This is a genomic window from Paenibacillus sp. 01T47, from assembly GCF_056398245.1.
In genome coordinates this window covers 634,386-692,056 of the sequence record NZ_JBFTPA010000001.1, presented here as the reverse complement: position 1 = coordinate 692,056, position 57,671 = coordinate 634,386, and the positions used below count along the sequence as shown (strand labels likewise).

General features: G+C 44.9%; 46 protein-coding genes and 1 other annotated feature (2 of these 47 cut by a window edge). Of the genes, 21 read left to right on the top strand and 25 right to left on the bottom strand.

The features are described 5' to 3' along the window. The 9 genes from AC1DOV_RS02965 to AC1DOV_RS02925 form a co-directional block, all read right to left on the bottom strand. Positions 1-554, bottom strand: the 5' portion of a protein-coding gene (locus AC1DOV_RS02965) for a sensor histidine kinase (protein ID WP_477549131.1). The gene continues 757 nt to the left of window position 1, outside the view; 554 of the gene's 1,311 nt are visible here — the first part of the coding sequence; its start codon is at positions 552-554; its stop codon lies off the left edge, out of view. Continuing rightward, positions 551-1,255, bottom strand: coding sequence for a winged helix-turn-helix domain-containing protein (locus tag AC1DOV_RS02960; RefSeq protein ID WP_477549130.1), 705 nt, complete (start codon positions 1,253-1,255; stop codon positions 551-553). Before AC1DOV_RS02960 ends, AC1DOV_RS02965 begins: the two co-directional genes overlap by 4 nt. Before the next feature lie 136 nt (positions 1,256-1,391). Then, positions 1,392-2,024 carry a fumarylacetoacetate hydrolase family protein gene (locus AC1DOV_RS02955; RefSeq protein WP_477549129.1) on the bottom strand — a complete coding sequence of 211 codons (633 nt, stop codon included), beginning with the start codon at positions 2,022-2,024 and terminating at the stop codon, positions 1,392-1,394. Positions 2,025-2,069: 45 nt separating this feature from the next. After that, complete coding sequence (locus tag AC1DOV_RS02950) at positions 2,070-4,001, bottom strand: ABC-F family ATP-binding cassette domain-containing protein (protein WP_477549128.1); 1,932 nt, start codon at positions 3,999-4,001, stop codon at positions 2,070-2,072. Positions 4,002-4,159: 158 nt separating this feature from the next. Then, entirely contained in the window at positions 4,160-5,545 is a 1,386-nt protein-coding gene (fumC, locus tag AC1DOV_RS02945; protein WP_076268818.1) for a class II fumarate hydratase, read from the bottom strand. A 139-nt stretch (positions 5,546-5,684) separates the two neighbouring features. After that, positions 5,685-6,917: a GAF domain-containing sensor histidine kinase gene (locus AC1DOV_RS02940; RefSeq protein ID WP_477510792.1), complete on the bottom strand. Its 1,233-nt coding sequence runs from the start codon at positions 6,915-6,917 to the stop codon at positions 5,685-5,687. A gap of 165 nt (positions 6,918-7,082) precedes the next feature. Next, the gene (locus AC1DOV_RS02935; protein WP_477549127.1) at positions 7,083-7,958 is read right to left on the bottom strand and encodes a glycoside hydrolase family 43 protein; all 876 of its coding nucleotides are present in this window, start codon (positions 7,956-7,958) and stop codon (positions 7,083-7,085) included. Between the two features lie 109 nt (positions 7,959-8,067). Continuing rightward, positions 8,068-8,736, bottom strand: a complete 669-nt coding sequence (locus AC1DOV_RS02930; RefSeq protein WP_477549126.1) for a bifunctional 2-keto-4-hydroxyglutarate aldolase/2-keto-3-deoxy-6-phosphogluconate aldolase — start codon at positions 8,734-8,736, stop codon at positions 8,068-8,070. Between the two features lie 99 nt (positions 8,737-8,835). Continuing rightward, a complete protein-coding gene (locus tag AC1DOV_RS02925; protein ID WP_477549125.1) occupies positions 8,836-9,147 on the bottom strand; it encodes a Dabb family protein in 312 nt (103 codons plus the stop codon). 241 nt (positions 9,148-9,388) lie between these two features. Here AC1DOV_RS02925 and AC1DOV_RS02920 point away from each other — a divergent pair, with 241 nt between their 5' ends. Together AC1DOV_RS02920 and AC1DOV_RS02915 are read left to right on the top strand one after the other, a co-directional pair. Continuing rightward, positions 9,389-13,462: a bifunctional 2',3'-cyclic-nucleotide 2'-phosphodiesterase/3'-nucleotidase gene (locus AC1DOV_RS02920; protein ID WP_477549124.1), complete on the top strand. Its 4,074-nt coding sequence runs from the start codon at positions 9,389-9,391 to the stop codon at positions 13,460-13,462. 123 nt (positions 13,463-13,585) lie between these two features. Continuing rightward, positions 13,586-14,719, top strand: a complete 1,134-nt coding sequence (locus AC1DOV_RS02915; protein ID WP_477510797.1) for a winged helix DNA-binding domain-containing protein — start codon at positions 13,586-13,588, stop codon at positions 14,717-14,719. Here AC1DOV_RS02915 and AC1DOV_RS02910 read toward each other — a convergent pair. Beyond that, positions 14,698-15,927, bottom strand: coding sequence for a DUF418 domain-containing protein (locus tag AC1DOV_RS02910; RefSeq protein ID WP_477549123.1), 1,230 nt, complete (start codon positions 15,925-15,927; stop codon positions 14,698-14,700). The two genes, AC1DOV_RS02915 and AC1DOV_RS02910, sit on opposite strands and share 22 nt — an antisense overlap. 130 nt (positions 15,928-16,057) lie before the next feature. Between AC1DOV_RS02910 and AC1DOV_RS02905 the strand changes: the two genes are divergently transcribed. Beyond that, complete coding sequence (locus tag AC1DOV_RS02905) at positions 16,058-16,807, top strand: response regulator transcription factor (protein WP_477549122.1); 750 nt, start codon at positions 16,058-16,060, stop codon at positions 16,805-16,807. After that, a complete protein-coding gene (locus AC1DOV_RS02900; RefSeq protein WP_477549121.1) occupies positions 16,804-18,540 on the top strand; it encodes a sensor histidine kinase in 1,737 nt (578 codons plus the stop codon). The genes AC1DOV_RS02905 and AC1DOV_RS02900 overlap by 4 nt, the downstream gene beginning before the upstream one ends. A gap of 44 nt (positions 18,541-18,584) precedes the next feature. Here the strand turns inward: AC1DOV_RS02900 and AC1DOV_RS02895 are convergent, their stop codons facing one another. Further along, a complete protein-coding gene (locus tag AC1DOV_RS02895; protein ID WP_477549120.1) occupies positions 18,585-19,772 on the bottom strand; it encodes an aminotransferase class I/II-fold pyridoxal phosphate-dependent enzyme in 1,188 nt (395 codons plus the stop codon). Between the two features lie 52 nt (positions 19,773-19,824). Next, positions 19,825-20,062, bottom strand: a binding site (T-box leader). 244 nt (positions 20,063-20,306) lie between these two features. On the opposite strand from AC1DOV_RS02895, the gene AC1DOV_RS02890 reads away from it, so the two are divergent. Then, positions 20,307-21,020, top strand: a complete 714-nt coding sequence (locus AC1DOV_RS02890) for a class I SAM-dependent methyltransferase (protein WP_477549119.1) — start codon at positions 20,307-20,309, stop codon at positions 21,018-21,020. 79 nt (positions 21,021-21,099) lie between these two features. Next, positions 21,100-21,438: a hypothetical protein gene (locus AC1DOV_RS02885; RefSeq protein ID WP_076268806.1), complete on the top strand. Its 339-nt coding sequence runs from the start codon at positions 21,100-21,102 to the stop codon at positions 21,436-21,438. 164 nt (positions 21,439-21,602) lie between these two features. Here the strand turns inward: AC1DOV_RS02885 and AC1DOV_RS02880 are convergent, their stop codons facing one another. From AC1DOV_RS02880 to AC1DOV_RS02860, 5 genes are all read right to left on the bottom strand, one after another. Further along, complete coding sequence (locus AC1DOV_RS02880) at positions 21,603-21,818, bottom strand: hypothetical protein (RefSeq protein WP_441878586.1); 216 nt, start codon at positions 21,816-21,818, stop codon at positions 21,603-21,605. Positions 21,819-22,062: 244 nt separating this feature from the next. Then, positions 22,063-22,743 carry an S-layer homology domain-containing protein gene (locus tag AC1DOV_RS02875; protein WP_441878588.1) on the bottom strand — a complete coding sequence of 227 codons (681 nt, stop codon included), beginning with the start codon at positions 22,741-22,743 and terminating at the stop codon, positions 22,063-22,065. Positions 22,744-22,815: 72 nt separating this feature from the next. Then, positions 22,816-24,015, bottom strand: coding sequence for an MFS transporter (locus tag AC1DOV_RS02870; RefSeq protein WP_441878590.1), 1,200 nt, complete (start codon positions 24,013-24,015; stop codon positions 22,816-22,818). A gap of 39 nt (positions 24,016-24,054) precedes the next feature. Then, the gene (locus tag AC1DOV_RS02865) at positions 24,055-25,182 is read right to left on the bottom strand and encodes a Gfo/Idh/MocA family protein (RefSeq protein WP_477549118.1); all 1,128 of its coding nucleotides are present in this window, start codon (positions 25,180-25,182) and stop codon (positions 24,055-24,057) included. Continuing rightward, positions 25,175-26,008, bottom strand: a complete 834-nt coding sequence (locus AC1DOV_RS02860; protein WP_441878594.1) for a sugar phosphate isomerase/epimerase family protein — start codon at positions 26,006-26,008, stop codon at positions 25,175-25,177. The genes AC1DOV_RS02865 and AC1DOV_RS02860 overlap by 8 nt, the downstream gene beginning before the upstream one ends. Before the next feature lie 359 nt (positions 26,009-26,367). On the opposite strand from AC1DOV_RS02860, the gene AC1DOV_RS02855 reads away from it, so the two are divergent. From AC1DOV_RS02855 to AC1DOV_RS02825, 7 genes are all read left to right on the top strand, one after another. Next, positions 26,368-27,768, top strand: a complete 1,401-nt coding sequence (locus AC1DOV_RS02855; RefSeq protein WP_477510807.1) for a stalk domain-containing protein — start codon at positions 26,368-26,370, stop codon at positions 27,766-27,768. 19 nt (positions 27,769-27,787) lie between these two features. Next, positions 27,788-28,651: a phosphate ABC transporter substrate-binding protein gene (locus AC1DOV_RS02850; protein ID WP_076268799.1), complete on the top strand. Its 864-nt coding sequence runs from the start codon at positions 27,788-27,790 to the stop codon at positions 28,649-28,651. 164 nt (positions 28,652-28,815) lie between these two features. Next, positions 28,816-29,778 carry a phosphate ABC transporter permease subunit PstC gene (gene pstC / locus AC1DOV_RS02845; RefSeq protein ID WP_477549117.1) on the top strand — a complete coding sequence of 321 codons (963 nt, stop codon included), beginning with the start codon at positions 28,816-28,818 and terminating at the stop codon, positions 29,776-29,778. A 14-nt stretch (positions 29,779-29,792) separates the two neighbouring features. Continuing rightward, positions 29,793-30,683, top strand: a complete 891-nt coding sequence (gene pstA, locus AC1DOV_RS02840; protein ID WP_441878872.1) for a phosphate ABC transporter permease PstA — start codon at positions 29,793-29,795, stop codon at positions 30,681-30,683. 271 nt (positions 30,684-30,954) lie between these two features. Continuing rightward, positions 30,955-31,446, top strand: a complete 492-nt coding sequence (locus AC1DOV_RS02835) for a DUF1648 domain-containing protein (RefSeq protein WP_477510809.1) — start codon at positions 30,955-30,957, stop codon at positions 31,444-31,446. A gap of 94 nt (positions 31,447-31,540) precedes the next feature. Further along, on the top strand, positions 31,541-32,317 hold the full coding sequence (locus tag AC1DOV_RS02830; RefSeq protein WP_076268796.1) for a 3'-5' exonuclease: 777 nt from the start codon (positions 31,541-31,543) through the stop codon (positions 32,315-32,317). Between the two features lie 111 nt (positions 32,318-32,428). Further along, positions 32,429-33,307 carry a DMT family transporter gene (locus AC1DOV_RS02825; RefSeq protein WP_339209500.1) on the top strand — a complete coding sequence of 293 codons (879 nt, stop codon included), beginning with the start codon at positions 32,429-32,431 and terminating at the stop codon, positions 33,305-33,307. A 213-nt stretch (positions 33,308-33,520) separates the two neighbouring features. Here AC1DOV_RS02825 and AC1DOV_RS02820 read toward each other — a convergent pair whose 3' ends face one another. Beyond that, the gene (locus tag AC1DOV_RS02820; protein WP_477549116.1) at positions 33,521-34,105 is read right to left on the bottom strand and encodes a LysE family transporter; all 585 of its coding nucleotides are present in this window, start codon (positions 34,103-34,105) and stop codon (positions 33,521-33,523) included. A 63-nt stretch (positions 34,106-34,168) separates the two neighbouring features. On the opposite strand from AC1DOV_RS02820, the gene AC1DOV_RS02815 reads away from it, so the two are divergent. Together AC1DOV_RS02815 and AC1DOV_RS02810 are read left to right on the top strand one after the other, a co-directional pair. Beyond that, entirely contained in the window at positions 34,169-34,774 is a 606-nt protein-coding gene (locus AC1DOV_RS02815; protein WP_441878874.1) for a helix-turn-helix domain-containing protein, read from the top strand. Between the two features lie 311 nt (positions 34,775-35,085). After that, positions 35,086-36,654 carry a class I adenylate-forming enzyme family protein gene (locus AC1DOV_RS02810; RefSeq protein ID WP_477549115.1) on the top strand — a complete coding sequence of 523 codons (1,569 nt, stop codon included), beginning with the start codon at positions 35,086-35,088 and terminating at the stop codon, positions 36,652-36,654. Here AC1DOV_RS02810 and AC1DOV_RS02805 read toward each other — a convergent pair. The 3 genes from AC1DOV_RS02805 to AC1DOV_RS02795 form a co-directional block, all read right to left on the bottom strand. After that, positions 36,647-37,219: a hypothetical protein gene (locus AC1DOV_RS02805; protein WP_477549114.1), complete on the bottom strand. Its 573-nt coding sequence runs from the start codon at positions 37,217-37,219 to the stop codon at positions 36,647-36,649. The two genes, AC1DOV_RS02810 and AC1DOV_RS02805, sit on opposite strands and share 8 nt — an antisense overlap. Continuing rightward, on the bottom strand, positions 37,219-37,635 hold the full coding sequence (locus tag AC1DOV_RS02800; protein WP_477549113.1) for a MerR family transcriptional regulator: 417 nt from the start codon (positions 37,633-37,635) through the stop codon (positions 37,219-37,221). The genes AC1DOV_RS02805 and AC1DOV_RS02800 overlap by 1 nt, the downstream gene beginning before the upstream one ends. Positions 37,636-37,874: 239 nt before the next feature. Beyond that, entirely contained in the window at positions 37,875-45,440 is a 7,566-nt protein-coding gene (locus AC1DOV_RS02795; RefSeq protein WP_477549112.1) for a pullulanase, read from the bottom strand. A gap of 462 nt (positions 45,441-45,902) precedes the next feature. On the opposite strand from AC1DOV_RS02795, the gene AC1DOV_RS02790 reads away from it, so the two are divergent. The 6 genes from AC1DOV_RS02790 (at position 45,903) to AC1DOV_RS02765 (ending at position 53,492) form a co-directional block, all read left to right on the top strand. Further along, the gene (locus tag AC1DOV_RS02790; protein ID WP_477549111.1) at positions 45,903-46,598 is read left to right on the top strand and encodes a response regulator; all 696 of its coding nucleotides are present in this window, start codon (positions 45,903-45,905) and stop codon (positions 46,596-46,598) included. Then, a complete protein-coding gene (locus AC1DOV_RS02785) occupies positions 46,591-47,595 on the top strand; it encodes a sensor histidine kinase (RefSeq protein WP_441959533.1) in 1,005 nt (334 codons plus the stop codon). Before AC1DOV_RS02790 ends, AC1DOV_RS02785 begins: the two co-directional genes overlap by 8 nt. A gap of 103 nt (positions 47,596-47,698) precedes the next feature. Beyond that, on the top strand, positions 47,699-48,460 hold the full coding sequence (locus AC1DOV_RS02780) for an ABC transporter ATP-binding protein (protein ID WP_441908051.1): 762 nt from the start codon (positions 47,699-47,701) through the stop codon (positions 48,458-48,460). Beyond that, positions 48,450-50,402: an FtsX-like permease family protein gene (locus tag AC1DOV_RS02775; protein ID WP_477549110.1), complete on the top strand. Its 1,953-nt coding sequence runs from the start codon at positions 48,450-48,452 to the stop codon at positions 50,400-50,402. The genes AC1DOV_RS02780 and AC1DOV_RS02775 overlap by 11 nt, the downstream gene beginning before the upstream one ends. A 160-nt stretch (positions 50,403-50,562) precedes the next feature. After that, positions 50,563-51,954 (top strand): aldehyde dehydrogenase, encoded by a 1,392-nt coding sequence (locus AC1DOV_RS02770; protein WP_477549109.1) that lies wholly within the window; start codon positions 50,563-50,565, stop codon positions 51,952-51,954. A gap of 128 nt (positions 51,955-52,082) precedes the next feature. Further along, entirely contained in the window at positions 52,083-53,492 is a 1,410-nt protein-coding gene (locus AC1DOV_RS02765; protein WP_477549108.1) for a HEAT repeat domain-containing protein, read from the top strand. 379 nt (positions 53,493-53,871) lie between these two features. Here the strand turns inward: AC1DOV_RS02765 and AC1DOV_RS02760 are convergent, their stop codons facing one another. From AC1DOV_RS02760 to AC1DOV_RS02740, 5 genes are all read right to left on the bottom strand, one after another. After that, on the bottom strand, positions 53,872-54,924 hold the full coding sequence (locus AC1DOV_RS02760) for a hypothetical protein (RefSeq protein WP_477549107.1): 1,053 nt from the start codon (positions 54,922-54,924) through the stop codon (positions 53,872-53,874). 132 nt (positions 54,925-55,056) lie between these two features. Continuing rightward, positions 55,057-55,884: an AraC family transcriptional regulator gene (locus AC1DOV_RS02755; protein ID WP_083682118.1), complete on the bottom strand. Its 828-nt coding sequence runs from the start codon at positions 55,882-55,884 to the stop codon at positions 55,057-55,059. Between the two features lie 119 nt (positions 55,885-56,003). Continuing rightward, entirely contained in the window at positions 56,004-56,618 is a 615-nt protein-coding gene (wrbA, locus tag AC1DOV_RS02750; protein ID WP_076268782.1) for an NAD(P)H:quinone oxidoreductase, read from the bottom strand. Positions 56,619-56,644: 26 nt separating this feature from the next. Then, a complete protein-coding gene (locus AC1DOV_RS02745) occupies positions 56,645-57,097 on the bottom strand; it encodes a MarR family winged helix-turn-helix transcriptional regulator (RefSeq protein WP_441878632.1) in 453 nt (150 codons plus the stop codon). Positions 57,098-57,289: 192 nt separating this feature from the next. Beyond that, positions 57,290-57,671, bottom strand: partial view of an alpha/beta fold hydrolase gene (locus AC1DOV_RS02740; RefSeq protein WP_477549106.1) — the 3' end only. Its footprint extends 500 nt past the window's final position; only the last 382 of its 882 coding nucleotides appear in the window; its start codon lies beyond the right edge, outside the window — the gene reads right to left on this strand; the stop codon is at positions 57,290-57,292.

Below are 57,671 nucleotides of genomic sequence, written 5' to 3'. Positions count from 1 at the left end.
TTTTCTGATAAAGAGGCTCGCTCCCAAATTAACGCCGCTATTCGCCGCTCCGTTTGTTTTGAAACATTGTGCGAGCGTTGAATAACCCATAATCCAATGCTGTATATCAACATAGCGAGCAACAGCGGCGGCAATACCATTCTCATACTTATAAGTTTCTGAGCTGTAGTCGATACCTGCGTATACCCGACAATCGAGCCATTTGAGAGTACGGCTATTTTCCGCTCGTCTTTATCCGTATTTTGCTTAATGACCAGCGTGGCTATCTCGGTTATTGCATCTTTGTCATAAACGATAATGGACAGCGACTTGTGTCCGGAAATCATGTAACGATCATGCTGAAGCCGATCCTCAAGACCGATCCAGCTTCCCGTCGTCTCATAAAAAAGCTTAGCGTATCCATTCCAAAACAGCTGCGTCTTCTTAAGCTCAGTCCGATCGATGCTGTTCATCATCCATAAGGTACAAATAAATGCAACAATGACAGCAATCATACATATGTAAACTAATCTAAGCTTCTCACGCTGCATGCTTATACTGCTATAGCTCTTCACAGTACTTCCTCCGTAAAACGATAGCCAACTCCATACACGGTTTGAATGAGCTCACGCTTCTCATCGCCGCCTTCCAGCTTACGCCTCAAATTGCGAATATGTGAATCGAGCGTTCGCTCATAACCGAGAAAACCGTCGCCAAGCGCCTCATCCATCAAATGTGTTCGTGTAAACACTCTGCCTGGATTTGCCGCGAGCTTCCACAGCAGCAAAAATTCAGTACGGGTCAAGTCAAGTTTGTGCTCATTGAGCACAGCTGTGAAGCGCTGCTGATCGAGCATGAGCGGTCCTCTATAAATAATCGATTCATCAGGCGCAGGAAGGGATGGCTCGCCATGCTTGCTTGCTCTGCGCATAACCGCTTTAATTCTCGCACTTAGTTCACGAAGCCCAAACGGCTTCGTCAAATAATCGTCCGCGCCAAGCTCCAGTGCCAGCACCTTATCGAATTCATCACCCTTGGCTGTAACCATAATGAAGGGCAGCTTCCACTCTTTTTCATTACGCTTGCAAATGTCTATTCCACTTACTCCACCGGGCAGCATCCAATCTACTAGCAGCAAATCCGGATTCATCTGCTTAATGAGCGGCTCCGCTTCGGTCAATGTGGAAGCGCCATAAACCTCCACCGATTCTTTCCGCAAATAATCAGCGCATTCCTGAAGCAGCTGCTGCTCATCCTCAATCCAAACGACTTTCATCTTACACTCACACTCCCCTAAATAAATTGTTGCATAAAAAAACAGTTCTTCCAAGTAGGGAAGAACTGTCTTTTCATACAAATCTATGGATGTTCGCTAAACATACTCGCTGCCGCGAAATGACAATCAAATGATCTTATACAAGCTTTACGCCGCAGCTGCCTACAACTGTGCCTGCCCATAATGCTTGCAGCTGGTCACCGTCATGCAAAGCAGCCACCCCTGCTGGCGTTCCTGTGAATAGAAGATCGCCGGCGCCAAGCCCGTAATGCTCTCCTACGAATTGAATCAGCTCCGATACGCTGAATAACATATCGCTGGCTTTGCCGCGCTGCGCCTCTTCGCCATTTCGCAAGAGAACAAACTCGTTTTCAGCAAGAGCCGCTGCACCTGGATAAGGAAGCCATTCACCAAGCGGAGCTGAGTTTTTAAACCCTTTGGCCGCAAGCCATGGCTGTCCCTTAGCCTTCAGCTTGGACTGAACGTCACGAAGTGTTAAGTCCAAACCAAGCGCCATGCCGTCAATGCATTGTTCTGGATCGATGCCCGGCTCATACGCACGGCCAATCCGCAGTACGATCTCAAGCTCAAAGTGTACCTCGCCTACATTACCGGGAAGATCAACGGTGTTGCCTGCCATTGGAACAATGGCATGCGACGGCTTTGTAAACACGAGCGGCTTATCAGGCACCTCATTGCCAAGCTCCAAAGCGTGAAGTTTATAATTTCGACCGATACAATAAATATTACGAATCTCATTGCTGCTCATGAACAATGCCGCCTTTCTATTTCAACTAAGTTAAATCGGTTTCGTTTACTTCTGGGCAGCAATTTGCTCAGCCAATTCATTCAGTTCTGCCCAGCGGTCCATTAGCTTCTCCAGCTTTTCTTCCAGCTGCTGCTGCTCTGCTGCCAGCTCTAGGAGACGAGCAGAATCGCTGCTTGCAGCTTCCATGCGTGAGGCGATTTCACTGATCTCGGTTTCCGCAGCCTCAATCCAGCCATCAATTTGCTCAAAGTCCTTTTGATCCTTGTAGGACATTTTGAGTGTACGTCCCTTAACCGCGGGTTTCGCAGCCGCTTCTGTACTTTTCACCTCTGCGCTCGAAGCCGCTTTTGCAACCGCTGATGGCGTAGTTCCAGAGCCGTATTTCTCAACAAACGCTTGGTAATCCGAATAGTTGCCGGTGTGATGTGCAATCACGCCATTGCCCTCGAACGCGATAATCTTGTCTACTGTCCGATCAAGGAAATAACGATCATGAGAGACAACGAACACCACGCCCGGGAAATCGTCAAGATAATCCTCCAGCACTGTAAGTGTGGAAATATCCAAGTCATTCGTCGGCTCATCGAGCAGCAGCACATTCGGCGCATTCATTAACACGCGCAATAGCTGCAAGCGGCGCTTCTCGCCGCCGGACAGCTTCGAAATCGGTGTCCACTGCATCGTAGGGGAGAATAGGAAACGCTCCAGCATTTGTCCCGCCGATATGGTCGAGCCATCAGCCGTCTTTACTTGCTCAGCGCCCTCGCGGATATATTCGATCACCCGCAAAGATTGATCCATCTCTTCATGCTCTTGCGAGAACCAGCCCAGCTTGACTGTTGTACCAAGGTCCACGGTTCCTTCGTCTGGCGTTAATTGCCCTGTAATCAGCTTCATTAGCGTTGATTTCCCGCTTCCGTTGCGGCCGACGATGCCTACTCGGTCCTCTGGAACAGCAATATAGCTAAAATCGCGAATAAGCGTCCGATCACCAAAGCTTTTTTTCACATTTTCCATTTCAAGGATTTTCCGGCCAAGTCTAGTCGAAGCTACCGATACGTCCATCTTCCCGCCCGCTTGCTTCGGTGCATCTGCCTTAAGCGCCTCAAAGCGATCGATACGCGCCTTTTGCTTCGTCGATCTTGCTTTAGCTCCTCGTCTGATCCAAGCGAGTTCATTGCGCAGCAAATTTTGACGCTTCGATTCTGTCGAAGCTTCCCGCTCCTCGCGGTCCAGCTTCAGCTCAAGGAAACGACTGTAGTTTGCTTGATAGAAATGGGCTTGGCCTTTATCGAGCTCGATGACGCGGTTACTGACACGATCAAGGAAATACCGATCATGCGTAATCATGAGCAATGCGCCTCTGCGTTTTTGCAGCATGCCTTCGAGCCAAGCCACGGAATCATTATCGATATGGTTCGTAGGCTCATCCAGAATGAGCACATCGGAAGGAAGCAATAAAGCAGCAGCCATAGCGACACGCTTGCGCTGGCCGCCGGACAGCGTCTCTACCTTCGCTTCAAAATCATTAATGCCAAGCTTTGACAGCGCCATCTTCGCATCGCTCTCCAGCTGCCATGCATCAAATTCATCCATAAGCTGATTTGCCTTAATCAGCTTATCTTGCAGCGCTACATCGCTTGGATTAAGCTCAATCGCTTCCATTGCCGCAGCATAAGCCTGCACAGCTCTTAGCTGAGGAGAATCTCCGCCAAGCACATGCTCCAGCGTCGTTTCGTTCGGAGCAAATACCGGATCCTGCGCCAGCATTCTAACCGTTACCCGGTTGCCGATCGACACTGTGCCTGAGTCAGCTTGTTCTAGGCCCGCAATCACCTTAAGAAAGGTGGACTTTCCCGTGCCGTTCACACCAATGATGCCGACTTTGTCGCCATCCTCTACGCCAAATGTTACATTTTCGAACAATAGCTTCTCGCCATAGCTCTTCGTTATATGTTCTACAGACAATAAATGCATGAGACAAACCTACTTTTTTGGAATAGTATTGCTGCGATTGCAGCCCCTCGTATCATACCATAAAAAGCCCATATCATAACATGAACCTCTGTACAGCAAAAAGAATCAGCACCTTGTCCCATGAGACAAGAGCTGATCCTTTCTTATTTCGCTGTTTATTAACGCTTTCCGATCATGTTCTCGGGACGAACAAATTCATCGAATTGCTCTGAAGTAAGCAAGCCGCTCGCGATAGCCGACTCCTTCAATGTTAGTCCTTTTTTGTGAGCGTTTTTGGCAATGGCAGCCGCATTCTCGTAGCCGATATGCGGATTAAGCGCTGTGACCAGCATAAGCGACTGATCTAGATTACGTTTGATTACCGCTTCGTTTGGCTCGATGCCAACCGCGCAGTTGTCGTTGAATGAAACCATGCCATCAGCAAGAAGGGCTACTGATTGCAGGAAGTTATAGATGATAACTGGTTTGAATACGTTTAGCTCGAAGTTTCCTTGGCTTGCTGCCATCGAAATAGCCGTATCATTGCCAATCACTTGGCATACTGCCATCGTCAAAGCTTCGCTTTGCGTTGGATTAACTTTACCTGGCATAATCGAGCTGCCCGGCTCGTTCTCTGGAATCGAAATTTCACCGATGCCGCAGCGTGGACCGCTTGCCAGCCATCTTACATCGTTTGCAATTTTCATCAAATCAGCCGCCAGCGCTTTTACGGCACCATGCGTGTATACGATTTGGTCGTGGCTTGTAAGGGAGTGGAATTTGTTCTCTGCCGTTACAAATGTTTTGCCCGTAAGTGCCGTTACTTCTTGCGCCACTGCGACTGCAAAGTCAGGGTGAGCGTTAAGGCCCGTACCAACTGCCGTACCGCCAAGCGCTAGATCGCGCATCGTTTCTACGCTTTGAACTAACATAGCGCGCGTTCTGTCCAGCATAGAGTACCAGCCGCTGATTTCTTGACCAAGCGTAATTGGTGTAGCATCTTGAAGATGAGTACGCCCGATTTTTACAATATCGTTAAACTTCTCCGCTTTCGCGCGAAGCGTGCCATTCAGTAGATCAAGAGATGGAAGCAAGCGATCCTCGAGCGCAATTACGCCAGCAATATGCATCGCTGCAGGGAATGTATCATTCGAGCTTTGTGAGCGGTTTACGTCATCATTCGGGTGGATGCGCACTTCGCTTCCGCGTTCTGCAAGCAAGTTATTCGCACGGTTAGCAATAACCTCATTCACGTTCATGTTCGTTTGCGTGCCGCTGCCTGTTTGCCATACGACTAATGGAAAATGCTCATCCCATTTGCCTGAAACGATTTCGTCTACCGCTTCACCAATAATCGCTGACTTTGCTGCATCCAAAACGCCAAGCTTCTCGTTGGCTTGCGCGGCTGCTTTTTTAATATAAGCCATCGCATACACCACTTCTATCGGCATGCGCTCACCGCTAATTTTGAAGTTTTGCAAGCTGCGTTGCGTTTGTGCGCCCCATAGCTTATCCGCAGGAACCTGAATCTCGCCCATTGTGTCCTTCTCAATACGATAATCCATTAATTGAACGACTCCTTTAATCAATTGTGTTTTCTCTTTTTTGACCCTGTTTCTGTTATAACGCTATTCCCGATCAGAATCAAGCAAAGCTCCCAAATTGGTTATAAGGACTGCGCTTTTGCTGAGCATACTGCTCACGCTAAACATACGCTTCTTCAGTCATAAGAGGGAGTTCTAAGGCAAAGCATGAGCCGTGCTCATTGGATTCCATCAGCCATATCCGGCCTGCCATTTGCTCAGCAAGTTTCTTACAGATAGATAGCCCGAGCCCTGTACCGCTGTATTCGAAGCTGCGCTCAGGTGTATGCAATTGAGAGAATGGTTTAAAAAGCATGTCCAGCTTCTCCGCACAAATACCGATTCCTGTATCTCTAACCTTTACAAGCATTAAAGGATAACTTGATTCTGAAGACAGCTGCTCCACAGAAAGCGTTACACCGCCAGTATTTGTGAATTTGATTGCATTGCTGATTAGATTAATCATGATTTGCTGAATTTTCGTAGCATCGGTCCTAACCATATCCGGTATAGTAGGACAGACCTCCACATGAAGCTTAATCCCTTTTTTGGCAGCATCCGGACCAAGCAGCTCTTGAACTTGTTTGACGCATGATCGCAGGTCAAGCGGGAGATGAACGAGCTCTGATTGATCGGATTCGATTTTGGCATACGATAAAATATCATTTAGCACAGCGAGCAATGAATCACCGCTGGACTGTGTAATTTTAATATATTTACGCTGCTCCTCGGTCAGCTCAGTGGACTGAAGCAGATCGATCATCCCGATGATACCGTTTAGAGGGGTGCGGATTTCATGACTCATCACGGCCAGCAGGTTGGATTTCTCCTCAGCCAAATCACAAATCTTATGATGGGCTTCCTGCAGTGCCATGGCTGCGTCTTCCAATTCTAGAACATTGGCAAAAAAAGCAGCTAACGATGACATGAAAGCTACTTCCTTCTCGTCGTAAGCATAAAAGTTATGGTCAAAGGCACAAAGGGAGCCGTATACTTCTCCACTTTTTTTGACGATCTGAACTCCCATGAAAGAACAGCCGCCGACCAGCTTCGTTGCATCCATATCCCGCGTGAGCGGATGTGTCAGATTATTATTAATAATTAATGGCCCTTCTGACTTTTCAATGACCAAATGACAATAGGACTCTTCGTTGTCAACGACTAAGCCTTCATCCAAAATCATGTAGTCGCGATTATACGACCTCAAGACGGTTGTTGTCATTCTGTCATTTATAGCGATGCAAAACGTGTTTGCAGGTATCATCGTATAGGCCGTGCTCATTACTTGTGTAGCCGAATTATAAATATTTGCTGAGACTATCGTTAGCATGTCCTCAATAATCGTAGATCTCATACTACCCATCCCATCATGATTATGAATATGACCGTTACACTAAAATTCCATATGTATTGATCATATACTTCTATAGGAAAGAAGTCTAAGCCTTTCGACCTAGCAATGCCTGTGATTAAAGCAAACGTTGCCTCTGAATAGTCACGAGCTGCCTATTTTTCTTCGTTATTCTTTTCGCTGCAGCGTACCGTTTTTCTCTTCGATTTCAATAAATACTGCTCTTTCATCCGGCTCATTGTTGGGTGAGTGCATGGCAAGCATAAGCTGTCCTTCCAATGAGCGGAACAACATGCCATGTCCACCATCCTGCGGGAAAAGCGTCTCCGCATCCTGCGTCCATGGCCCTTCAATCGTTCCGCTGGCTGAACGGGCGATCCCAATAGCGTAGCCATTTTTCGAACCGCTTGACCAAAGCATAAGCAGCTCGCCTACTTGATTACGATATAGATAAGGGCCGTCTGTTATATAGTTGTTATGATCATCGCCAAATGGAATAGCCCAAGCTGCTTCCGATGCGGAGAAAAGCATGATCGGCTCTCCAGCCGCTTCCTTTAAATCTGCGGTCAATGGAATGGCGCACATTTTACCATCATTCACCTGCACCCATTCTTGGCAAAATACCATCCATGGCGTTCCATCTGCTTCGATATGCAGCGTACCGTCAAGACATTCCCACTCCGATGGAGTGACGGGCTTATCTGTAAGCGGGACAAAAGGCCCAAGAGGGCTTTCCGCTATTAAAACCTGTGTTGCGCGCCGCTGATCCTCTGACTTAAATGAAGCAAACATATAGTAGCTGTTATCGTAAACATACACTTCAGGCGCCCAAAAATGATGATCCGACCAAAAAGCCGGCGCTGGCCTGAAGGCTGGATAAGGCCCATCCCAATTCTCAAGATCAGTGCTTTTGTACGTATCGAACCCCGTCCCTGGAGCTGACCATACATTCTCATCCGTTGTCCCGTATAGGTAATAACATTTCTCTTGCTCATTTACGAGTATGTAAGGATCACGAATTCGAATTTGCTCTCGTTTCAGCATTGGCTGGATTTCCCCCTCTAAACTAGTCACGTAACTATGAGAAAATGATATCCTTTTTTACATTTCAAAAAAAAGAACCTGACAGAGGCAGCCTCCGTCAGGTATTTGATTAAAGTCCTTTTGCTTCGCGGTAAGCTGCGATATAAGCAGCGGCTTTCTGCTCAATGAGCGAGAAGTCGCCCGTTTTTACAGCGTCCTTCGTTAGATCGGATCCGATACCGACCGCTACCGCGCCCGCTTTGATCCAGTCCTTTAGGTTGTCGAGCGATACGCCGCCGGTTGGCATAACGTTAGCCTGCGGCAACGGCCCTTTAATAGAAGGAATCACACTTGGTGAATATAGGTTGCCTGGGAACAGCTTCACGATATCAACGCCCAGCTCCAATGCCGTTTGAATTTCATGAATGGTCATTGTACCCGGCAAAATAGGAACCGCATAGCGATTGCAAAGCTTGATCGTATCCGGATTAAGCGCTGGAGAAACGACATATTCCGCCCCTGCCAATATAGCAGCGCGTGCCGTTTCTGGATCTAGTACTGTGCCGACGCCGATAATAGCAAAGTTGTCAGCATCAGGTGATACGGAGCTTGAATACTCTTTGGATAATTGCTCGATGGCACGCAGTGCAAATGGCACTGTCATCGTAATTTCAATCGCCTTGATACCGCCCTTAATTGCACGGCGTGACATTTCCACAACTTCCTCAGGCGAGTCCGCACGCAATACTGCCACGACGCCGGCATCCGTCAACTGCTGAAGCACTCTAAGCTTTTTCATCCCTTAGTCCCTCTTCCCATTATGTTCGTATTTGTTCGAAAATGTGTAGTCTATACCGCTCATTATATGTCGTTTCAGCTAAATCTTCAATGGAATGCCCTACTTCGCGTAATCGATTTCAAGAAACTTTTCTACTTCTGTCACCCAACGTTCATTTACAAACTGCACATGCAGCGGATGCTCGTTATAAGCATCGTAATCAGCCTGATTCGCAAATTCCATTGCGAAGCTATGGCGGTAGTCATTTTTCCCGCTTACTTGCTTATACACTTGAAAGTTCTTAACAGACGGAATCGAAGTTAGAATCCGCTCGCCATCCTCCAAAAACTGCTGTTCCTCCGCAGAGCCTTGTTCATGCTTCAAGTTAAAAATGACGGAGTGCAAAATCCAGTCTTTTGTTTGCGTTGTCATTCGTTTCACTCCTTCTTCTCTATGAAATGGTTTTGTTCCTATAAAAATAACATAAACAAGCTGCTAAGTGGAACGCTTTTCGTTACAAAGCCTTCCATTTTTTGTTCTTGTTCTTTTTTCAAAATATACATTATTATAAGCTTGGTTCTATTAAATTCCGAAACGATAGTATTGGAATTTAGTAGCTTCTGCTCTATTATGTTTATGTTAACATTTATGACATGAGAGGAAGATTGGTAGAATGCAAGAAGGTCAGCTTAAGGGGAAAAAGGGTTTACGAAAGCTCGCTGTCTCATCATTGACTTTATTCGTGCTGTCGATGCCGTTTAACGGCATGTTCGCAGCAGCAGCGGATGCAGGGTCCAGCGTGAAACTCAGAATTATGGAAACAACAGACATTCACACCAATCTTGTGCCGTACGATTATTACAAAGATGCCGTTTCCAATACGGTCGGATTTGCTAGAACTTCAAATCTGATTAAAGCGGCTAGAGCAGAATCAAAGAACACATTCCTTGTTGACAACGGTGACCTTATCCAAGGCACGCCGCTTGGCACTTACAAGGCAGTCGTAGCTCCAATTAAAGACAAAGAGATTCATCCCGTTTATAAGGCCATGAATCAACTTAACTACGACGTTGCTACCCTTGGCAACCATGAGTTCAACTATGGATTAGATTATTTGGACAACGCTCTTAAAGGCGCCAATTTTCCTTATGTGAGCGCAAACGTATATATCGATGATAAGGACTCGAATCCGGATAACGATGTGAACCGCTTTGAGCCTTACAAAATTATTACGAAAAAAGTCGTTGATGAATCCGGTCAGGAGCAGACGCTGAAAATCGGTGTTATCGGCTTTGTACCTCCGCAAATTACACAGTGGGACAAAACTTGGCTTGAAGGCAAAGTCATTACGAAGGATATTGCCGCAACTGCTGAGAAATTTGTACCTAAAATGAGAGCGGAAGGCGCGGACATTATTATCGCTATGGCGCACACGGGCTTTAATGGCAACTCTCAAGCAAATACTAACGCTGAGGATGCTGTACTGCTTCTTAGCAAGGTGTCTGGTATTGATGCAATTACATTCTCTCATACTCATAAAGTATTCCCTGCAGTTGACGAGAAATCGCTCGACGCTTTATTTAAGGATGCTTCTGGCAAAGTATATGCAAGCGTTGACAATGCGAAGGGCACGATTAATGGAGTGCCAGCCGTGCAAGCTGGATACGGCGGAAGCAATCTAGGAATTATTGATTTGTCGCTAGAGAAACAGGATGGCAAATGGAAAGTTGCTGGCTCCCAGTCTTCCACGAAAGCGATTTACGATAGCGCAGCGAAGAAACCGCTTGTTGAAATCGATCAAGCGATCATCGACGCCGTGAATGGTGACCACGAAGCAACGATTAAATACGCAAACAACCCTATCGGAACAACAACAGCGCCGATTCACAGCTATTTTGCGCTCGTACAAGACGACCCTTCTGTTCAGATCGTAACGAACGCACAGAAATGGTATGTTGAAAACTATATTAAGAAAAACCTGCCAGAATACAAGGACACGCCAATCTTGTCCGTAGGCGCTCCATTCAAGGCGGGACGCAATGGCGTTGAGGAATTCACAGAAATTAAAGCCGGCCCGCTCGCGATTAAGAGTGCAGGCGATCTCTATCTCTACGACAACACGCTTAAAGCGATCATGGTTAAGGGTTCTGTTGTGAAAGAATGGCTGGAAATGTCTGCTGGCAAATTCAATCAAATCGATCCAAGCAAATCGGAAGAGCAAGAACTGCTTAATCCTTCATTCCAAGTGTATAACTTTGATGTGATCGATGGCGTAACTTACCAAGTTGACGTTACCAAACCAGCTAAATATAAAGTTGATGGTACGATTAATGATGCAGCTTCCAGCCGGATCATTAAGTTAAACTACAAAGGCAAGCCGGTAGATCCAAATCAAGATTTCATCGTTATTACTAACAATTACCGTGCTGGCGGCGGCGGCAACTTCCCAGGCGTTAAAGGAAGTAAATATATTATTGACGCACCGGACGAAAACCGCCAAATCTTAATGGATTACATTAGCACCAATAAGCAAATCAACCCATCGATCGATAACAACTGGTCGATTGCTCCAGTTATGGGCGATGTAAAGGTTACATTCACTTCATCTCCAAAAGCGGCGGAGTATGCTAAAACGACGAACAACATCCGTTACTTGGATAAAGTCGATGAAAAGGGCTTCGGCATCTTCTCCCTCGACCTAAACAAGCTATTTACTGATGTACCAGCTTCTCACTGGGCTTCCCCTGCTATTAATGAGCTGGTTGCAAAACAAATCGTTACAGGCAAAACCGATACCACTTTTGAGCCAAACACGAACGTTACCCGCGCGGAATTCGCGACACTGCTCGTGAAAGCTTTGAAATTGACTGCGAAAAGCAAAAGCTCGTTCACCGATGTTCCAGCGACTGCATGGTATGCGGAATCCGTTGCAGCGGCAAGCGAGAACGGCTTGGTTAACGGAGTTTCCAAAGGCAAATTTGCTCCGAACGACAAAATTACGCGTGAGCAAATGGCAGTAATGGCAAGCAACGTATTGAAACTCAAAGCAGGCAAAGAGACGATCGTAGCGGAAAGCAAAAAAATGGCCGACGATGCTCAAATTAGTGCTTGGGCAAAAGCTGGCGTGAATATCGTAGTTGACCGCGGGGTTATGAACGGACGCGGCGAAGGCAAGTTTGTCCCTAAAGCGTCATCGACTCGTGCGGAAGCGGCGAAAGTCGTTCATACGCTGATCAGCGATATTTCGGTACAATTGCTGGGCATTAACGATTTCCACGGACAATTGGATTACAAAAAAGATGTAAAAGATGCAGCGGGCAAAGTCGTGTCGACACTCGGAGGCGCGGATTATTTGGCCACATATTTGAAACAACGCGAAGCTTCGAATCCGAACACGCTGCTTGTGCATGCTGGCGATGCGGTTGGTGCTAGCGCACCGGTATCCGCGATGCTGCAGGATGAGCCGACGATCGATTTCTTGAACCGTCTCGGCTTCGATATCGGCACACTCGGCAACCATGAGTTTGACGCTGGCGCAGCTGAAGCACTCCGCTTAATCAACGGAGGCAAAAACCCGAAAACGGGCAAGGATTTCGCCGGTGCAAACTTCCCTTATGTCGCTGCAAACGTAGTGGATGCAAACGGCAAACCGCTGCTTGACGCCTACAAAGTACTTGAAGTTGGCGGAGTTAAAGTCGGTTTTATCGGGGTCGTAACGAATATTACGCCTTCTATCGTAAAAGCTGAAAGCATTAAAGGCCTTAACTTTATCGAGCAAGCTCCAGCGGTTAACAAAGCAGTGAAAGAACTGCAAGCGAAGGGCGTGCACACCATAGTTATTTTGGCGCATGATCCATTCGATGGCAAAGCCGACGCTCCAACTGGCGAAGTTGTCGATCTGGCTAACAACGTTGATGATGATGTAGACGTCATCTTCGCAGGCCACAACCATGGCGGCCTGAACAAAATGATCGACGGCAAACTTGTCATTGAAGCCTTTTCTTATGGTACGGCATTCTCTGATGTGGATCTAGTTATCGATCGTGCAACGCATAATGTTATTTCCGCTAAAGGCGAAGTCGTTGAAGTGAAACGCGAAGGCGTTACGCCGGATGCAGAAATTGCACAAATGATCAAATCGTACCAAGAGCTGAACGCTCCAGTTATGAACGCACCGGTTACTAAAACGGATGCTGCCATTACACGTACAACTAGCGCTTCCGGCGAATCAGCGCTAGGAAACCTAATTGCCGATGGCATGCGCGAAGTAATGAAAGCGGACTTTGCATTCATGAATTCAGGCGGAATTCGTAATGATCTTCCACAAGGAAATGTCACTTACGGAAACATGTTCTCCGTACAGCCTTTCGGCAATGTGCTCATTAAGATGACGCTGACTGGCGCGCAAATGAAAGAGCTGATGAATCAGCAATGGGCAGGAACAAGCCCGAAGATTGGCCAAATTTCCGGTTTCACATATAAGTATGACGATAGCAAGCCAGACGGCCAAAAGATTGTTGAAATCAAGAAAGCCGATGGCACTGTTCTAGATGACGCAGCAGCCTATACGATTGTCGTGAACGATTTTATGGCAACAGGCGGTGACGGCTACACGGTGCTCTTGAAAGGAACAAACCGTGAGGCTGGTCCTGTAGATCTTGACGCTACGATCACATATATTAATGCGAAATCCACAGCCGGTACTATCTCGGCAAAAATTGAAGGCCGCTTTACTAAAGTGAACTAATCACCTGTTAAAAGAAAATCCCCCTCGCCGAGGCTTCATTCGCACCGGTCGAGGGGGATTTTTTGTATAATAAAGTGAACAATGAAAAATAACCGAATCGTAAATAGAGAGGGGATTCATTGCATGGCTTCATCTAAGCGAGCAAAGAATGCAGCAGCACCTATTTTAGGAACGCGCCAATTAAATAGAGCTTTGCTTGAGCGGCAAATGCTGCTGCGAAGATCCAATATATCCGTGCTGGAGACGATCCAGCATTTGGTTGCCATTCAGTCACAAGCGCCTAACCCGCCCTATTTTGCGTTATGGACACGGCTTGAAAACTTCCGACAAGAGCAGCTCTCTAGGCTCATCACGGAGCGTCAAGTCGTGCGCATTGCTCTCATGCGCTCTACGATTCATCTGGTCAGTGCGCGTGACAGTTTGGAATTGCGGCCCTTGCTTCAACCTGCTTTAGAAAAAGGCATGTTTAGTACATACGGAAAGATGCTGCAAAACGTAGACCTCGAAGCTATCCGTGAAGCTGGTCGCGCTTTAGTGGAGGAGCAGCCTCGCACATTCAACGAACTCGGCAATCTACTCGCGTTAGAGTGGCCTAATGTTGACCCCTCTGCCCTTAGCGCTGCTATTCGTACTCTCGTCCCGCTCGTCCAAATCCCGCCTCGCGGTGTATGGGGACTTAGTGGTCAAGCAACACATACATCTGCGGAAGCTTGGCTTAGTCAATCGCTTGCGAACTCTCCTTCCCTCGAGACGATGCTGCTGCGTTACCTTGGCGCCTTTGGCCCCGCAACCATTAAGGATATGCAAGTTTGGTCTGGGCTAAGCAAGCTCCGCGAGACTATTGAACAGCTGCGTCCAAGCCTGCGTACCTTCTCCGACGAGAAGGGCAATGAGCTGTTTGATTTGCCGGATGCTCCCTTGCCGCCCGGCGACACGATAGCACCGCCGCGCTTTCTATCCGAGTTCGATAATATGCTGCTCTCCTACTCTGACCGCAGCCGCATTTTGGATGAAAAGTATAAACCGCTCGTGTTCACGATTAACGGCATTATTCGCTCTACATTTTTAATAGACGGATTCGTACGCGGCACGTGGAAGATAGAACAAAACAACGAAACTGCAGCACTCATCATTCAATCATTTGAGAAGTTAAGCGCAGCTGATCATGATGCTTTAGTGGAAGAAGGCCAAAAGCTGCTCACATTCGCTGCAGGCAGCTCCCTCTCGCATGATATTCAGTTCATAGCGCTAAAATAAGTATGATCCGCAGCCTGTGCATCTGCTGCTTTTTTCGAAACCCGAGCTTTTCCGCTAAACGACCAATATGTTGCAATGCGAAGCAGTAGCTCAAATGGGCCATTTTTGAACCAGAACAGGATGAAGCTGGACACAACGGCTTGAACGGCATAAATGGCTATGCCAAGCAGTACGCCGTTAAGCACACCGATTTCTCCAAACCAGCCCAACGCATATCCATAAAATATAGTGGTACAAATCACCGTCTGCATTAAATAGTTGGTCATGGACATTCGTCCAACCGATTCAAATGCCATGATGATATAGGATCGTTTAGATAAAAAGGACATGACGAACGCAAGGCCAAAAATATACCCAAAGGCCAGCAATTGTCCGCCTAACGACAATAATACGCTGCTCCATGCCCAATCCGGCTTTAATACAGCTATCGCTTTCAATAGAAGACCTAGTGGCAGCAGTATGCCGCTGAGCCAAGCAAATTTACGTCTCTCCCGCTTGGGATTATGAAACCACTGCTTATTGGCAGCCGCTATGCCGAACAAAAACATCGGCATCATCAGCATAGGCATCAAAGCCATAAGCACTGCCATGACGGCCACAGGCAGGTCTAGCGGGTCCTCTTCTTGACGAAAATTCATAATTTCCTGATAGGTTCCTTCACCATATACGGTAATAGACTCTTCTACGTAATCATGCATGCGAGCTTTCTCTTTTGGCGTATCCTCCTTCAAGTCGTAGCCGAGTCCAGACATTAATATGCTTAATATGACTCCCCATATAATAAGCGTTTTTGGCTTTCTTTTTACAAACAGTAATAAGAAAAATCCAGTTATTCCATAGGCCAATAGGATATCGCCCTCCCAAAGGAGCATGCTATGCAAAAGCCCAAGCCCTATTAGCATAAAAAAGCGCCGTACCATATACCTCGCCGGCTTGAGCCCCTTGGCGACTAGTCCTTCGCGCAGCTTAAAGAGGCTGTAGCCGAATAAAAACATAAAGATAGGCATAAAGCTGCCTTCCACCGCTACCTTGAGAACTTGATGCGTTACTTCATCTGTAGGAGTAGGATTAAATAGCTGCATTTCCTCTTTCCCATAAATGCCATATTGAAAAATAAGCATGTTCGCCAGCAGGATGCCAAGCAAGCAGAACCCTCTAATCGCATCAATAACGCGAATTCGCTGTCCCGTTTCATTTTGATTTATCATTCCCATCACCTCTTACCCAATCATAAGGATTCCAATTGAACAGCGAACAAACGGAATCATAACAGCAGCTTAATTTTTTCAATTTTGTTCAACAGATGTTAAGGTTGGTGTGCTAGCATAAAACGGGGTGATGAACATGAACAAAATTGTCATAGTGGAAGATGAACCTTCTATTGTAAAAATGCTGCAGCTGGTGCTCCAAAAGGAAGGCTTCCAGCATATCCATACGGCAGGAACCTGCCAAGAAGCTCTCGATACGATCGCTCGCTACGGAGCCGATATCGTGCTGCTGGATGTGATGCTGCCCGACGGCAGCGGATTTGAGCTTTGCTCAAAAATTAGACAGCTGGGCAATCCGCATATCTTATTTTTAACCGCCAAAGCATCCGATCTCGATATACTGACCGGATTTGCGATGGGCGGCGATGACTATATCACAAAACCATTTAATCCATTGGAGATTGCCGCTCGCATTAAAGCAAGGCTGCGCCGCATGGAAGAGGCGGAATCACTTCCACCGCATTCAACATTTGCTTCGTCAATATCTGCTGCCTCTGCCCCTCATCAAACCTACCGTTATGGCCGTTTTCAGTTAAATGAAGCTGCTGGAGAATTATTAGTAGATAATCAGCCGGTATCATGCCCTGCACAGGTTTTTCAGCTGCTGCTGTATTTCTGCAAAAACCCCGGCATCGTCTTCTCGAAAGGTCAGCTTTATGAAGCGGTATGGGGCATTGACGGATTAGGGGACGACAACACGGTTATGGTTCACATCAGGCGAATTCGCGAGAGAATTGAATATGATCCCAGTATGCCGACGCATCTGCTTACCGTTCGTGGTCTCGGCTACAAATTAGTTAAGGAGCCTGTAAGCCTATGAAGGTTCAACGCCGAATGGCCTTTCATTTTACATATCAGCTCGTCGTGTATTCGATTCTCATATTCGTTGCGATGATCGTGCTGTTTCTTGTCCTTATTAATAAAATTACGAACGAGGATCTCAAACGAAACTTTCCCGCCGGCGCGCTTAGCTCCATTGTCGCGGAAACCGACTATTCGAAAAAAGAGATTAAGATGTCGAAGCACTGGAAGGAGCTCATTGAAGAGCGTGATATGTGGCTGCAAGTCGTGGACTCCAAAGGGCAGGTTATTTATTCCGTCCATTCGCCGAAAGAGCAGCCGACTTCTTATTCGATTACGCAGCTTTTAGCCATCCAGCAATCCGAAAAATCCGGCATCTATACCGTCGATAACGAGCTCGATCTGACGTACTCTACTCCGCTGCTCTTTCTTCTTGGCTACAAAAATCCGCAGCAAGAGAAGCTGACTGCATGGTATATGGCATATCAGCAGAATGGTCTAGTAAATGAGGCATATAAGAATGACCTGCTCACCGAGTTAAGGAAAACGAAGAGCTATTTGCTAATCGTAGACCAAGCTGGCAAAAGTGTTCAAACGATTGGAGATCAGACTTCTGCTATCGATGTATATGAGCCGCTGGAAGTGCTGACTATGCAGCAAAAGCCTGGTGATTATGATACGAACATCTTTGTGTACCAGCCTGAAAATAGTGATTTGACTTGGATTTTGCACACGCCAAACGAACAAATAACGTATACGAAGCAGCCCATCCTATCGGAAGCTATACGTATCTTCATTTGGATAGGCGGCTCGCTGCTCTTACTCTCCCTTGCTATCTCCATTTGGCATGGCTATCGCTATGGTCAGCCACTCATCCTATTCGCCGGTTGGTTCGAGCGGATGGGCAATGGACGGTATGATGAGGTCCTTACGCCAAAGGATCGCAAAAAGGTATTCCGCCGCAGCGGCAAGCTGCGTATTCGCTACCGCCTTTACCGGGAAGTGATTGCGGCTTTCTACCAAATGGCCGAGCGGCTGGCCCAAACGGAGAAGGATCGGCGCCAGCTTGAGAAAACGAGAGAGGAATGGATGACTGGCATTTCGCATGATTTGCGCACGCCACTCTCTACCATTCAAGGCTACGGCTATATATTGGAAAGCTCCCCTGCGCAGTGGAGTGATGAAGAGCTTCAGGACATGGGCAAAATGATTCGTGAAAAAAGCAGCTATATGCTGGAGCTTATGAATGACTTCTCGCATATTTATCAAATAAAGCATGGAACCGTCCATATGGATCGACATGAATTCGAGCTCGGCGAGCTGGTTAGACGCTCAGTACTCAAATATGTGAACGATGCTACGCTTTCCGAGGTAGCCTTCCTTTATGAGGGAGACGAGCTGCCTGTCAGCCTTTATGGCAATCCGAAGTGGATGCAGCGGCTAATGGATAATCTGCTTTCGAACGCCGTGAAACATAATCCTGCAGGCATAACCGTTACGGTAACCTGCGGCATGCTGAATGATGATGCCTACATCCGCGTCTCCGACAACGGGAGAGGCATGGATGAGGCCACTGTCAACAAGCTGTTCGAAAGATATTACCGCGGGACGAATACAGAAGAATCAAGCAGTGGTACTGGCCTTGGCATGAGTATCGCCAAAATGATCGTAGAAGCACATCAAGGCCGAATCGAGGTGCGTTCTGCGATTGGTGAAGGCACCTCGATCAGTATTTATTTTCCAAGCGATTGATCCACTCGTTTGGGCCGTGAGGGAGCCTCTGCTGGCTCCCTTCTTTATTTCCCAGACATACCGGGTGTCCTCAAGCAGCGATCCATACGCTCAAGCGCTTCGTTAAGCCTTGATACAGAGGATGCGTAGGAGCAGCGAATAAAGCCCTCTCCTCCTTGACCGAACACATGCCCAGGCACTGTAGCAACACTGGCATCAAACAATAGCTTTTGCGCAAATGCATCGGAAGTAAGTCCCGTATGCGCAATAGAAGGGAAAGCATAAAACGCGCCCAGCGGCTCATGGCAGGGCAGACCAATTTCCCTTAGGCCCTTAACAAACATCCGTCTGCGCTGCGCATAAGCCTCAATCATCCTATCCTTTTCATCTAAACCATTGCGAAGTGATTCTATCGCCGCAACCTGCCCAATAATTGGTGCGCACATGACGGTATACTGATGAATTTTGAGCATCGCTGCAATAAGCTCCGGATGACCGCAAGCATAACCGATTCTCCACCCTGTCATTGCAAAAGCTTTGGAGAAGCCGCTTATAAGCAGCGTTCTGTCCCGCATGCCTGGCAGTGAAGCAAAGCTTACATGTTTCGCATCGTAGGTCAGCTCCGCATAAATTTCATCGGATATAACGATTAGATTATTTTCTTCCACGACCTTAGCAACAGGAAGCCACTCTTCATAGGTCATGATCGCCCCTGTCGGGTTGTTCGGATAGTTTAAAATAAGCACCTTCGAGTGCGGAGTAATGACGGCTTTCAAGGCTTCTGCCGTTAGTTTGAAATGATCCTCAGCGAACGTTTCAACCTCAATGACCTTGCCGCCATTTAATTGCGCAATCGGCGCGTAGGCAATATAACTAGGAACAGGAACAATAATTTCATCCTCTGGCGCTATTAACGCCCGCAGTGCAAGATCAATGGCTTCACTGCCTCCAACGGTAACAAGCACTTCATTCGATGGTTCGTATTTCACTTGGAACCCATTGTATAAATAGTTGGCGATTTCTTCTCTAAGCTCAATAAGCCCTGCATTTGAAGTGTAGGAGGTTTTGCCCTGCTCTAGCGCACGGACGCAAGCCGCTCTTACATGCTCAGGCGTAACGAAGTCAGGCTCTCCAACGCCAAGCGAAATAATATCCTTATTGCCTTCAGCCAAGCTAAAAAATTTACGAATGCCCGAAGGCGGAATTTGCTGCACCATTGGTGAAATCATATTGCTCATTGACCATGTCTCCATTACTTTTCCTCCTAAAATATGGATAAAAAACAAAAAAAGAGACCCATCCCTATAAAGGGACGAGTCTCTACCCGTGTTACCACCCTAGTTTCACGCCAAAAGCGCGACACTCTGCTCATGTATCTAGCAATACATGTTCCCGTTAACGCTGGAAATGCGGCAGAGCTTACTCTCGTTCAGCCTGCTTCTCGGAGATGGCTTTCCGCTACTACCCGAACGTTGGTTTTCAGCTGCCCCAACTCTCTGTTCGATCAGGCCCATAACGTACTCTTTCTCGTCATCGAATGTAAAAGCTATTTAACTTGCCATATGTGTTCATCAGTGATCTTAAAATTTTACCAATCGTACCATCAAAAACTCGGATACGCAATACCCATTTTTTAACGGATTGAAATCGATCCATTCATAGCTTAAAACTATAAAGTATATTTATATTATATATTTCCATTATGAAACAATCATCTATAATATACTGTTTAACTCAAGTGAAAATGAAAAACCAGCACGCAGCCCACTATTCGAGGAGGCATTATTGTGAATGAAAATGTGAAAAAACAGTTTGATGCTGTCGCGCCTGAATATGACCGTCAGCGCCGCCAACTGATCCCCTGCTTTGATGATTTTTACAGCATAGCAACCGACTTGGTTCACTGTGATAGTGATGCCCCACGTATACTCGACTTAGGTGCCGGAACAGGACTTTTCTCATCTATGATTCGCAACAAATACCCAAATGCCAATCTTACTCTTATCGATTTGAGCGAAGAAATGCTAAAGGAGGCGCATTCTCGCTTCGGAGATGACCCATCAGTCAGCTATATAGCTGCTGATTACTCAAGCTATCCTTACACAGAAAATTACGATGCCATCATCTCCTCCTTGTCCATCCATCACTTATCGCATCCAGCAAAACGCGACTTATTTCATACCGTTCATCAGCTTCTAAAAGAAGGCGGCAGCTTCGTTAATGCTGATCAAGCAGCGGGTACAACCGCTTATTGGGATCAATATTATATGTCGCAATGGACAACAGCCATCCGGCAAAGCGGGTTAACCACAGGCGCAATCGAAGCGGCCATCCAGCGCCGAAGCGTCGACATTAATGCCACTGTAGAGGATCAGCTTAGATGGCTGAGTGAGGCTGGTTTTGTTCATTCCGACTGCGTATATAAAAATAATGGCTTCGCTGTTTTTGCAGCATTCAAACGTAAATCCAATTTCGAACTGAATGGGACAAAAACACAATAATTACAAATTGCTTGCAATCCCTTTAATTCCTAGTATAATACTAGGTATATAAACAAAACGGAGATTGGAGCTGACCAGCATGACTTATTCCGAGAAACAAATTGCAGCAAAATGGGTTGATGATTATTTAGATCTTTATAACTTTGCTGTAATGATCGGAGATGCAGAGTGGCAGCAACAAATCCTCCAAAACCTGCGCGCCAAAGATAACCATATCCGCCTTGAAATCGAACATGGCATTCGTGTCGATCTATGGCTTCGCTTCGATCAAATCAATCGTAAAATGCTTGATATTTACGAGCAGCTTCGGAATGCACATAATTCGGAGCAGCAGATTCAGCTAAGAGAAAAGGTTTGGGAGTTTAAGCTTCAACGGGTTATGATCGCCAGCAAGCTGAAAGCCCACTATGCGTTATAAGGCAAAGGTTCGAGGCGCAATGGTGAAGGTCTAGAAATAAAAAAAAGCCTGCATGCAGTTGGCTGCTCTGCTTAGCTATGTAGGTAAAAACGATATACGACGGCATGCCGCGAACAGCTCTGCCGATTATTCTAACCTCTATGAATGGTCAGATTCATAGATGATTACATCGATACTTGCTCCATGTCACGCATCATTTGCATCATCATCGTGGACATTTCGTCACATTCCTGCATCTTCATCATCATCATGTTCATATCCATGTTGTCCATCATTTTCATTTCCATCATCATGTCCATCATCATATTCATGGATTTCATCTTGCACATCATTTCATCCATGCACATGTTCATCATCATTTGCATTGCCATCTTTTCCATTACCGTTCACCTCCCAAAAGTTTCCTATACAGAAGATACTACAGCCTTGAATTAATTTCAAGGTTTTTTTACATTTTTTATTAATTTTTCAAAATAAAATGTGATATAAATAAAGATTACCCTTTTATATCTTATTACTCCGCTTGGAATTATCGCGTTGCTAGGAAAAAATAATTTTAAAATAAAAAGGCAGTTAAGGAGGTTGAAATAACCCCCAATTAACTGCCTTTCCCTATTTCATTTTTTATTCAGCTGCTCCCTGCTCGGGTTCCGCCTTTTCCTTATGCGCCTCAATAAAGCTTTGTGTATCATACAGCATTCCTGCCGCTTCAGCACGGGTTAAAACATGCGCTGGATCAAAGTTGCCCTTCTCATCTAGAGACGCAATCTTGTATAGCAGTGAACGCTGAATGGTTCCTTGATATGCCGTCGTAATATCCTTTTCGTCCTGGATATTAATAAACATTTTGATCGTCGGATATTGACCGGTAAGCTCTAACGCTTGAACAAGATAATGCGTGAACTGCTCTTTCGTAAGTGGCGCTTGCGGATCAATATCAGCCGGGATGTCCAAACCGTTGTAGTGTGCAATGATGAAATCCTCCGCGTACCACGCATCGTTTTTCACCTTTGTATAGAAACCATCAGCGGTAGGCGCACTAGAAAAATCAATGGCTGCTAGGCTAATTTGCGTCGTTCTCACGATCAAAGAAATGCCTTGTGCTGCCGTCAAATGATCCTCTGGATGGAATGCCGTATCGCTCACTCCTTTAATAATTCCTTGCTGCTGCAAAGCTTCAATCTTTACTTTGCTGCCAATGTTTGCGATATCGCCAAATGGAGCCGCCGCGAAGGCTTGTGCTGCAATAGATGTAGAAAGCATGACCGCGACTGCTGTTATGGCTAAACTCCGTCGTTTCCTCATGGTCGTTCACCTCTCCTATAACATGATGTCCATTCTCTTATTCGAACGACCATAAGACAAGAAAGGTTGCAGTTATCCAGCATGAGAGCTTATTTTGCTGCTCGTGCCCACTTCTCTGCGCAGCCGCGCAAACAACAAGAAGAAGCCAACAATCCCGAGCGCAGCCATGACGCTGCATAATTGATACATCGCCTGCGGACCCATTTGCTCAAACACCCAGCCTCCGAGAAAGCCCGCCGCAATACCTGACAAGCCTCCCCAAGTAAGGGCATAAAGCGCTTGTCCGGATGCTCTGAATTCAGCAGGCACAAGCTGTACGGCCAGCTGCGTGCCAATATAATAGTAGCCGCCAAATGTTAAGCAGTGCAGCACTTGGATATAAATAATTTGCTGAGCAGTGTCTGCGTTTGACATCAGGAACCAGCGCAAGGCGAATAGGATACTGATGACAACGAGGCATAATACCATCGTTTTTGTATTTTTTTTCAAATACCGATCAAGCAGCAAGAAGACTGGAATTTCAAATATGGATGACCAGAAGGCCGACCAACCGATTAAGGAAGCCTCTCCGCCCAATTCCTTAATATACAGCGGGATAAATGTCGTATTCATAGAGTTAGGAATGGAGATCACTAGACCTATGATTAAGAACAACAAGAAGGAACGGTTCACGAACATCGAACGGTAATTCACTTTGCCGGCAGGGGCTGCACCCTTCGCCTCGCCCTTTGGCAGCGTAAAAGCAAAAGCAAGCGAGATAAGCATCATGACCGAATAAATAATCCAGAGACGCTCAATGCCAATTTGCCCGATCACAGGACCAGCCACCAAAGCGATAAACGCCCAGCCGAGTGAGCCGAACAAGCGAAAAGCGCCGAATTTATGGTTCGTTCCTTCAATGCTGTTCAGAATGAGACTGTTGCTCTGTGAAAATAAAGGCATTTGAAAAAAGAAAAAGAACAGCATACAGGCATAAATGATCGTATACGATTGATATAAAAAGACGAGCTGCATGACAAGCATGCTGCCAATAAGCATTACGATCAGAATTAGCCTGACATTGCGGAATCGATCGCTCAAATAACCCCATAGCGGGTTCGCGATGATGGAAACAATCGGGCCGCCGGCCATTAACGCACCAATCTCAAGCGTAGACATTCCAATGGATTGCAAATAAACAACAAAAAACGTACTGTAGACGGCAATCGCGCCATATACAAAAAAGTTAAACGCTTTAATTAAATGAAATGTACGATTCTGATTCTGATTCATATCCAAGTCCCTCGTCTTGCTCTTTAGCTTAGCACTTCTTTAAAGCTCTACAGCAGAAGTACGTGCGCGTACAATAACTTCGTCCGCGCTAACCTCACGTCCAAGCTCCTCTGACATATAAATGCCTTCGCTAATGAGCATCGTATTCAGCGCGATTTCCGCTGTTGGCAGTAGTGGCACTCTGCCTTGCAGAGCTGCGATCCAGTGATGCTGAGATGAGCTGTAGGCATCCTCATTCTCATATAAGCGATTCCTGCGCAGGTCCATCATATCAAGGTCCAGCGTACTGTCCATATCCATATCACAAACCGTGTTATGGAAGCTGAAGGACTGAGCCCCCGGTCCTGTCTGCTCGTTCGGCAAGCGTACGCCACCCTTGGAACCGGCGATACTGCTGCCCTCGAAGCCGCCAAGATGAACAGCCCACGCTTCTACGATATCAAGCGTCAAGCCACCGCTGAACCGAATCAAGCCTGTAGCCAGCTCCTCTACATCAAAGCCGCTTTGTTCCCTTCTCTCTTGCAGCATATCCGTCTCTTGATAAACTTTCCCTGAAATTCTTTCAACCTGCGGGTTGCCTAATAAATAGAGCAGCTGTGCAATGTGATAGACGCCCATGTCGAGCAGCGCGCCGCCTGCCGCTGTTTCCTTGCGCGTAAAATAAGGCGTGCCATAACCATCAACAAACGGTCGATTTCTTCGGCGAAAGCCTGACGAGCGGGCATGGTACAGCTTGCCCAGCATGCCGCCATCAATTAATGTTTTGGCAGCTTTCGTATCTTTACCATATAACGTGTAGAGCTGCACATGCAATTGTTTTCCACATAGCTTCGCAGCATCGACCATAGCCTTGCCATCTGAATAGGTTCCTGCAATCGGCTTCTCACAATAGACATGCAAGCCCGCCTGCAGCGCTGCGATCGTTACCGGTGCATGGAAATTGTTGTGCAGGCACACGTCGACCGCGTCCAAATCATCACGCTTCAGCAGCTCTCTAAAATCAGAGTAGGCATGAGGGATATCATAATGCTCAGCAACTCGTTTAGCTTCCACTTCATTTAAGTCGCATACAGCAACAAGCTCAGCGCCAGCGATATTTTTATATTTTTCGATATGCATTTTTCCAATTTGTCCTACGCCTATAATGCCAATTCGTATTTTATTCATAGTGCTGAGCCCCTCTGCCTGATTGCTGATCTGCCTCGATCAGAAGCTTCTTCACCTTCGTAATAAGCAGCTCCGTTTCTACGTATTGATTTTTTGGCGCATTATATTCTACTCCCCAATATCCCTTGTACCCTGATTCTTGCAGCATATGGATCGTCTCCAAAGCATGAGTACCGTCAGCAGTTTCTTCGTCAAAATGGGTATGATACGCCCAAGGCGCAACGATGCTGTCTCCTTCTGCTTGATTCTCCTTCCAACGGCCTAAATGAACAAGAAAACCAAAGGCTGGATGATCAACTGCCTCTGCGAGACGCTTCATCTCATTTGGATTTAGTGACGCACCCATATGGTTCTCTGGTCCAATTAGAAAGCCATGGTCAGCCGCATATTGGGAAAATTCCTGGTATCTTTTTACCGTATATTCAAATTGCTCGTCGCTCATTGCTTCCCAATCCTCGTAGCTGCCTCCCGTATCAATACGGACGGTTTCTGCACCTAAAATAACGGAAGCTTTCAAATGAAGGAGAGCATTATCATACAAATGCTGTCTCATTTCCTTGTCTGGGTCCCACAAATGAGCACCGTCGATCGCAAAATTAACGACCCGCATTTCTTTTTCATCGAGCGCCTCACGTATTTTGCGAATATAGCTTTCATCGGCCAGCTTCATAATAGGCTTGCTGCTGCGATCTATAAAAAAGCCATTCCACAAATCGACCACATCCATCCGATACCGGTATTTTACCGTTTCCAAATATCCGAAAATATCCATTTTTCCTTCTAAATACGTGTTGTTGAATGAATAACCTCCGATTGAAATGTTCATTGATTGGTCCTCCTATAAGTGAATAGATTTGCGAGCATACCCCCATTATAAACCTCGTTCAAAAAAGACCATGGTGCACTTTCTTCTTATAGTGGGGTAAATTTCTACTATTTACTTCTTAAAAGAAGGAGAATTGGATTTAGGTGGTAATTTTCCTATCTTTACAAATTCGATATATTTTCTAAATATTGGGATGATAATTGATTGTTATGATCAGGTAGAAATAAACGATTCGTTACAAAATGTATTGATCTAGCGCTGCCTGGGAGGGATCAAGCCAACCGTATATACTGACCGAGTATGCCTTGGATTGTATTAATAAAAAAAAAATACCCATTTGAGAAAGGTGACCCAATTCCATGCAAATGAAAAAAGCAATGGCAATCTCGATGATCGCAGCAGCAATTAGCGCATCAGCAGTTACTCCGGTATTCGCACAAACCGCTTCAGTAAAGCAAGCTGCACAAATCAGCACAGCAAGCTTTCTAGTAAATGCTAATCCAGTAACTGTTCGTACCGTTGTAGACGGCGGCGTTACACTCGCTTCTGTTCGGGACATGACAAACGCGATCGGCGCGACTCTTCACATCAACAGCGATCATACGGTAGTTGTAAAGTTTGGCGATAAAACGCTGAAGCTAAAAATCGCTGCAAAAACAATGAACATAAACGGTGTTGCAACTGCACTTCAACATCCAGCTATTGAAGTGGCTTACTCCACTTTCATCGAGCCTACTGCATTCGTTGAGGCACTTGGCGGCACTTACGAAGACAACAACATACATACGGTTCAATTGCTTGATAGCGCTGAGCATGCAATCTGGGTTAACTCCAAACAGCTTATCGTATCGAACACGGCTGGCGAAGGCCGCGAAGATTTCTTAGTTGATGCTGTTACTGGAAAATATGAGCTGCTTCTAGCATCCTCTGACACTTCCGATCTTATTTTGTCTCCTGATGGCAAAAGTGTAGCTTACTCCGATGCAAACGGTGCAGTATTCACAATCGATCTGAGCACAAAACAAGCGAAACAAGTAAGTACGGACAACTCGATCAAAAATGAGCTTCAATGGTCAAAAGACGGTTCTTCCATCTTCTTCTTACAAGGCGACAAAAGCTCTGTCATCGCAAAGCTTGCTATAGCTGACGGCAAAGTATCCAAAGTATTGGAAGATAAAGTAGATTACAAGGCAAACCTTGAAGTATCTGCAGACGGCACTAAATTCGCTTTCTACGTCTTCAAGCAGCCGAAAGTAACGGCAGACAGCAGCAAAGACGTTGAGCTTGATGATGTTGCTATTGATGCAACAGGCACTGAGCCGCAAATCTACTTCTATAATTCTACAGTTGGTGATAATAAACCTGTACAGCTGACAAAAGAAGCAACGGATAAAGTTTTCCTTAAGCTGGCAGCAGACGGCTCCAAAGTAAGCTATGTTAGCGTAAGCTCAGACGAAGCAAGCGTTGGTCAGCTCGTAACGGTGGACAATACAGGCAAAGCAAGCACGCCTCTCTTCGCTGACAAAGACGTTTACCAATTAGTTCAAGGCGGAAGCAAGCTCTATCTGCTTACAGCTGACGGAAACAGCACTAACGCAATCTACGAGATTGACAGTGCTACAGGTACGAACAAACTTGTGCAAACCGTATCGGACAGCGCAACAGAATTAGTCGTATCGGGCAGCTCCGATTTCGCAGCACTTATTGATGGTCAATTGGCAGTATCCGTTCAAGGCAAATGGAAAAACATCACAAACTAATTAATGGAGGTCATTCCTAATGAAATGGTTTAAACAATTAACAATCGCAGCGCTTATCGCTGTTATCGGCTTCAGTTCCGTTCCTGCATCAACACCTACGGCTACCGCAGCTAGCAAGCTTAGCGGCAAAATTGTCATCAACGGCTCCTCTGCTCTTCTGCCGTTGACACTTCAAGCATCAAGCGAGTTCAAAAAATTGAATCCAAAAGTAAAAATCTCAGCTTCCGCTGCTGGATCGATTACTGGACCGCAAGCTGTACGCAAAGGCATCGCAGACATCGGAGCAGTTGACTGGGACGCATCCAAAGATGTTCCAGGCTTCAAAAAATTCGAAGGCCAAGTTGCACATAAAGTAGCTATCATTCCTTTCGCAGCTGTTGTTAACAAAAACGTAACTGCAACAAACCTAACGACTAAAGACTTGCAAGGCATCTTCTCCGGTAAAATCAAGAACTGGAAAGAAGTTGGCGGCAAGGATGCTGATATCATCGTTGTAAACCGTACTTTCGGTTCCGGTACTCGTGTTAACTTCCAAGACAAAGCGCTTGATGGAACAGATTTCATGAGCAAAGGCGACAACTACAAAGAAGTAAAAACAAGCGGCGACATGAAGTCCGCAATTGAAACAACACCAAACGCTATTGGTTACATGGACCTTGCTTATGTAACAGACAAAATGACTGCTGTAAAAATCAACAACATCGAACCAACTGAAGCTAACGTTATTAACGGGAAATACAATGTATGGGGCTATGGCTACTATATGACAAAAGGCGAGCCAACTGGCGCTACAAAGGAATTTATTAAATACGTACAAAGCACAAAATTCCAAAATGGTTCGCTTAAAAAGCTTAAATTCATTCCGATCTCAGCTATTAAATAGTTAAAAACAAGAGGAGCGGTCGGCTTGCGCACAAGAGCGCTTAAGTCGATCGTTCTTTTCTTTCATCGCATGAATCATTATCCCCATTTATATTTTATTGCGAAACAAGCTTAGCTGCTCTAGAAACAGCTAGGGCGGGTTTCGCACAGAGGAGCCTATAATTTATGTTGGAGTCCACTCATGCTGCAAGGCAGCCGCGTCTTTCTTCTGAGCTCGGCAGCGCGATCTTGACTGGCAGCAGCAAGCCGTTTGACCGGAGATCGCGCTTGTTTTTCACGAATCGTATGTTTCGTTACTTGTGCATAGCAGCAGCCGGTTTTGTTTGCCTCATCCTCTTACTCATATTGCTGCTTATGTTCCGTACCGGCATTTTGACATTCGGCAACATTTCACTAGCAGATTTCTTCTTTTCCACGGAATGGAATCCCGAAAATGAGCAATACGGCGCGCTTATTTTCATATTCGGCACCTTCGCCCTGACCGCTTTGACGCTATTAATCTGCGTCCCTATTTCCTTAATCATTGCAGTATTTCTGTCTGTCTTTGTACCGCCGTGGCTTAAAAACATGCTGCGTCCGGTTCTTGACCTGCTCGTCGGAATTCCGTCCGTCGTTTATGGCTATTTAGGCTTGACCGTTCTTATTCCTCTGATTCGAAATGTTACCGGAAGCGGAATGGGCGATGGACTGCTTGCGGCAGCGCTCGTGCTTACAATTATGGTTCTGCCTACTGTAAGCCGTATAAGTGATGACGCGATTAGCGCTGTACCAGCCAAATTCAGCGACGCTTCCTATGCGTTAGGCGCTACTCGTTTTCAAACCGTATGGAGAGTATTGCTTCCTTCGGCCAAAAGCGGAATCATGTATGCCGTCATTCTCGGTATGGCACGTGCAGTCGGCGAGACGATGGCTGTCGTTATGGTTATTGGCAATACGCCTCAATTGGCAGACAGCTTGCTCAAGCCTACCTCCGTTCTTACGAGCAACATCGTTATGCAAATTTCGAATGTTCCTTTTGATTCCACTTGGAACTATGCGCTCTACTTAATGGGCTTCTTGCTCCTTGTTATTTCGCTGCTTATGATCGTTGCCATTCGCTGGCTTCAAAGAAAGGGGTCGCAAGTATGAAACAAGCTTTAGATATGAACCCATTAGCAAACCCCTTTAGCAGCAAAAAAGGACTTAACCGCTTTAAAGACCGTCTGTTTACAGGTGTTGTTTGGTCGTTAGGCATTTTAATCATCGCTTTTATATTTGGCCTTCTTTTTCTAATTCTGCAGGACGGTCTTCCAAAAATAACATGGGATTTCATATTCGGCTTGCCGAGCGAAATTGAAGAAGGCGGAGGTATCGGCCCTACTCTTCTTAACTCCTTCTACATCTTATTTATCTCGTTGCTCATCTCTATTCCGCTCGGAATGGCAGCTGGTATTTATTTGGCCGAATTTGCGCCTGACAATAAGCTAATCGGCTTCGTACGCATTTGCGTGGAAGGACTCGCTTCCGTGCCGTCTATCATTTTCGGCTTGTTCGGTATCGCTCTATTCGTTGAATATTTCGAGATTGGCTTGACCATCCTTGGCGGTGCAGTCAGTCTAGCTTTTCTTAACTTGCCTGTACTAACCCGCGTAACAGAAGAGTCCATTCGTGCAGTACCGAAAGAGCTGAAGAGCGCTTCCTTTGCACTTGGCGGCACGCATTTGCAGACTATTACTCGTGCACTTATTCCGGCTGCGCTTAACGGCATCATCACGGGGATCTGCCTTGTTGCCGGCCGCGCATTCGGCGAAAGCGCCGTAATCATCCTAACTGCTGGTGTTACGACATCCGGTGAAATGTGGGATTTCAGTCTCTTCTCGCCTGGTGCTACACTTGCCGTTCATCTGTGGTATGTACAATCCGAAGCCATTGTTGGCGACGCTCAGGAGATTGCTCAAAAAGCGGCAGCCGTGCTCGTATTCGTTGTCCTGCTGATCAACTTAGTGTTCCGTATCCCGCTTTGGCTGAATTCCCGCCGTATGAAACGCTCTTAAAAACTAAGCGGCTCAAGCTAAAACGCCTTCGGCGTCCTTTGGAAGCTGAAGCAGCTTTGACGGAGAAATATAAGCCTTCTATAAATATCAAACTTATAAATTCTTATATTTAAACAAATAAGTGATCGAGCAACTCCAGCCTTAGCCCTCCCCCGGCCTAGGCTGGAGTTTCTTATTTGGAAAATTACTGTAAAAAAGGTTACTATCCGCAAAGCCATAAGTTATAATTAAAGGGTATGCACATGAACAGAGATAAGGCGGTGCTGCCACTATGGCGAATTTACCTAAGCTTACTATTGCAAAATCAAATCTTGAAAGATGGCATGATGGAATATCGGTTCTACTCCTGCTCTCGTCCGTCATCTATTTAATTGTAAAATGGCCTGATCTTCCGCAAACGATTGCCATTCACTTTAACGGGAGCGGCGAGGCTGACGGATGGGGAAGCAAAGCAGCACTCGTCATTTTACCGATAATCTCATTCCTTTTATTTGCTGGGCTTGCGCATTTACGCAAAATTCCACATGAATTCAATTACATGACCACCATTACAGAGCAAAATGCTCCATACCAATACAAAACCTCCATCCTTCTGCTAAGCTGGATCAAGCTTGAGATTGTAGCCTTATTCGCTTATGTGCAATGGGCTGCCATTCAAGTAGCTTCCGGAGGCGCCTCTAAGCTTGGCATATGGCTGCTTCCTGTGATCCTCGTCATTCTTATTGGCACGATTGTCTTTTATGTGATGAAATCAAAAAAATAAACCTGCTGCGGCGTTCTACCATATTGTAGTTTCCATCTGGATAACTTTTTCTGATAGAATGAATAACACAGGCTATCTATCGGAGGTTAAGATTTTGGACTACATTATATTGGATATTGAATTTAACGGACGAAAATTTGCAAGCGAATTACCTATGGAGGTTATTGAAATTGGCGCGGTTCGTCTCAATAGTTCACTTGAACAGGTAGATGAATTTTCCGCATTGATTAAACCGATTTATTTCTCCAAGCTGAACAGCTTCATTAAGAAAAAAACAGGCATTCCACAGGAAGACATCGACGTAGCAAGCCGTTTCCCGAAAGTAATCGGGGATTTCACCGCATGGCTCAAAAAAAGCGACTCCTTCCTGCTGTTCACTTGGGGCGGCGAAGATTTGAAGAGGATCGTCTATGATACGCGCATGCATAAGCTCGATGACAGCTTCTGGATGGCTGCTGATTATTTCGATCTCTTGAAGGGTTACATTCGCTATAAGAACGTAACGAACGATGTCAGCGTCGAAGCTGCGCTCATTGATCTAGAAATCACAGCTGAAGGCTCAGCGCACCGGGCACTCGATGATGCTCGTATGACGGCTGAGGTATTCCGCAAAATTTTTGGCGAGCTGGATTTCGAGCTTAAGCAGCAGTTCAAGGATATGTACACGAATGCAAAGGAACGCAGAATGGTTAAAAATGCGATTCGCTCTATGAACGCGCAAAAGATCGTTCCACAATGGGAAGTTTTCGCGGAACGTTATTTAGCAGGCAAAGCCTCATTCGAGGATGTAAGAAAAGTGACGGAGCTTCAGCAGTATTTTGACGCAGAACTCGAGAAGGCTGGGAAAACTTCAGCTGGACAAGCCGGATAGCCGCAAAAGCTGTTATGTTTGATCATAAATATAATAAAGCCCCCTGATCCTTCCATCGCAGATGCTGCAAATGGACTCAGGGGGTTTATAAGTATGGGAGAAATTACAACGATGAACCGCAGCACCAAGTCTTTAGCTACTTATGAATTGTTATACATTATTGGTATTATCGCTATATCCTTTTCTTCCATTTTCGTTCGTTGGTCAAATGCTGACGTTGCCGTCATCGCCATGTACAGGCTCTATCTAACTAACCTGATCATGCTGCCGCTCGTCTTTAAATACCGCACGGAAATGTTCCAGCTCAGTGCCAAGCAGTGGAGACTGCTCACCCTCTCCGGCGTCATGCTCGGGCTGCACTTCTTGTTATGGATGGCTTCTCTGCGGCTGACCACGGTCGCAAGCTCTACCGTTATTTTGACATTGGAGCCTGTTATGGTTATGCTCGGCTCCTACTGGCTGTTCCGTATTAAAGCAAATCGCATGATGCTGTGGGGGATGGGGATCGCGCTGATCGGCTCCATCGTTATTGCATCGGGAGACTTTTCCCTCTCAAGGGATGCGTTGATCGGCGACGTTTTGTCCTTTCTAGGCGCAGCTGCTGTTGCTGTTCATATGATGATCGGCAAGGAATTGCGTAAGGATATGAGCGCATTTACTTATAATTTCTGGGTATTCGCACTTGCTGCGACTTCACTCGCCGTCTACAATCTCGTTCGCGGCAATTCCTTTACAGGCTACAGTCCGCAGGAATGGGGCATTTTCTTGCTGCTTGCGATCGTACCGACGCTGTTCGGGCATTACTTGTTCAATTGGCTGCTGAAGCATATGAGCGCAGCAGCCGTTTCCATGGCTGTACTGGGTGAACCCGTCATCGCCTCCTTGCTCGCTTGGGCTCTATTAAAGGAAGCATTAACGGCTTATCAAATGGCAGCCGGCGTACTCATCTTGTTCGGCGTGTGGCTATTCATACGTCATGGCAAGGAGTAGAAGCTAAGAGCTGCAGCAATTATCGAATTTTTAAAATGGATTAGATCCTCATAATACAAACAGCGGCAGATCTGGACGAGAAAATAAGTCCTGACTGCCGCTGTTTTATTAAGCTGTAGTGCTCCGTTAACTTAACCATAAGAAAGCTTGCTGCCAAAGCCAAACAGCTCCTTTTTCAGCTCAACTATCCTGCCCTTCTGTCTGAACAATCCCCTACAAATGCATGGTAATTGCACTATAAATCAATAATAATCCCATGAATATATTGAACTTTTTCTCATGTGCAGCGAGAAATTTTTGAAATAATGCACCAAAAACAGCCCAGCAGGATGTGGCTACCAGTCCTACAAAGGCAAGGAACATCGAAAACAATAATAAGCTTATATTTGATTTGTAAAATGGCATGATGAACGTCGAAATCGCCGTGATCCCGTATAATATCACCTTAAAATTAACGAACTGCAGCAGCATGCCCGATAAGAATGAATTCAGCTGCTCATGATTATCTCCATCACTACGGTGTGGTTTACTCTTCATTATTTTAAATGCAAGATAAGTCATATACAGGCTTCCTAATATATTCATGACAAATTTCATTTTAGGAACGAAGCTATATAATAGCAGATTGAAATAACAACATAAGAGCATTAATAGTAAGAAACCAGTTGCTACACCAAACAGAAAACGAATAGACTTCTTCATTCCATATCGGCTCGCATTAGACATCGCCATGATGTTATTTGGCCCTGGCGTAAATGTATTCACAATAACATAAATCAAAAAAGGAGCTAAAGCCATTATTTAAATCCGCCTCTCGTGTGCTATACTTGAACAAGATGTACTCTTTAACGCATGTACGTTATGATTATACAATACGAACGCTATATCGCACAATCGAGGAGGCTAATTATTTTGGAAGACATCAATTATGTACTTGCCAATAACCTAAAACACCTGCGGGAGCTACAAAAGCTTAGTCTTGATAAGGTAGCAGAAATGACAGGGGTCAGCAAAACGATGTTAGGACAAATCGAACGCGGCGAATCCAACCCTACTATTGGAACCGTTTGGAAAATAGCTAATGGTTTAAAAGTTTCATTCACTTCCCTCATTAACGAGCCGCAATCCGATACAGTCATCGTTCGCAAAAATGAAATACAAACACTAACAGAAGATAACGGTAGATTTCTGCTTTATCCGTTTTTCCCCTTTGAAGAAGGCAGACGATTTGAAATGTATTCCGTTGATATGGAAATAGGCGCTTATTTGAGTTCTGAATCACATAGAGAAGGTACACAGGAGTTTTTAACCGTATTTGAGGGAGAGCTTACCGTTCGTGTAAATAATGAAGAATATACAGTGAAAACGGGCGATTCCATACGTTTTACAGCCGACACTCCCCATGTCTATCACAATTCAGGTGATTGTATTGTGAGAATCAGTATGGTCATTTATTATCCGTCTTAACAAGAGGCTGTTCCATAAGTAGAATACTCTACTTTTGGAACAGCCTCTTTTGTTTTAATCAACTACTGATTTCTGGAAGGAAATTGCCAAACCATTGTAGTAAGTCGTTTTTTCTCGGTATCAGCACCTCCTTTGGCAGTCGTATGGTATATAAGTAGCTGCACCAATCAATCGGTTGGTCATTTTATAAAAAAACATTATTTTTCCATAAGGAAAATCAATTTGCTGCCCCAGCTTCTTCCTGTTACGGTTGAATAGTACAGTAAATTCATAGGTTTTATTGCTCTTATTTTAATTAGGGAGGTTATGATATGCTGCTTTCCAAAATATTGCCGAAGACTGCTCAGATGCACCCAACAAAAAAAGCAATGAAGGATAAGGATGAAACCCTTACTTATGAACAATTATTTAATAAGGTTAACCGTGTCGCACAGGGATTTTATGATCTTTCAATTAAGCCAGGTGAACGAATCGCAATGATTAGTTCTCCATCACCGCAGCTTGCTATTGCCGAACTTGCTGCGGTTGCCATTGGTGCCATTCCTGTAACGATTTTTCCCGGGTTAGCCGCAAATGAAATCAAAAATATTGTTCAAGATGCTGCTCCCACTGCGCTAGTCTACAGCTCCGAACAATCTCAGCTATTAGAAGCCTTATCTTCACTGCCAATTGCGCATTTCATTTCATGCACCTTAGATCAGTCCCCCCTATCATTGCAGTCCTTTATGGTTCATTGTCCCGCTCTCATGGAATGGCATGAAGCTGAACCAGATGATGTGGCGCTTATTATTTATACAGGCGGTACGACGGGACGATCCAAAGGTGTCATGCATTCTCACCGCCATATTCGCAATTGGTCCTTTATGAACCTAGAGAGGGGCGGCGGGCATAACGCTTCTAAAAAATCGATCGTGATGAATCAAGCCCATTTAACCGGCCAGTTTGTTTTGTGGACGACCTTATTTGAAGGCGGCTGCCTCATCTATCCGAATGAATATCCCGTTCGAGCTGAAGAAATTGTTGATATCATTGAACGGGAGCAAATTAAGTTTTTGGGTACTGTGGGGCTATTATTTCGAGATATTGTCCTTATGGAAAATATCAAATCCCGCAGCCTGCAATCCATCGAAGGCATCTCTTGCGGCGGCGCGCCCATCAGCGAAAATGTATTTCATCAAGCGTTAACTATTTTTCCGAATGCACAAATTACTGAAGTATATTCCCAAACAGAAAGCGGACAATTTATTAGTTTTTTAAACATAAACCAATGTTTCCATGAAGGAAAGCTAAATCGATTAATATCCGTTGGCAGTCCAGCCAACATGCCGTATTGGGGGCAAAAAGCATTTCAAATTCGTATTATTGACGAGCTCGGCCAAGATGTTAAACAAGGAGAAACTGGCGAAATTTTATGCAAAGGAGAGCAAATCATGCTTGGCTACTGGAATAATCCAGTGGAAACAAACCATGCCCTGAAGGATGGGTGGCTCTATACGGGTGACTTAGGCAGGTTTGATGAGGATGGTTATTTGTATCTCATGGATCGAAAAAAAGATATCATTATTGTTGACGGTGCAAATGTTTACTGCTCAGAAGTAGAGGAGGCACTTAGCAAGCATCCTTCTATTCGTGAGGTTGCTGTAATTGGAACGCCCTTATTAGTGGATGGCGAAGAAGTAACTGCGGTGGTGTCCCTTAAGGGCGATGCAGAGCTGACTTTAACTGATCTGAAAATATTTTGCCATGAGCAGATCGCTCCATTTAAAATTCCAACGCGATTGGAAATCGTTGTTTCTCTCCCAAGAACGTCCGTCGGAAAGCTGAACAAGGCGGAGCTGAAGAAACCGTATTGGCTCGGCAGAAAACGTATGATTAATTAATGTTTATCTCATTAATTATTTTGGATGCATAACGTGGTGCAAGCCCTTCAATTCGGTACTTTTTCTCCCATTCGGCATATTCATTCGATTCGATTCTAATGATTTTTGTTTGGGAATGATCAATAAATTCATATTCCGATTGCTCATTAGATTTTTTCAGAGCCAGATGTTCTTTCATAAACGCTGCGGCTTCTTCATCAACGACCATGCCGTCCATTTCATCCTCAGATACGATCCTTAATGGCACTTCATGTTCAATTCGAATAGGCTTTTCTTTTTCTCTATAATAGATAGCAACAATGATTGTCTTCACTCCGCACGATACTGGGCTTGTCGTAAATAGCTCAACGATCATGTTATTTATTATCATCGGATTGGATACGACGATCTCCTGAATATCCGTCTCCTCATATCCGCTCAAATTGTGTAGCCGATGAATGCCGCTTGGCAGCGTAAGCTGAACACGAACATCATCCGCATCACGGATTGGAGAAAGCTGAAGCCATAGATGGTTCATGCCTTCTTCATTTTCCATAATTGATTTGGTGAACCTAGTTTGAATCATCACTTCACTTCTCCCTTCAGCATTTGAGAGATCGTCTCTACCATTTTCACTCGGAGTTCCGCCGAAATTCGTGGGCTCATCGAAAGAATGACATCATCATTAATGACATGGGTATCGTTGGTTAGCATTTTTTTGGAGCGATAAAGCTGAAGATTCTCGCCAATTTTGGAAATCTCATCTATAGAGAGCTCCTTCAGCTTTTCTTGGATAGCAGCCAGCGTTTCTCCGCTATGGATTAACGTCAGAATCGCACGAAAGTAACTAACGTGGCTGCTCGTATAAACTCTTTTGTTCCCAACAAGCTCTAACGGGGGAACGATCCCGATCTGGGTATAATACCTGACGGTTCTCAAATTCATCTCAGGATCTTCCTGCTGGAGAATTTCCGAAACTTGTTTCGCTGTGAATGTGTCCATCTTTTCACCTCATTTCAAATTATCGACGATCAATTTAGTTACAGTTGACTGTATTAGTTACAGTATACTGTAATACAAGTCACGATGTAAAGATATTGATTGCTTAACTCGGCAATACAACAACGCCAAAAAAAGCCGGGTCTCCAGAAGGAGAAGCCCGGCTTTTGTCTGTTTCAGCAACTACATCATGTTAGACATAATGATTTGCCAACTTTCTAACCCTTACATTGAAGAAATGCTTATTTCCCTAAAAGCTTATAGATGACCTGTGCACTTTCTGCACGTGTCATTTTCCCTTTTGGCGCAAATGTTTCGTTTGCTCTGCCTTGAACGAGCCCTAGCTTAGCAGCTGCCGCAACCGATGCTTCCGCCCATTTGCTAATTTGGCTGCGATCAGTGAATGTTGTTTCCTCTGCCGCTGAAGCTGCAGCCGCTCCCTTTCTAACCTCATACGCTCGCATGATCATGACAGCCATTTCCTCGCGGCTTATCGTTTCATTTGGCGCAAACGCCGAGTTGCTGCGGCCTTTTATAATGCCCAACTTGCTAGCTGTCGCCACATAAGCGGAATACCATTTGCCCACTTCTACATCGCTATAGCTTGCCGTGCCTTCTGCTTTCACTCCAAGAGCACGGATAAGCATAGCTGCAAATTCTGCTCTCGTTACGTTAGCTTGTGGTGCAAACTGCTTCTCATTAATGCCCGAAACAATGCGCTTTGCAGCTAGTGATTTAATCGCTGCGATAGCCCAGTGACTCGCTGGCACATCCGTAAATGATTTATCGTACTCAAGAACCGCATATTTGCTGAAATGGAATACCTCCGCTGAGATCATCTCACCCTTAAGCATGCCACCGATGTATTCCAGCTTGCCAGCATCACTCACATAATAGATACCAACGATGTCTTGGTTTGCGTTCGGGTTAAGCTGGAAGCTGAGTAGGATCGGCTTCTCAAACTTCGTAACCGGAATCACTTTTCCAGCCTTCGTTACGATGCTTAAGTTGAAATCATAAACCAGAGAGCCCGCTTTCAGCTTAGCTTGAACATCCTGGATTCGGTCAACCAAAGCGTCCGCATCTGCTGTCGTCAAAGGCTTTGCCTCGAATACGATACGAGCCCCATCCGCTTCACTCACAGACACAAGTCCTTTAATAGAAGCCAATAGTTCATTTGACAGCGTCATTGTAATGCCAGCTGCCTTCAGCTCCAAGTTATTTCCTCCCAGTACAGCTGCTGCATCAAGCGGCAATTGTACCGAATGTTTTCCATCGACAAATTGTACCGACACTTTACCATCCTTGCCGCTGCGCAAGATGTCATTATCAATTACTTGGACATCAGCTGGCTGTGGTGTACTCGGCGTCGTAGGTGTTGGAACATTGTTCACAACCTCACTCAAAATGACCGTTCCGCCTTCGTTTCTGCCTGGCACTTCAACCGTCACCTGTCCATTATCCTTCACCGTGTAAACCGTTCCGCTGTACTCATCCTTTGCCTTAGCTCCAGCTGCGAAAGGAACTTCCAGCGTAACCTGCTTGCTCTCTACGGCAGTGTTAATGATCGTTACAATATTTACGCCGTTAAATTGTTTATTAAATGCTAAATAGGCTAGTGTATCCGACCCAGCAAGCTTGGTGCGCAAGCCTTTGGAATAAACCTTCGAGAATTTCGCCCGAATATTGAGCAGCTTCTCGTAGTGATCATGCAGTGCTTGTTCTGCCGTCAACTGATCCCATGGCATATCTGAACGATTTTCGCTAAACAATCCTGCGCTCATGTCGCGAGCATTAGGACCTGAGCGGCCAAGCTCCTCGCCGTAATAAATGACGGGCTGGCCTTTCGCCGTGATTTGAAGAGCTGCTGCGATTTTCAGCTTGCCTTTGTCTCCTTTCACAAACTCAGACAGGAAACCATCCTCATCGTGGCTGCTTAGGAACTGCCCCATCATTGCTGTGTTATCCAGCTTCGTTTCGCGGTCAGCCAGATAAGCATCGACAGCATCAATCTTCCCATCTGTAAAATCTTTGGCTCTGTCATTAAAGCTAAAATCGAGCAAGCTGTCCATTTGGCCGCTGCGCAGCATGCCGCCGTCACCGTCGATTGAAGCGCCAAAATTTTCACCGATCAGCTTGAAGCTTGGATCGATAGTCGTCAACGCATTTTTGAACGCTTTCCACGTTGTGCTCTCTACATGCTTCACTGTATCCACGCGGAAGAAATCAATCGTGTCGCCGCGATCCGTTCTAGCACGCTCCAGCCAGCCTGCTTGCCATTCAATCATTTTCTCACGAATGGCAGGGTCCTCTGTCTTGAAGTCCGGCAAACCGTCTAGTTCTCCTTCAATTGGATTGGTGCTGGCTTGAACGCCATTTGTTCTGAGCATCCCTTCAAAGCGAGCTTTGTCCTCCGGCGTAATGCCTGGACGGTTATCCTCAGCTTTTAAGCCGTAGCCGGTATGGTTAAGCACCACGTCGACCATAATTTTGATGCCCTTGTCGTGGGCTTTGTTAATTAGTTCCTTAAACGTATCCATATCACCAAGATGCTCATCAAGCTTCGTGAAATCTTTTGCCCAGTAGCCATGATAGCCGTACTGCTTGGTGTTAAAATCTACGCCTTTGTTGAAATCGATATTATCGACAATCGGAGTGATCCACAGCGTATTAATGCCCAGCTCCTGCAAATAATCCAGCTTGTCGATCATGCCTTGGAAATCACCGCCGTGGTAGGCTTCAAGGTGATCTTTATCTACATCCGCATTATTGGCCCAATCCCCATCCGCAAACCGATCAGTTAGCGCGAAATAGATACGTGCCTCATCCCAATCAAAGTCGAGATTGCCAGCAAAGGTTCTAGCTTTTACCGTTATTGTGGCTGTATGCGTGTGCTTGTTGCCGTACTCATCGATGAGTGTAACGGGTATTTCTTTTACTCCCGCTGTAACCGTGTCTTTCACGGCAATCGTTTGTGCAAACAGCTTGGTGTCGAAGGGCACTTTAGATAATCCACCTACTGCCGTTAAATCCATATACCCTTCAGAAAATGCGACTTCTTCTGATGCTGATGCCTGTAATTTGAGCACCGCGCTTTCATTATACGAAACCGCAGCTGGATGAACCGATGTCGTCATCGTTACGACCGGCTTCCGATACGTAATGACTGATTTGCCATTGGTCGTATTTTTGGGATCGGTTATTTCAACGGCTGCTTCGTCTTTCTTCTTCACAAGGAAGGTATATTCGTATGTGCCGCCTTCTACATTTGCAAGTGAATAAGTAAACCACTCCTTCGCAGCATCATAAACCATTTCATGCTCTGCACCGTTCACCTTTACCTTAACCCCGGTCAAATCACTTGAGCGTCCTTTTTCAAATAAAGCATCATCCCGGTACAGGAAGGTAATGCCACCATCTTTTAGAACTGGTCCGGTGATAGTTGGCAAAATATCCAGCTGATTTACCATACTCGTTATATTTACTTTCGTAAAAGCAGCCCCAGGCGAGATCGGAATCACGCGATCGTCTGGAATATCCTGCTTCGCTGTGTCCCAGTCTGTTCCTTTACGAAGCACGAAGCCCACATTGGTCGCATCCTGCGAAATTTCAAGCATGACTGTTGCAATGCCATTTTCGATTTTATCAAAGTTGATTTGATCATTTTTCACACCGGTGTTCCATATCCACATATTCCAGTCCTGATAGTTTTTATCCGGACGAATGTAGTTGATTTGGACATACCGTTTGATTGATTCTGTTTTTACAGCAACTACAGCGCTCACGGATATTCCGTTGTACGTAGCTGTGATCGTTGCATTTCCTAAGCCGTTTGCCTTAACAAGGCCTCCTGTTGTTACAGACGCAATTTCGGGCTTATTCGAAGAATATACAACACCGCTCGATACTTTTCTTTTGCTGCCGTCGCTGTATTTCGCATAAACTACCGTTTGATGGGTCGTTCCAACCTGCAAAGGATAGTTAGCGTTATCCAGCTCAAGCGCGTTCAGCACAGGCGCTGCCGCTTCCATCTTAATAATGACTGCAGTCAACGGCTCAAGCGTAATCGAGCTCGCCGTCAGTTCAAAGCCGGATGGCGCAGAAACCGCCGAAATCCCCGCCTCATCATTATCTACGAGCACTGTGCCTGTAGTTAAATCCTCTGATAACGTTAGCGTTCTTGCTGTACGATCAGCATTCATAAATACATAATAATTGCCGGTGCCGTCTGTTGCTTTATTTTTGTAGCCAATCACAAGATCGTTATCTTTCATTTCCTTCGCAGGAATGAGCGTGACATTGGAATCAACGAGGTCCTTTTCGCCTAAACGGAAGGCATCCGTATGTTTCCGAAGTTCAATTAGTCCTGCTGTGTACTCCTTCGTTACATGATTGACTGGATACTGCTCAGCATTCGTCGCCTTCTGCCAGTCAAATTTATTGATTGCATCGGAGGAATCATAGGAATCATGAATGAAATAACCAAATGAGGTTCCGGCTGCATCTTTAAGCTCGTGGTATTTCTGCTCCGGCACTCCTGCCCCAAGCCACTGCTTCGTTCTGCCATATTCTTGACCAGCATGAAGGAAAGCCGTACCTTGAGAGGTTAGAATGAGCAAGTTGCCCAGACGTATCCGTTTATGAATTTCCAGATCATTAGCCGCTATAGCCGGGTCTTTCTTAATCGACTGGGCAATAACATCATACAGCGGCAAGTTGTCATGGGCTTCAATATACTGCACCATGTCTCCCGGGTCATCAGCAGGCGTGTTGCTTGGCTGCCCCTTGATATTATTTAGGATCGTAGCCACGCTTCTTGCTCCACCTGTTATAAATCTTGGCTCGCCCTCCGAGCCGAAACCGGATTTCAATTCATTACGAATCTCATCGGAGAAAACGCCTACGCTGTCTGTTTTATCCATCCATTTTTGGTCTGCGCCTTTGCCCTTCAAAGCAGGATCAGAAGCATCGCCCCCGAACGTTACCCAGCCTTCACCGATAAACAAGGCATTCGGATTAATGCTCGCTGCTGCATCGTAAGCATTTTGTACGGAATCATACGTAGCGTCGCCCATCATATCCCAGCGCATGCCGTCGATTTTGTATTCATCAAACCAGTACTTAACCGAATCAACCATTAGCTTCTCCGCCATTTTGTGAGAGGTAGCAAGGTTGTTGCCGAATCCGCCAATATTGTTGCCATTTGCATCTTGGAATGCGTAATAGTTAGGTACGATATCGTTTAAGAAACTTGCTTTGGCCATATGGGTGTAGACGACATCAAGAACGACTCCCATACCTTCATCATGAATTGCATCAATGAGTCCCTTTAATTCCTTTACTCTCATCTCGGGATCTGCCGCATCCTCCGAATAAGCGCCATCCGGCGAGAAGTAGCTATGCGGATCATAACCCCAGTTGTATTCGTTGTTTTGTGCAGAGTATTCCAGTTCTCTTGTTCCCATCTGAGCTTCGTCGCCATAATACCAGGCCATAACTGGAAGCAGTTGAATATGGGTAACGCCTAATGATTTAATATAAGACAGCTTATCCTTGAACGCGTTATAAGAGCCCCATCTCGCATTAAGATCATCAGCTACGGACGGATCGGACGTAAAGTCTCTAATATGCGCCTCCCAAATAATCGCGTCCTCTCGTTTCTCATAGCCGTCAATTTTGGCAAAATCATAGTCTGCGGCAGGATTAGTTGCATCTAGATCAACGATTGCCGCTTTGCCAACTGCATCGCCATCTGGACCGGTTTCACCTTTCGTATTCACTCTAAACTCCGCCATCGATTTCGCGTACGGGTCGAGTACTTGTTTCGTAACCCCATCATTCGTCACTTCATATTGATAAAAATACCCCTTCAGATCGGTTATGCCTTGACCTGTGAGATCATTTGGCGCGATAGCTGCCGTCCAAACGCCTTTGTCGCCTTTCGTCAAACTGGCACTGCCAACTAGCTTAGTGGAATCGGCTTTATCATAGACATTTGCTACGACTGCGCTTGCTTTTGGCGCCCATAGCTTCAGAACGACGCTGCCAGAATGATAGCTCGCCCCAAGATCATTACCTTCGTAGTTGTAAAGCTCATCAAGCATTCTCCAGCCTGAAGTCGCGGATACGGTTCTCCCTTGGTAAGTTACGTTCAGCGGCGTTTGATCCAGCTGAATGTTTGCCGAGACCATAGCTGTTTTTTTATCAGCATTTAACACAACTTGATTAATTGATATAGCTGTACCGTTCTTATCCGTAATAGTGATCGCATTCTTCAATTCCTCTGCTGCGAGACCGTCGGTCATCGTGAATCCGAGAAGGAGCTTACTTTCGGATAAGATCTCTGCGGACTCAAGGGCTGTAGGCAGTTCCCAGTAAGGGGACACGTATACATTATTATCTCCCTTCTTGATCCAGAGCTGATTGTAACGATTTACAAGACTGAAGGAGCGATTGCCTCCATCCTTATCCGCATCGCCCAAGGTGCGATTAACGACAATAAAACTAATTTTTTGCGCGTTCTCTTGAAGTGGAATATCGACATAGCTGCCATAACGGTCAACCTGTTCCTCTGTAAAAGCGGATGCGCCCGTTGGCCAGCCTGTCGAAGGAGTTGCCACCTGATCCCACAGCCATAAACCGTAAGCACTCTGTTTTTTATCGTCTCTTACATAGTGAATACGAACGGTATTAGCTGGGAGCTCTACCGGCTCGAAATAAGATACTTTATCGGAGTTCTCCTTAATCCAAATTTCATTTACTGCAGGGGAGCTTATCGCTACCGCTTTATCGCCGCCATCCTTAGCTCCATCTAATCGATTAACGATAAGGAAGCCCACTTTTTTGGCATTCACAGCTAGCGGAATATCAACATAAGCACCATAGCTGTCTATCTTATCTGCTGGAAAAGCTGTTGCGCCACCCGGCCAGCCTGTTGAAGGAGCGGCAACCTGCTCCCATGTCCATATTCCTTGATTCTCATAAAGAGCATCTGCCCGATTGTAATGAATGCGCAGGTGGTTAGCCGGAATCGGATCGAGGTTCGGGTCAACCGGATCTGGACTCGGACTCGGTTCAACTGGCGCTTTGAAATCTGCTGATACTACTTCTGTATTCGCATTATATTTAAACGTTACTGGAAGATCGGCAGGAAGACTAAGCAATTGATCATCCTTTGGATACGTCTGGTCATCCCAAGTCGATCCAAGCACGATTTTGAATTTGTAATCCCCTTTGGGTACATCTTTCGTTATCGTGTAGATGCCATCCATATCGCTATCAGTCAAAAGGGACAGCGCCGTTTCTGGTGCCCAGTTACTTGGTTCCCCTAGCGGAACCTGCAAAGTCCCAACAATCCTAGGCAGCTTGTCGCTGGCTACCTGGGTGTAATAGGTAGAATCCGCAATTTTATGTGTATCGTGGTTATAATAAAAAGTCACTTCTTTCTCTTCGGAGAGTGTCAGCTTAATATTGCCGCCGCTATCCACACCGCTTGGATTCGTATAATTACCAAAGCCATAGCTTTCCAACCAGCCTCCATTTAGAGCAACTTTATATTCATATGTGCCTGCTGGCAGCGTAGCCTTAAACGTATAATAACCGCTGCCGCTATCGCTCATCTTGGTTACCTCGGCTTTGGGGTCCCAATTCTCGCTGTTACCGAGCCCCTTCTGCAAGTCGCCGACAAGAACAACCTGAGTTGGCGCCGCGGCGTTCGTATGTAGCGGTATCGCGCCCACTATCGACCAGATCATAGCTGCTATAAGCATGATAGACATCATTTTCTTTCGTTTTAAAGCAAAGCCCATTTGGATGAACCTCCTCAAATTATGATCATTGCACCTTTCAATCATCAACTCGCACCGTACCGTCTACACCAAAGTTCGTTAACACAACACCCCCTGACTTCTGTCTAAACAGCTATAGATTTTATGCAAGCGTTTGCACAAATAACATAATTAATGCAAACTTTTTAACCACATCTTCTACAACAGCTGTTCCAGTCATAAAAGCGCAATGAAAGCGTTTGCTGATTCCCATATTAATACTCAAAATAAAGCGCTGTCAATTGTTTTTCTCACCTTTTACCTATTTCGACACGTAAATTCACCTTTTTCTCCCGAAATGACAACGTTTGCATAAAATGTTGCACAACCTTCTTTTCTCATCCCCTCTCTCTATTCAGCACTTTGTTCCGTGCCATTTATGGCATACATAGGGATTTTCCTATACAATTCATAGTAATAAACTTTTAAAAAAGCGGTGACTCTATGTTTAAACTATTGTTAATTGAAGATGACACAACGTTATTTAACGAGATAAAAGACCGATTATCCCAGTGGTCATATGAGGTACATGGCATATTAGACTTTGAGAAAGTGATTCAGCAATTTACCGCGATTAAGCCGGACCTCGTGATCATCGATATTCAGCTTCCAAAATTCGATGGATTTCATTGGTGTAGAATGATACGTTCCCATTCCAACGTCCCGATCATCTTCCTATCCTCGCGAGACCACCCGACGGACATCGTCATGTCTATGCAGCTTGGAGCGGATGATTATATACAAAAGCCCTTTCACTTCGATGTGCTCATCGTCAAAATACAAGCAATTCTTCGGCGGGTATACAATTACAATACCGAACATATCGAGCTTAAAACCTGGTGCGACGCAACGGTTGATTATGAGAAAAATCTGGTCTCCAATCATAAAGGTTCCATTGAGCTTACCAAAAATGAGATCTTTATTTTAAAAATGCTCATTGACCGTAAAAATAAGATTGTTAGCCGAGAAGAATTGATTAATAGCTTATGGGATGATAAACGGTTTGTCAGTGACAACACGCTTACTGTGAATGTGAACCGGCTGCGCAAAAGGCTTGATGAAATTGAACTGGGCCGTTTTGTTGAAACGAAAGTTGGACAAGGCTATATGGCTGTTGAAGAGGCGCATGATTATGATTAGAAAATATATAGTGGAACGGCGCAGCTGGATTCTGTTGTTTATTATTTTGCAGCTGCTGATTCTTGTTTGTGCTTATGTAGATTCAACGATTCCCCTGCAATCGATGATCTATCTCTTTTATTTATCTTCGATTATTTTTATCATCCATTTCGTCATCCGGTATCATAAAGAAACAAGGTTCATCAGAAGCTTAGAGGAGCGAGACATCAGCCTGGATACTACGAGCATGGCTGAGCCGGAGAGCCCGTTTGAGAAAGTGATCGAAAAAAGCATGACCAATCAAGCGGAACTGCTGAAGCAGGCTGCAATGAACAATCGGATGATTTTGGAGCATGAGAAGGATGAGCTGTTATCTTGGATACACGAGGTAAAAACGCCATTAACCGCGATGCGTCTCATGATCGACCGCATACAGGATGAAGGAATGAAAACGCATTTGACGTATGAATGGCTGCGGATTCACCTCCTGCTCGACCAGCAGCTCCATCAGAGACGCATTCCGTTTATTGAAAATGATATCTATATCGAAAACACCGATTTGGAAACGATCATCTTCGATGAAATCAAGACGCTGCAATCATGGTGTATTCAGAAGGGGATCGGCTTTGATATTCAATTGGATGAACCGAAAGCGCTGAGCGATGCGAAATGGCTTTCCTTTATTATCAGACAGATTTTAACCAACGCCGTAAAATATAGCCCGCCATCTGATATCGTGATCAAGAGCTATCAGCGGAATCAGCAGACTATCCTCGAAATTATTGATAATGGACGCGGCATTGATCCGAAGGATCTGCCTCGCATTTTCGATAAAGGCTTTACATCGACGACGATGCATCAAGACAGCGCCGCAACAGGCATGGGATTGTATTTAGCTCAGAAAGCAGCTCAATCGCTGTTGATCCGTGTCCATGTCAAATCCGAGCTCGGATCAGGAACAGCGTTCACCTTAACTTTCCCGCAGCGAAATGAATTCGTTCGTATCACAAGCATGTGACAACATTGTCACATGCTTCTATTATTTGTTCGGTCATTCGAAGGAACAAATCGGACATTCGATTTACAATACAAGTAATAGACCTAGGGAGAGTGTTAATCACATGTTCATTCTGGAAGCAACCAAAATTCATAAAATTTACGGAAATAAATTCAATAAGCAGGAAGTATTATGTGGGCTTGATATTAGCATTGAAAAAGGGGAATTCGTCAGCATCATGGGCGCATCCGGTTCAGGAAAAACGACCTTGCTTAACGTGCTTTCATCGATTGACCACATTAGCAGCGGCTCGATCAAAATCGAAGGGAAAGTTATTTCTGGGTTAAAAGAAAAACAATTGGCTGAATTTCGTAAAAATCGTTTAGGCTTTATTTTTCAGGAATACAATTTGTTAGACACGCTAACGGTCAAAGAAAATATTTTATTGCCGCTGTCGATTACGAAGACGCCAAAAAAAGAAGCCGAGCGTAAATTTCAGGCGGTAGCGACCGAGCTTGGCATTTATGAGCTCCGCAATAAGTACCCGAATGAAATATCTGGCGGTCAAAAGCAACGTACATCCGCTGCAAGAGCCTTCATTCATGAGCCAAGCATTATTTTCGCTGACGAACCGACAGGTGCCCTTGATTCCAAATCCGCCTCTGATTTACTGAACAAGCTGAGCGGTTTAAATCAAAAAAGACAAGCGACAATCGCCATGGTTACTCACGATCCGGTAGCTGCCAGCTATTGCAGCAGAGTCATCTTCATCAAGGATGGACAAATCTATTCTCAGCTTTATAAGGGAGAACAAACGCGGCAAAAATTCTTCAACGATATTATGGCAACACAAAGTGTACTAAGCGGGGTGCACCATGAGCATTAATCAACTCATTTTCCGCAATCTAAAAAAGAATTTAAAAAACTATTATCTCTATGTATTTGCTCTTGTGTTTAGCGCTGCTCTTTATTTCGCCTTTGTCACCCTGCAGTTTGATCCTGCCATGGATGAGGCGAAAGGCTCTGTTAAAGGGGCTGCCGCCATTAAGACTGCTTCTTATTTGCTTGTTGGAATCGTTTCTATTTTTCTGCTGTACGCCAATACCATCTTTATTAAAAGACGCAGCAAGGAAATCGGCTTATTTCAGCTTATCGGAATGACCAAAAATAAAATATTTCGCATATTGACGATTGAAAACTTTTTTCTTTATTTCGGCTCCATCCTGCTTGGAGTACTGGTCGGTTTCTCTGTATCCAAATTAATTATTATGATTTTATTTAAAACGATCGGTGTTGAGGTGGCCGCAGAGCTGCATTTCTCCACCCAAGCATTCAAGCAAACCATCATTATTTTTTTAGTTATTTATCTTCTGATTATGTTGATGAATTATTTATTTATAAAAAAACAAACGATATTATCGCTGTTTAGAGTGAATTCCGTCACAGAAGGCAAAGCAAGAAGAGTGTCTATTCTGGAAATGCTGATTGGCATTGCCGGATTGCTGTTGATTGCGCTGGGCTATTATATTTCTTCCGAACTGTTCGGCGGAAAATTTGTGACGATGACCGCGCTCTTTGCTGCCATGATCGGCATACTCGGCTCCGTTATCCTTGGAACTTTCCTTTTCTATAAAGGATCGGTCAGCTTTATTTTCAACGTGATCCGAAAGCAGAAAAACGGCTACCTTAACATTAATGAAACCTTATCGCTCTCGTCCATTATGTTCCGTATGAAATCGAATGCGCTGCTGCTCACTATCATTACGACCGTGTCGGCGCTTGCTATCGGCTTATTATCCTTAAGCTATATCTCTTATTACTCTGCCGAAAAAACAGCCAAAAACAATGTTCCCGAACATTTTGCATTTATGAACGTTCAGGACGCGGAGCAGTTTAAAGAAGCTCTAAACAAAAACAAACTGGTGTATACCGAAAAAACGATTCCTGTCATTCAGGTAGACGTCAATGTGAAGAGTATTATGAATAACAATCTGGAAGGGGTAAGCGTGGCTGGGAATTCGGATATGATGACCTTGCCCGTTGTCAGCGAACAGTCTGTTGACGGCATTCAGCTGTCTAAAGACGAGCTCTATCTCTCCGGTTACAGCAGCATGCTCAAACAGTTCATGTCTTTGAAGGACTCAGGGCCTGTACAGCTAGTGAATCCTACTCAAAGTATTCCACAACAATATATCGGACTTAAGGAGCAGCCCATCGTCTCTTGGTGGTTTAAAAGCGGCGGATTGCCTGTAGTTATCGTCGATGATTCTGTTTTTGAGCGCTTAAATAATCATCTTGATCCGGCTATTCAGAAACACTCTACCCTGCATATCGGAATTAATATGAAAGATCGTTCTGATCTAAAAGAAGCGACTCAGCTATTCAATGAGATGAAGTTCTCTGAGCACAACAGAAATGATTCTCAGCTTAATACAAGCAACCAGCAAAAACAAACGATGGGCTTGATTATGTTTATCGTCGCTTTCCTTGGACTAACCTTTCTTATCACATCCGGCAATATTCTCTATTTTAAGCAAATGGGAGAAAGCGAAGAGGAAAAGCCAAACTATACCATCCTTCGAAAGCTCGGCTTCACAAGGGCTGATTTATTAAGGGGCATAAAAATAAAACAAATGTTCAACTTTGGCATTCCCTTAGTGGTAGGGCTGCTTCACAGCTATTTTGCAGTCAAATCTGGATGGTTTTTCTTTGGAACAGAGCTTTTAACTCCGATGATTATAGTCATGCTGCTATATACCATCCTTTACTCCATATTCGGAATCCTTTCCGTCTCTTATTACAAAAAAATCATTAAAGAAGCACTTTAATACCATCTAAACAGGATATCCCTCTTTGATTTTGAGAGGACGGGTATTCTGTTTTTCTTTGTGTGTTAATATGCAAAAAAATGAGATCGCAAACTCATTATCCAAGTGGAAGTTCGTTTCATTACCTGTTAAGATGTGGATATGTAAGGAGGGTTGCGGAATGAGTTCATTAAGAGCAGAAGATATTGAACAGATTGTGCTAGAGCAAAAAACATTTTTCGACCAAGGCCAGACCAAGGAGCTGCGCTTTAGGCTGAATCAATTGCAACGATTGATGCAAGCCATACAGCGTTATGAGCAGGAAATCGTCGAGGCGCTTTATCAAGACCTTCGCAAAAGCGAACTAGAGACCCATATGACAGAAATTATAATCGTAACCAATAGCATTCGACATGTCATTAAGCATCTCAAAAAGTGGATGAGGCCGCAGAAGGTGAAAACTCCGATTTATCTGTTTCCATCATCCAGCCGTATTATGAAGGAGCCCTACGGCACAGCTTTAATAATTGGTCCCTTCAACTATCCATTCCAGCTTGTCATCGAGCCGCTTATCGGAGCCATTGCCGCAGGCAATTGTGCCATTCTCAAACCATCCGAAAGCTCGCCTCATGTTTCAGCTTTAATAAGTAAAATCATAAATGAAACCTTTGATCCCACCTACATTAAAGTCATTGAGGGGGAGAAGGAAACGACCTCATTGCTCATCCACGCGCCGGTTGATTATATTTTTTTCACAGGCAGCATCGCGGTGGGCAAAATCGTTATGGAGGCTGCTGCCAAAAACCTTGTGCCTGTCACGCTTGAGCTCGGAGGAAAAAGCCCTGTCATTGTAGATTCTACCGCTAATCTCGAGATCGCTGCCAAGCGGATTATCTGGGGCAAATTAATGAATACCGGCCAAACCTGTATTTCACCCGATTATGTGCTGGCTCATCAGGATATTAAAGAAAAGCTGGTCGCAAAAATGAAGGAAGTCATCCAATCCTTCTATGGATCTTCTATACAAAGCAACAAAGATTATGGTCGAATCATTAATCAACGTCAATTTGACAGGCTTGCTTCCATTCTGGAGCAAGACAAAGCCAGCATCGTTTATGGAGGAGACACAGACCGCGCAGACCTCTTTATCGAACCGACAATACTGGATGGTGTTTCATGGGATAGCGCGGCGATGTCAGAAGAATTATTTGGCCCTATTTTGCCTGTCATGGAGTACCGAGATATCCATGAGGCCATTCGAATGATTAACGCCCATCCAAAGCCGCTTTCCCTTTACTTATTTACAGAGAATAAAGCGCTGGAGGATGAGGTTATGAGCCGTGTTTCCTTCGGCGGCGGCTGTATTAACGATACGATTATGCACGTCTCTAATCCCTATTTGCCATTTGGCGGTGTTGGCAGCTCAGGTGTAGGAGCCTATCATGGCAAATACAGCTTTGATCTGTTCTCGCATCAGAAGAGTATATTGAAGAAAAGCACCAAGTTTGAGCTTGGACTCGTCTTCCCTCCTTATGCAGGAAAATTAAAAAATATTAAAAAGCTGCTCAAATGAGCAGCTTTTTTGGCTGACAAACAGGAAGTTAGTTTTATGCAAGCTTCACTTAGTTTCGTGTATGTAGCATTGGTCCGACTTCTCATATAATCGGTTTATCACCACAACATTAGGAGGTCATCCATTATATGAATCAATCACCGCTTCTACTCACTGACGAACAAATGCAAAAGTTTATAACTGAAGGCTTTCTTATTCTAAAAACAGATTTCCCTGAATCCTTCCATCAAGCCATGACAGCTGAACTTGGAAAAGTATATGACGAGGAAGGCAATCCCGGCAACAACCTGCTGCCGCGAATCCGAGAAATACAACAGGCTTTCGACAGCCCCGTTATTACAGGCGCATTAACAAGCGTACTGGGTCCAAACTACATGCTGCATGCCCATCGCCATGGCCACTTTAATGCACAGCCGGTTGCTGGTGGTTGGCATAAGGACAGCTACTGGGGCTACTCCCGTATGCGCAACCACCACCCATGGTGGGCTATGATTATGTACTTCCCGCAAAACACGCCAATTGAGCTTGGGCCTACTAGCGTTGTGCCTGGCACCCAAAACTATGAATCACGCACCTTTGCTTCTGACGAGGTGCAAGGAGAAGCTTACGCTAGCGGTGAAGCAGGTACATTTGCACTCATCCACTATGATATCTGGCACCGTTCAACACCAAATGTATTAGGCAATGCTCGTTACATGCTTAAATTTGAATTTATGCGTACAGCTGTTCCAACTAAGCCTTCATGGAATAATCTGATTTCCGAGTGGAAAGAGCCTGCTGACCTTGCCCTGCCAATCGCAAACCACGAAGACATGTGGGAAGAAACATGGAACTGGATGTCAGGTAAGCTAGGCAGTCTAGCAAACACTGCGGAAGCAAACGAAGAGAAATTAGCCGCACTGGCAACGGCTTTGGAAGATAGCTTCGAACCAAATGCCTTGAATGCTGCCTATGAGCTTGCTAAATATGGCGCTCCAGGTGTGAAAGTACTGCTGGCTGGTCTTCATCATGAGAGATTAGACGTATCACGCACGTCTGCTTATGGACTGTCCATCGCAGGCTCAGATGCAGTAAGCGGATTGATCGAAGCACTAGAGAGCGATCGCTCAGAGACTGTACAATATGCTATATTCGCACTTGGCGAGCTGCGCAGCTATGCTGAATCCGCGCTTCCAAAGCTTGTTGAACTTCTGTCCCACTCCGATGCGACAGTAAAAATTGCAGTCGTTGAAGCACTTGGCATTTTGTCTAATTCTTCAGAAATTGCAGTGAAGGGTCTTATTACAGCCTTGTCCGATGAGGATGTTCAAGTACGATTTACAGCTGGGCTGTCCTTGTCCCGCATGGGTGCTACAGCGGCAGCAGCCGTTCCCGCTTTGGCGGCAGTACTCGATGATGAGAACCGTTATGTAAGAGCTCATGCTCTAGAAGCACTGCGCTATATCGGCACGGATGAAGCGAAGGATATTTTGATCAAATCACTATTCAATTCCCGCTGGTGTTCGACAACTACGCCTGCAAACAGCTTTTATCCTTGATTCCATCGGAGTTCTTATACTTGCAGCATAAAGGTTGTCCCAAAAGAACTAGTTGTGCAGAACAATCCTAATCATGAGAAAAAGTTCGGAATAACAAAGGAGCTAAGCGATTTGAATCCGCTTAGCTCCTTTGTTTTTGGCGTACGCTGCACCGCTGTTACGAACTCAGCAGCTCTTATTTAAACCATTTGCAAGGAATTATTATGGCAACGAACTCCAGCATCGCTATTTCGAGAAAAACAGCTCATATCACCCTGTAGAGCATGATATAACGACAATCAGGTTCGTTAGCGTTTGAAAAAGATCATTTTCTGCATAATAAGCATGATACAGTTCGTTAGAGAAAATATTAATCCGAAAGCGTAACAGGGCAAGCGAACTATTCGCTGTCCTTTTTGCTTGCCTCCATCAACTGATGGCATTTCGTTTGAAATTCAAGAGGTTTATCTACAAATAAATAGATTTGGTCAACTTGTTCTCGAATCCCAAACGCCGTAATAACCGTGATTTCTTCTTTTAATATCATATGCACATTAGGTTCTGTGTCCAGAATCTTTATCGTTTTTTTCATTTTATCCTTAGCTAATTTCTCGAATGTAATGGCCGAAATGGATGCAACCGTATTGATATTCATATCCGAATACATCTGAATGCCATACTGAAACCTTATTTGTTGATCTGATACCAAAATAGGATTTAAGCACATCGCTCGGTAATCAGCAACTAGCAGCATAATAATATATACATTTCCTAATGAGAGTATCCATGCAGCGGTATGCGACCATTGCGCAAGCAGAATGTGCATGCATACCCCTTCAATAATCAATACTTTCGAAAATACGAGTAAGGTTATCAGCTTGTTAGAGTTTTTATGATAGCTAAACGAGGCAGATCCCGTTCGAATGAAAGATGTCTCTTTCCATGCGAACAAGGCGTAATAAAAAATAGATAATTCATGCGTGAGCAAAGCTGCAATTTTGGGATGGCGAATGGTCTCTTCTAGACTTTTCCGAAGTGTTTCTATAGGATGATTATCCACTTTTTTATAACGCTTATAGGCAGCCGCAATATCATAGATTTTTAAAGCTAAAATAAAAGGCGGCAGCGGAATAAGAAAATATTTTATAGCGTTCATCGTTTCTTGATCGGTGTTTGGTACAAATAACGCTAATGCTAAATAACCCAGAAGAGCAAAAGGAATGATGGATGCGATCTTGAAATTCAGCTTGCGAAACCATAGAAAGTACAGCAATAAAGGGATAACAACGACAAAATCTAATGCAATGCCAAGCGTCAGCAGCTGATCGTTCTCTTTAATTAGAACAGAATTAGCAAATAGAAGATCCAGCAAAATGATAATGAAGCTTGAAGCAATAAAGAAACTAATATTCTTTTTATAAAGTTTGTTAATGGCATATACACTCCCTTCCATTTACCTTTTCATTATCTAATATATGGGTAAAATTAGCGCCTTTCAATTCCCTCTTGTGAAGAAAATGGAAACATTTTGTTTATATTCACAAAAAAAAGCCGTCGCCTTAAATAGCGACGGTTTATTAATTAATCATTTCAGTGAAAGCTCCCTATATTCGCTCGGTGACAAAGCCATATACTCTTTGAATAAACGAGAGAAATAAGTGGCATCCATTCCTAGAGATTCAGCTATTGCCGAGATGCTAAGTGAAGTAAAGGATAGCAGCTGCCGTCCTTTGTCCATACGCTTGCGATTCACATATTGTATAGGTGAGAGCCCTGTCGTATTTTTGAACATGCGTATAAAATAATTAGGGTGAAAATGTACAAGCTGAGCAAGAGTATCTACTGTAATATTTTCCGATAAATGCTCTTCAATATAGGTCAGCACGACATTCAGCTTCTCAAATGAGCTGGTTGCCGGTGTTTTGATTGTCACATCCTCAGCCTGCTCCAGCATCATGGCCATAATCTCAAGAAACGCCGACTGCAGCTGCAGCTCGGATGTCCAGTCTTCACTCTTATGATGGTGTACCAGCCTTTCAAATTTACCCTTTAAGCCTTCGTGATCGGATATCGATATCATGACGGGCATTTCGAGCAGTTGAAACAGGTTGAAATTATCTATTTTTGCAGTGAAGTGGCACCAATATTTCCCGTAAGTATTCGTATTAATCGTTCCATAGGATTGTACGACATCTGCGGGCAGCAGACACAGATCACCGGGCTTTGGATAATAAATTTGATTCCCGGCCTTAATGTACCCTTCGCCCTCTTGGATATAATATAGCTTATTCACATCCGTCGTATAATTATCGTCCTTCCACGAAAGCGGCACCTTCGTATAGTCGGCTATGGCAACATGCAATTTTAAACCGCTCATATAGGACTTCCAAAATGTACTTTTGCTTGCGTTCACCGTAATTCCCGCCTTTCAAGGCTGTCATACCCATTGTTCATCGAAGATCGCTGCGATTACCATACCATAATAGCACAAAAAAAAGAGGCAGTATCCCTCTGCCTCTTCTTATTTTCTGCTTAAGCTTGAGCGAGCCCTTGCTTGACCCACTGCGCAACATTGACTGTACGCTTAGCTTGATATTCCACAGCTGCTTTTACATCCTCAACCATTTTCCCGCCTTGCACTGTCACGCTTGTCCCATATGGATTGCCGCCAGCTTCAAAGGTAACTGGACTCGAATAACCCGGTGCAGCTACTATCGCTCCCCAATGGTACATCGAAGTGTACAGTCCAAGGATGGTTTGCTCTTGACCGCCATGAGCATTCTGAGCCGAAGTCATTCCGCTGACTACTTTATTGACTAACTTGCCGTTAAACCAAAGTGAGCCTGTCGAATCAAGAAACTGCTTAACAGGACCAGGCATACCGCCAAAGCGTGATGGAATACTAAATATAATAGCGTCCGCCCATTCCAGATCCTTATAGGTAACCTCAGGTATATCTTGCGTCTCTGCAACATGAGTTCTCCAGATGGGGTTAGCTTGTATTGCTTCTTCTGAAGCAAGCTCAGGCGTCTTCAATATTTTCACCTCAGCTCCAGCTGCTTTCGCACCTTCTGCAGCCCACTGCGCCATTTGATAATTTGTTCCCGTTACACTGTAATATATAATAGCAAGATTAATCGTTGTCATTTGATACATCCCCTTAAACTTTTATGTTATTTGCTCAGTTGTTCTGCATTAATGCCGATCGTTTTTAATAGCTCAATAAGCTTCTCTTTATCCTCGCTGCTTACACAACTCAAATTGCGTGTAATGACATCCGCATGCTTCGGAAAAATATCATCAAACAGTATTTGCCCCGCTTCGGTAAGAATGACATTTGAGCCTCTACGGTCGGTAGCGCTTGGCTCTCGTCTCACATATCCTTTTTTCTCAAGCTTATCAACAACATAAGTAATGCTGCCGCTTGGAATGCAGAACTTTTCACTTATTTTCTGTATCGGATGAGGCCCCTTGCTATACAAAAGCTCCAATATCATAAAATGTTCCTGACTAATGCCATGGCTTTCAATATCCTTGCGTACATTGTCGCCAACTGCCTTAGACGCTTTAAACCATACACGAAATAACCGAAGATCAAGCTGGCTCTGTTCACTTTGTTGATTCATGCCCATGCCTCCTTGCTGCATATATCTTAAAATCGTATTTCCTAGTTTTAGTATACTTTTATCCTATCATTAGGGTAAAGACATGTCAACCAACTTTTACCACACGCAAAAAAAGGACCGAGCTCTTTCTCCATATAGAGAGTGTGTCGGCCTAGTCGCTTCGTATGATCTCTTACTCCGAACAAAACAAGTTCAATGAAGTAAAAATGGGATTAGTTCATTATGTACAGCATCAGGCTGTTCATGATTAACACCGTGTCCTGCATGAGGGATTATTTTGTAACGAAATTGTCCTGCGATTAATACCTGCAAAAAATCCTTCTTATGCGATAGCTTGTATTCACCCATCAGAAAATACAGCTTATCCTTTATCGCAGCTGCTGACGCTTGATCATATTTCTGCAGCTTATGTGCAAACATCGCTTGTTGATTATGATTTTTCATGGCAAGAACAAGATGATCCGCTAATTCGGGATGCTGTTCATAAACGCGGGATTGGGGCGAGCTTAGCTTTTTTATAATTTTAAGCAAATTATTGCGGGTTGGAATCAGCATTTCCGGCATCATCATCATT

What these genes read in the sequence shown, in the direction of transcription:
- AC1DOV_RS02940 (WP_477510792.1), bottom strand. Translation starts at nt 6,917, where the DNA reads ATGAGATCTACGATTATTGAGGACATGCTAACGATAGTCTCAGCAAAT.
- AC1DOV_RS02925 (WP_477549125.1), bottom strand. Translation starts at nt 9,147, where the DNA reads ATGACAACGCAAACAAAAGACTGGATTTTGCACTCCGTCATTTTTAAC.
- AC1DOV_RS02745 (WP_441878632.1), bottom strand. Translation starts at nt 57,097, where the DNA reads ATGAATCAACAAAGTGAACAGAGCCAGCTTGATCTTCGGTTATTTCGT.
- AC1DOV_RS02865 (WP_477549118.1), bottom strand. Translation starts at nt 25,182, where the DNA reads ATGAATAAAATACGAATTGGCATTATAGGCGTAGGACAAATTGGAAAA.
- AC1DOV_RS02950 (WP_477549128.1), bottom strand. Translation starts at nt 4,001, where the DNA reads ATGCATTTATTGTCTGTAGAACATATAACGAAGAGCTATGGCGAGAAG.
- AC1DOV_RS02880 (WP_441878586.1), bottom strand. Translation starts at nt 21,818, where the DNA reads ATGGAAAAGATGGCAATGCAAATGATGATGAACATGTGCATGGATGAA.
- AC1DOV_RS02815 (WP_441878874.1), top strand. Translation starts at nt 34,169, where the DNA reads ATGATTATACAATACGAACGCTATATCGCACAATCGAGGAGGCTAATT.
- AC1DOV_RS02760 (WP_477549107.1), bottom strand. Translation starts at nt 54,924, where the DNA reads ATGGAAGGGAGTGTATATGCCATTAACAAACTTTATAAAAAGAATATT.
- AC1DOV_RS02875 (WP_441878588.1), bottom strand. Translation starts at nt 22,743, where the DNA reads ATGAGGAAACGACGGAGTTTAGCCATAACAGCAGTCGCGGTCATGCTT.
- AC1DOV_RS02960 (WP_477549130.1), bottom strand. Translation starts at nt 1,255, where the DNA reads ATGAAAGTCGTTTGGATTGAGGATGAGCAGCAGCTGCTTCAGGAATGC.
- AC1DOV_RS02770 (WP_477549109.1), top strand. Translation starts at nt 50,563, where the DNA reads ATGAGTTCATTAAGAGCAGAAGATATTGAACAGATTGTGCTAGAGCAA.
- AC1DOV_RS02795 (WP_477549112.1), bottom strand. Translation starts at nt 45,440, where the DNA reads ATGGGCTTTGCTTTAAAACGAAAGAAAATGATGTCTATCATGCTTATA.
- AC1DOV_RS02905 (WP_477549122.1), top strand. Translation starts at nt 16,058, where the DNA reads ATGAACATGAACAAAATTGTCATAGTGGAAGATGAACCTTCTATTGTA.
- wrbA (WP_076268782.1), bottom strand. Translation starts at nt 56,618, where the DNA reads ATGACAACGATTAATCTTGCTATTATATATTACAGTGTAACGGGAACA.
- AC1DOV_RS02790 (WP_477549111.1), top strand. Translation starts at nt 45,903, where the DNA reads ATGTTTAAACTATTGTTAATTGAAGATGACACAACGTTATTTAACGAG.
- AC1DOV_RS02955 (WP_477549129.1), bottom strand. Translation starts at nt 2,024, where the DNA reads ATGAGCAGCAATGAGATTCGTAATATTTATTGTATCGGTCGAAATTAT.
- AC1DOV_RS02835 (WP_477510809.1), top strand. Translation starts at nt 30,955, where the DNA reads ATGGCGAATTTACCTAAGCTTACTATTGCAAAATCAAATCTTGAAAGA.
- AC1DOV_RS02820 (WP_477549116.1), bottom strand. Translation starts at nt 34,105, where the DNA reads ATGGCTTTAGCTCCTTTTTTGATTTATGTTATTGTGAATACATTTACG.
- pstC (WP_477549117.1), top strand. Translation starts at nt 28,816, where the DNA reads ATGTTGGAGTCCACTCATGCTGCAAGGCAGCCGCGTCTTTCTTCTGAG.
- pstA (WP_441878872.1), top strand. Translation starts at nt 29,793, where the DNA reads ATGAACCCATTAGCAAACCCCTTTAGCAGCAAAAAAGGACTTAACCGC.
- AC1DOV_RS02930 (WP_477549126.1), bottom strand. Translation starts at nt 8,736, where the DNA reads ATGAAAAAGCTTAGAGTGCTTCAGCAGTTGACGGATGCCGGCGTCGTG.
- AC1DOV_RS02870 (WP_441878590.1), bottom strand. Translation starts at nt 24,015, where the DNA reads ATGAATCAGAATCAGAATCGTACATTTCATTTAATTAAAGCGTTTAAC.
- AC1DOV_RS02850 (WP_076268799.1), top strand. Translation starts at nt 27,788, where the DNA reads ATGAAATGGTTTAAACAATTAACAATCGCAGCGCTTATCGCTGTTATC.
- AC1DOV_RS02775 (WP_477549110.1), top strand. Translation starts at nt 48,450, where the DNA reads ATGAGCATTAATCAACTCATTTTCCGCAATCTAAAAAAGAATTTAAAA.
- AC1DOV_RS02800 (WP_477549113.1), bottom strand. Translation starts at nt 37,635, where the DNA reads ATGGACACATTCACAGCGAAACAAGTTTCGGAAATTCTCCAGCAGGAA.
- AC1DOV_RS02860 (WP_441878594.1), bottom strand. Translation starts at nt 26,008, where the DNA reads ATGAACATTTCAATCGGAGGTTATTCATTCAACAACACGTATTTAGAA.
- AC1DOV_RS02885 (WP_076268806.1), top strand. Translation starts at nt 21,100, where the DNA reads ATGACTTATTCCGAGAAACAAATTGCAGCAAAATGGGTTGATGATTAT.
- AC1DOV_RS02915 (WP_477510797.1), top strand. Translation starts at nt 13,586, where the DNA reads ATGGCTTCATCTAAGCGAGCAAAGAATGCAGCAGCACCTATTTTAGGA.
- AC1DOV_RS02935 (WP_477549127.1), bottom strand. Translation starts at nt 7,958, where the DNA reads ATGCTGAAACGAGAGCAAATTCGAATTCGTGATCCTTACATACTCGTA.
- AC1DOV_RS02765 (WP_477549108.1), top strand. Translation starts at nt 52,083, where the DNA reads ATGAATCAATCACCGCTTCTACTCACTGACGAACAAATGCAAAAGTTT.
- AC1DOV_RS02810 (WP_477549115.1), top strand. Translation starts at nt 35,086, where the DNA reads ATGCTGCTTTCCAAAATATTGCCGAAGACTGCTCAGATGCACCCAACA.
- AC1DOV_RS02920 (WP_477549124.1), top strand. Translation starts at nt 9,389, where the DNA reads ATGCAAGAAGGTCAGCTTAAGGGGAAAAAGGGTTTACGAAAGCTCGCT.
- AC1DOV_RS02910 (WP_477549123.1), bottom strand. Translation starts at nt 15,927, where the DNA reads ATGATAAATCAAAATGAAACGGGACAGCGAATTCGCGTTATTGATGCG.
- AC1DOV_RS02855 (WP_477510807.1), top strand. Translation starts at nt 26,368, where the DNA reads ATGCAAATGAAAAAAGCAATGGCAATCTCGATGATCGCAGCAGCAATT.
- AC1DOV_RS02780 (WP_441908051.1), top strand. Translation starts at nt 47,699, where the DNA reads ATGTTCATTCTGGAAGCAACCAAAATTCATAAAATTTACGGAAATAAA.
- AC1DOV_RS02785 (WP_441959533.1), top strand. Translation starts at nt 46,591, where the DNA reads ATGATTAGAAAATATATAGTGGAACGGCGCAGCTGGATTCTGTTGTTT.
- AC1DOV_RS02825 (WP_339209500.1), top strand. Translation starts at nt 32,429, where the DNA reads ATGAACCGCAGCACCAAGTCTTTAGCTACTTATGAATTGTTATACATT.
- AC1DOV_RS02900 (WP_477549121.1), top strand. Translation starts at nt 16,804, where the DNA reads ATGAAGGTTCAACGCCGAATGGCCTTTCATTTTACATATCAGCTCGTC.
- AC1DOV_RS02805 (WP_477549114.1), bottom strand. Translation starts at nt 37,219, where the DNA reads ATGATTCAAACTAGGTTCACCAAATCAATTATGGAAAATGAAGAAGGC.
- fumC (WP_076268818.1), bottom strand. Translation starts at nt 5,545, where the DNA reads ATGGATTATCGTATTGAGAAGGACACAATGGGCGAGATTCAGGTTCCT.
- AC1DOV_RS02895 (WP_477549120.1), bottom strand. Translation starts at nt 19,772, where the DNA reads ATGGAGACATGGTCAATGAGCAATATGATTTCACCAATGGTGCAGCAA.